General features: G+C 51.0%; 62 protein-coding genes, 1 pseudogene and 1 other annotated feature (2 of these 64 running past the window's edge). Of the genes and pseudogenes, 46 read left to right on the plus strand and 17 right to left on the minus strand.

Going from position 1 to position 56251, the window contains the following annotated elements; all coding sequences use genetic code 11:
* The 25 genes from BEA93_RS05510 to BEA93_RS05630 all read left to right on the plus strand — a co-directional run.
* Positions 1-1726: the 3' portion of a phage terminase large subunit family protein gene (locus BEA93_RS05510; RefSeq protein WP_105224462.1), read on the plus strand. 191 nt of this gene lie to the left of the window's left edge; 1726 of the gene's 1917 nt are visible here — the last part of the coding sequence; the start codon falls outside the window, past its left edge; the stop codon is at positions 1724-1726.
* 3 nt (positions 1727-1729) lie between these two features.
* Positions 1730-1939, plus strand: a complete 210-nt coding sequence (locus BEA93_RS05515) for a phage head-tail joining protein (protein WP_105224463.1) — start codon at positions 1730-1732, stop codon at positions 1937-1939.
* Positions 1940-1983: 44 nt separating this feature from the next.
* Positions 1984-3507 carry a phage portal protein gene (locus BEA93_RS05520; RefSeq protein ID WP_105224482.1) on the plus strand — a complete coding sequence of 508 codons (1524 nt, stop codon included), beginning with the start codon at positions 1984-1986 and terminating at the stop codon, positions 3505-3507.
* Entirely contained in the window at positions 3497-4975 is a 1479-nt protein-coding gene (locus BEA93_RS05525) for a S49 family peptidase (RefSeq protein WP_105224464.1), read from the plus strand. Before BEA93_RS05520 ends, BEA93_RS05525 begins: the two co-directional genes overlap by 11 nt.
* A 39-nt stretch (positions 4976-5014) precedes the next feature.
* Positions 5015-5350 (plus strand): head decoration protein, encoded by a 336-nt coding sequence (locus BEA93_RS05530; protein WP_064578930.1) that lies wholly within the window; start codon positions 5015-5017, stop codon positions 5348-5350.
* 69 nt (positions 5351-5419) lie between these two features.
* On the plus strand, positions 5420-6448 hold the full coding sequence (locus BEA93_RS05535; RefSeq protein WP_032083605.1) for a major capsid protein: 1029 nt from the start codon (positions 5420-5422) through the stop codon (positions 6446-6448).
* Positions 6449-6498: 50 nt separating this feature from the next.
* Positions 6499-6876, plus strand: coding sequence for a DNA-packaging protein FI (gene gpFI, locus BEA93_RS05540; RefSeq protein WP_172954567.1), 378 nt, complete (start codon positions 6499-6501; stop codon positions 6874-6876).
* Positions 6869-7234 (plus strand): head-tail joining protein, encoded by a 366-nt coding sequence (locus BEA93_RS05545; RefSeq protein ID WP_105224466.1) that lies wholly within the window; start codon positions 6869-6871, stop codon positions 7232-7234. The genes gpFI and BEA93_RS05545 overlap by 8 nt, the downstream gene beginning before the upstream one ends.
* A 21-nt stretch (positions 7235-7255) precedes the next feature.
* Positions 7256-7939, plus strand: coding sequence for a hypothetical protein (locus tag BEA93_RS05550; RefSeq protein WP_105224467.1), 684 nt, complete (start codon positions 7256-7258; stop codon positions 7937-7939).
* Between the two features lie 16 nt (positions 7940-7955).
* On the plus strand, positions 7956-8519 hold the full coding sequence (locus tag BEA93_RS05555; RefSeq protein ID WP_105224468.1) for a hypothetical protein: 564 nt from the start codon (positions 7956-7958) through the stop codon (positions 8517-8519).
* Positions 8512-9132 (plus strand): phage baseplate assembly protein V, encoded by a 621-nt coding sequence (locus tag BEA93_RS05560; protein ID WP_001006707.1) that lies wholly within the window; start codon positions 8512-8514, stop codon positions 9130-9132. Before BEA93_RS05555 ends, BEA93_RS05560 begins: the two co-directional genes overlap by 8 nt.
* A gap of 38 nt (positions 9133-9170) precedes the next feature.
* Entirely contained in the window at positions 9171-10640 is a 1470-nt protein-coding gene (locus BEA93_RS05565) for a phage tail sheath C-terminal domain-containing protein (RefSeq protein ID WP_105224469.1), read from the plus strand.
* Positions 10637-11143 carry a phage major tail tube protein gene (locus BEA93_RS05570; RefSeq protein ID WP_000095753.1) on the plus strand — a complete coding sequence of 169 codons (507 nt, stop codon included), beginning with the start codon at positions 10637-10639 and terminating at the stop codon, positions 11141-11143. The genes BEA93_RS05565 and BEA93_RS05570 overlap by 4 nt, the downstream gene beginning before the upstream one ends.
* Before the next feature lie 52 nt (positions 11144-11195).
* Complete coding sequence (locus BEA93_RS05575) at positions 11196-11495, plus strand: phage tail assembly protein (RefSeq protein WP_001025007.1); 300 nt, start codon at positions 11196-11198, stop codon at positions 11493-11495.
* 102 nt (positions 11496-11597) lie between these two features.
* A complete protein-coding gene (locus BEA93_RS05580; protein ID WP_105224470.1) occupies positions 11598-13247 on the plus strand; it encodes a hypothetical protein in 1650 nt (549 codons plus the stop codon).
* Complete coding sequence (locus BEA93_RS05585) at positions 13244-13723, plus strand: phage tail protein (RefSeq protein WP_105224471.1); 480 nt, start codon at positions 13244-13246, stop codon at positions 13721-13723. The genes BEA93_RS05580 and BEA93_RS05585 overlap by 4 nt, the downstream gene beginning before the upstream one ends.
* A complete protein-coding gene (locus BEA93_RS05590; RefSeq protein WP_001142387.1) occupies positions 13698-13913 on the plus strand; it encodes a tail protein X in 216 nt (71 codons plus the stop codon). Before BEA93_RS05585 ends, BEA93_RS05590 begins: the two co-directional genes overlap by 26 nt.
* Positions 13914-13924: 11 nt before the next feature.
* Positions 13925-15124, plus strand: a complete 1200-nt coding sequence (locus tag BEA93_RS05595; protein WP_105224472.1) for a contractile injection system protein, VgrG/Pvc8 family — start codon at positions 13925-13927, stop codon at positions 15122-15124.
* A 2-nt stretch (positions 15125-15126) separates the two neighbouring features.
* Positions 15127-15480, plus strand: coding sequence for a GPW/gp25 family protein (locus BEA93_RS05600; RefSeq protein WP_105224473.1), 354 nt, complete (start codon positions 15127-15129; stop codon positions 15478-15480).
* Positions 15464-16372, plus strand: coding sequence for a baseplate assembly protein (locus BEA93_RS05605; protein WP_000852138.1), 909 nt, complete (start codon positions 15464-15466; stop codon positions 16370-16372). Before BEA93_RS05600 ends, BEA93_RS05605 begins: the two co-directional genes overlap by 17 nt.
* The gene (locus tag BEA93_RS05610) at positions 16372-16926 is read left to right on the plus strand and encodes a phage tail protein I (protein ID WP_105224474.1); all 555 of its coding nucleotides are present in this window, start codon (positions 16372-16374) and stop codon (positions 16924-16926) included. Before BEA93_RS05605 ends, BEA93_RS05610 begins: the two co-directional genes overlap by 1 nt.
* Position 16927: 1 nt before the next feature.
* Complete coding sequence (locus BEA93_RS05615; protein ID WP_105224475.1) at positions 16928-18205, plus strand: phage tail protein; 1278 nt, start codon at positions 16928-16930, stop codon at positions 18203-18205.
* A gap of 2 nt (positions 18206-18207) precedes the next feature.
* A complete protein-coding gene (locus BEA93_RS05620) occupies positions 18208-18753 on the plus strand; it encodes a tail fiber assembly protein (RefSeq protein ID WP_000902891.1) in 546 nt (181 codons plus the stop codon).
* Between the two features lie 23 nt (positions 18754-18776).
* Positions 18777-20732: a prophage tail fiber N-terminal domain-containing protein gene (locus BEA93_RS05625; RefSeq protein ID WP_105267621.1), complete on the plus strand. Its 1956-nt coding sequence runs from the start codon at positions 18777-18779 to the stop codon at positions 20730-20732.
* A 13-nt stretch (positions 20733-20745) separates the two neighbouring features.
* The gene (locus tag BEA93_RS05630) at positions 20746-21324 is read left to right on the plus strand and encodes a DUF4376 domain-containing protein (protein ID WP_105267622.1); all 579 of its coding nucleotides are present in this window, start codon (positions 20746-20748) and stop codon (positions 21322-21324) included.
* A 65-nt stretch (positions 21325-21389) separates the two neighbouring features.
* Here BEA93_RS05630 and BEA93_RS05635 read toward each other — a convergent pair whose 3' ends face one another.
* From BEA93_RS05635 to BEA93_RS05650, 3 genes are all read right to left on the minus strand, one after another.
* A complete protein-coding gene (locus BEA93_RS05635) occupies positions 21390-21935 on the minus strand; it encodes a DUF5384 family protein (RefSeq protein WP_000197383.1) in 546 nt (181 codons plus the stop codon).
* A gap of 12 nt (positions 21936-21947) precedes the next feature.
* On the minus strand, positions 21948-22460 hold the full coding sequence (locus BEA93_RS05640; protein WP_000916153.1) for a glycine zipper 2TM domain-containing protein: 513 nt from the start codon (positions 22458-22460) through the stop codon (positions 21948-21950).
* Positions 22461-22839: 379 nt separating this feature from the next.
* On the minus strand, positions 22840-23403 hold the full coding sequence (locus tag BEA93_RS05650) for an ORF6N domain-containing protein (RefSeq protein ID WP_000235320.1): 564 nt from the start codon (positions 23401-23403) through the stop codon (positions 22840-22842).
* Positions 23404-23862: 459 nt separating this feature from the next.
* Here BEA93_RS05650 and BEA93_RS05655 point away from each other — a divergent pair.
* Positions 23863-24003, plus strand: a pseudogene (locus BEA93_RS05655) (OmpW family outer membrane protein); the annotation flags it as partial.
* A gap of 168 nt (positions 24004-24171) precedes the next feature.
* Here BEA93_RS05655 and trpA read toward each other — a convergent pair.
* From trpA to trpL, 6 genes are all read right to left on the minus strand, one after another.
* The gene (gene trpA, locus BEA93_RS05660; protein WP_105224592.1) at positions 24172-24978 is read right to left on the minus strand and encodes a tryptophan synthase subunit alpha; all 807 of its coding nucleotides are present in this window, start codon (positions 24976-24978) and stop codon (positions 24172-24174) included.
* A complete protein-coding gene (gene trpB / locus BEA93_RS05665; protein ID WP_000209515.1) occupies positions 24978-26171 on the minus strand; it encodes a tryptophan synthase subunit beta in 1194 nt (397 codons plus the stop codon). The genes trpA and trpB overlap by 1 nt, the downstream gene beginning before the upstream one ends.
* A gap of 11 nt (positions 26172-26182) precedes the next feature.
* Positions 26183-27544 carry a bifunctional indole-3-glycerol-phosphate synthase TrpC/phosphoribosylanthranilate isomerase TrpF gene (gene trpCF, locus BEA93_RS05670; RefSeq protein ID WP_172954570.1) on the minus strand — a complete coding sequence of 454 codons (1362 nt, stop codon included), beginning with the start codon at positions 27542-27544 and terminating at the stop codon, positions 26183-26185.
* The gene (gene trpD / locus BEA93_RS05675; protein WP_000763504.1) at positions 27545-29140 is read right to left on the minus strand and encodes a bifunctional anthranilate synthase glutamate amidotransferase component TrpG/anthranilate phosphoribosyltransferase TrpD; all 1596 of its coding nucleotides are present in this window, start codon (positions 29138-29140) and stop codon (positions 27545-27547) included.
* Positions 29140-30702, minus strand: a complete 1563-nt coding sequence (gene trpE, locus BEA93_RS05680) for an anthranilate synthase component I (protein ID WP_001194558.1) — start codon at positions 30700-30702, stop codon at positions 29140-29142. The genes trpD and trpE overlap by 1 nt, the downstream gene beginning before the upstream one ends.
* Before the next feature lie 21 nt (positions 30703-30723).
* Positions 30724-30817, minus strand: a sequence feature (Trp leader region).
* Positions 30794-30838: a trp operon leader peptide gene (gene trpL / locus BEA93_RS05685; protein ID WP_001700591.1), complete on the minus strand. Its 45-nt coding sequence runs from the start codon at positions 30836-30838 to the stop codon at positions 30794-30796. It overlaps the preceding feature by 24 nt.
* Before the next feature lie 137 nt (positions 30839-30975).
* On the opposite strand from trpL, the gene rnm reads away from it, so the two are divergent.
* From rnm to BEA93_RS05715, 6 genes are all read left to right on the plus strand, one after another.
* Positions 30976-31857, plus strand: a complete 882-nt coding sequence (gene rnm, locus BEA93_RS05690; RefSeq protein ID WP_001285652.1) for an RNase RNM — start codon at positions 30976-30978, stop codon at positions 31855-31857.
* Complete coding sequence (locus BEA93_RS05695; protein ID WP_001516499.1) at positions 31854-32474, plus strand: L-threonylcarbamoyladenylate synthase; 621 nt, start codon at positions 31854-31856, stop codon at positions 32472-32474. Before rnm ends, BEA93_RS05695 begins: the two co-directional genes overlap by 4 nt.
* A gap of 27 nt (positions 32475-32501) precedes the next feature.
* Positions 32502-34403: a DUF2207 domain-containing protein gene (locus tag BEA93_RS05700; protein WP_010377673.1), complete on the plus strand. Its 1902-nt coding sequence runs from the start codon at positions 32502-32504 to the stop codon at positions 34401-34403.
* A gap of 212 nt (positions 34404-34615) precedes the next feature.
* Positions 34616-35491, plus strand: coding sequence for a 23S rRNA pseudouridine(2605) synthase RluB (rluB, locus tag BEA93_RS05705; RefSeq protein WP_001291217.1), 876 nt, complete (start codon positions 34616-34618; stop codon positions 35489-35491).
* 169 nt (positions 35492-35660) lie between these two features.
* Positions 35661-36683 (plus strand): hypothetical protein, encoded by a 1023-nt coding sequence (locus tag BEA93_RS05710; RefSeq protein WP_105224591.1) that lies wholly within the window; start codon positions 35661-35663, stop codon positions 36681-36683.
* Between the two features lie 10 nt (positions 36684-36693).
* Positions 36694-37002 carry a hypothetical protein gene (locus BEA93_RS05715; RefSeq protein WP_001516496.1) on the plus strand — a complete coding sequence of 103 codons (309 nt, stop codon included), beginning with the start codon at positions 36694-36696 and terminating at the stop codon, positions 37000-37002.
* A gap of 52 nt (positions 37003-37054) precedes the next feature.
* Here BEA93_RS05715 and cobO read toward each other — a convergent pair whose 3' ends face one another.
* Positions 37055-37645 (minus strand): cob(I)yrinic acid a,c-diamide adenosyltransferase, encoded by a 591-nt coding sequence (cobO, locus tag BEA93_RS05720; protein WP_001516495.1) that lies wholly within the window; start codon positions 37643-37645, stop codon positions 37055-37057.
* Positions 37642-38400 (minus strand): YciK family oxidoreductase, encoded by a 759-nt coding sequence (locus tag BEA93_RS05725; RefSeq protein WP_000559299.1) that lies wholly within the window; start codon positions 38398-38400, stop codon positions 37642-37644. The genes cobO and BEA93_RS05725 overlap by 4 nt, the downstream gene beginning before the upstream one ends.
* A gap of 217 nt (positions 38401-38617) precedes the next feature.
* Between BEA93_RS05725 and sohB the strand changes: the two genes are divergently transcribed.
* The gene (sohB, locus tag BEA93_RS05730; protein ID WP_000422073.1) at positions 38618-39667 is read left to right on the plus strand and encodes a protease SohB; all 1050 of its coding nucleotides are present in this window, start codon (positions 38618-38620) and stop codon (positions 39665-39667) included.
* Positions 39668-39702: 35 nt separating this feature from the next.
* On the opposite strand, the gene BEA93_RS05735 is transcribed toward sohB, so the two are convergent.
* The gene (locus BEA93_RS05735) at positions 39703-39954 is read right to left on the minus strand and encodes a YciN family protein (protein WP_001031530.1); all 252 of its coding nucleotides are present in this window, start codon (positions 39952-39954) and stop codon (positions 39703-39705) included.
* A gap of 379 nt (positions 39955-40333) precedes the next feature.
* Here BEA93_RS05735 and topA point away from each other — a divergent pair, with 379 nt between their 5' ends.
* From topA to acnA, 7 genes are all read left to right on the plus strand, one after another.
* A complete protein-coding gene (topA, locus tag BEA93_RS05745; protein WP_001516492.1) occupies positions 40334-42931 on the plus strand; it encodes a type I DNA topoisomerase in 2598 nt (865 codons plus the stop codon).
* A gap of 209 nt (positions 42932-43140) precedes the next feature.
* Positions 43141-44115: an HTH-type transcriptional regulator CysB gene (gene cysB / locus BEA93_RS05755; protein WP_000776256.1), complete on the plus strand. Its 975-nt coding sequence runs from the start codon at positions 43141-43143 to the stop codon at positions 44113-44115.
* A 316-nt stretch (positions 44116-44431) separates the two neighbouring features.
* Positions 44432-44572 (plus strand): YmiA family putative membrane protein, encoded by a 141-nt coding sequence (locus BEA93_RS05760; protein ID WP_077627674.1) that lies wholly within the window; start codon positions 44432-44434, stop codon positions 44570-44572.
* A gap of 2 nt (positions 44573-44574) precedes the next feature.
* Positions 44575-44745 (plus strand): protein YciX, encoded by a 171-nt coding sequence (gene yciX, locus BEA93_RS05765; RefSeq protein WP_000261428.1) that lies wholly within the window; start codon positions 44575-44577, stop codon positions 44743-44745.
* A gap of 116 nt (positions 44746-44861) precedes the next feature.
* Positions 44862-44957 carry a small membrane protein YmiC gene (ymiC, locus tag BEA93_RS24985; RefSeq protein ID WP_122983110.1) on the plus strand — a complete coding sequence of 32 codons (96 nt, stop codon included), beginning with the start codon at positions 44862-44864 and terminating at the stop codon, positions 44955-44957.
* Positions 44958-45404: 447 nt separating this feature from the next.
* Positions 45405-46757 (plus strand): group II intron reverse transcriptase/maturase, encoded by a 1353-nt coding sequence (gene ltrA, locus BEA93_RS05770; protein ID WP_105224590.1) that lies wholly within the window; start codon positions 45405-45407, stop codon positions 46755-46757.
* 227 nt (positions 46758-46984) lie between these two features.
* Positions 46985-49660 (plus strand): aconitate hydratase AcnA, encoded by a 2676-nt coding sequence (gene acnA, locus BEA93_RS05780; protein WP_105224589.1) that lies wholly within the window; start codon positions 46985-46987, stop codon positions 49658-49660.
* A gap of 63 nt (positions 49661-49723) precedes the next feature.
* Here the strand turns inward: acnA and ribA are convergent, their stop codons facing one another.
* Entirely contained in the window at positions 49724-50314 is a 591-nt protein-coding gene (gene ribA / locus BEA93_RS05785) for a GTP cyclohydrolase II (protein WP_001176295.1), read from the minus strand.
* Between the two features lie 169 nt (positions 50315-50483).
* On the opposite strand from ribA, the gene pgpB reads away from it, so the two are divergent.
* From pgpB to yciH, 5 genes are all read left to right on the plus strand, one after another.
* Positions 50484-51248 carry a phosphatidylglycerophosphatase B gene (gene pgpB, locus BEA93_RS05790; RefSeq protein WP_016262051.1) on the plus strand — a complete coding sequence of 255 codons (765 nt, stop codon included), beginning with the start codon at positions 50484-50486 and terminating at the stop codon, positions 51246-51248.
* A gap of 148 nt (positions 51249-51396) precedes the next feature.
* On the plus strand, positions 51397-51705 hold the full coding sequence (lapA, locus tag BEA93_RS05795; RefSeq protein WP_000876278.1) for a lipopolysaccharide assembly protein LapA: 309 nt from the start codon (positions 51397-51399) through the stop codon (positions 51703-51705).
* A 6-nt stretch (positions 51706-51711) separates the two neighbouring features.
* Entirely contained in the window at positions 51712-52881 is a 1170-nt protein-coding gene (gene lapB / locus BEA93_RS05800) for a lipopolysaccharide assembly protein LapB (protein ID WP_000891363.1), read from the plus strand.
* A 192-nt stretch (positions 52882-53073) separates the two neighbouring features.
* Positions 53074-53811, plus strand: a complete 738-nt coding sequence (gene pyrF, locus BEA93_RS05805) for an orotidine-5'-phosphate decarboxylase (protein WP_000176253.1) — start codon at positions 53074-53076, stop codon at positions 53809-53811.
* Positions 53811-54137 (plus strand): stress response translation initiation inhibitor YciH, encoded by a 327-nt coding sequence (yciH, locus tag BEA93_RS05810; RefSeq protein ID WP_001516486.1) that lies wholly within the window; start codon positions 53811-53813, stop codon positions 54135-54137. Before pyrF ends, yciH begins: the two co-directional genes overlap by 1 nt.
* 127 nt (positions 54138-54264) lie before the next feature.
* On the opposite strand, the gene osmB is transcribed toward yciH, so the two are convergent.
* The 3 genes from osmB to BEA93_RS05825 all read right to left on the minus strand — a co-directional run bounded on the left by osmB (position 54265) and on the right by BEA93_RS05825 (position 55763).
* Positions 54265-54483, minus strand: coding sequence for an osmotically-inducible lipoprotein OsmB (gene osmB, locus BEA93_RS05815; protein ID WP_000498252.1), 219 nt, complete (start codon positions 54481-54483; stop codon positions 54265-54267).
* Positions 54484-54751: 268 nt separating this feature from the next.
* Complete coding sequence (gene yciT, locus BEA93_RS05820) at positions 54752-55501, minus strand: DNA-binding transcriptional regulator YciT (RefSeq protein ID WP_001088603.1); 750 nt, start codon at positions 55499-55501, stop codon at positions 54752-54754.
* A gap of 88 nt (positions 55502-55589) precedes the next feature.
* A complete protein-coding gene (locus BEA93_RS05825) occupies positions 55590-55763 on the minus strand; it encodes a YciZ family protein (RefSeq protein WP_001288366.1) in 174 nt (57 codons plus the stop codon).
* A 38-nt stretch (positions 55764-55801) separates the two neighbouring features.
* On the opposite strand from BEA93_RS05825, the gene BEA93_RS25590 reads away from it, so the two are divergent.
* The gene (locus tag BEA93_RS25590; protein ID WP_214678595.1) at positions 55802-55930 is read left to right on the plus strand and encodes a hypothetical protein; all 129 of its coding nucleotides are present in this window, start codon (positions 55802-55804) and stop codon (positions 55928-55930) included.
* Here BEA93_RS25590 and pdeR read toward each other — a convergent pair.
* A protein-coding gene (gene pdeR, locus BEA93_RS05830; RefSeq protein WP_000849463.1) for a cyclic di-GMP phosphodiesterase crosses the window boundary here: on the minus strand, positions 55912-56251 show its 3' portion. It continues 1646 nt past the right edge of the window; the window shows 340 of its 1986 coding nt (coding positions 1647-1986); its start codon lies off the right edge, out of view; it ends in the stop codon at positions 55912-55914. The two genes, BEA93_RS25590 and pdeR, sit on opposite strands and share 19 nt — an antisense overlap.

Raw genomic sequence — 56251 nt, forward strand, 5'->3', positions numbered from 1 at the left:
GGGAAATGACCGGATCCGCACCGTTAATCTGATTAAATCGGCGCGCGTTGGTTACACCAAAATGCTGTTGGGGGTGGAGGCTTATTTTATTGAGCATAAATCCCGTAACAGTCTGCTTTTTCAGCCAACAGATTCTGCGGCAGAAGATTTCATGAAATCTCATGTTGAGCCAACGATCAGGGATGTCCCTGCATTGCTGGAGCTGGCTCCATGGTACGGAAGAAAGCACCGCGATAATACACTTACCCTGAAGCGTTTTTCCTCCGGCGTGGGGTTCTGGTGCCTGGGCGGTGCCGCAGCTAAAAACTACCGTGAAAAATCTGTGGATGTGGTCTGCTATGACGAACTCTCCTCGTTTGAACCGGATGTGGAAAAAGAAGGCTCGCCGACGCTGCTTGGCGATAAACGTATCGAAGGCTCGGTATGGCCTAAATCCATACGCGGCTCAACGCCGAAAATTAAAGGCTCCTGCCAGATTGAGAAAGCCGCGAATGAATCTGCGCATTTCATGCGGTTTTATGTCCCTTGCCCTCATTGCGGGGAGGCCCAGTATCTGAAGTTTGGCGATGATGCGACGCCGTTTGGCCTGAAATGGGAGAAGGGTAAACCGGAAACGGTGTATTACCTGTGTGAACATAATGGCTGTGTGATCCGGCAGTCGGAACTTGACCAGACCGACGGGCGCTGGATTTGTGACAATACCGGGATGTGGACGCGCGACGGCCTGGCATTTTACAGCGCCGGTGATGAGGAGATGCCGCCACCGCGCTCAATCACGTACCACGTGTGGACAGCGTACAGTCCGTTCACCACCTGGGTACAGATTGTTTATGACTGGCTGGATGCGCTGAAGGATCCGAACGGTGTTAAGACGTTTATTAACACCACGCTCGGGGAGCCCTATGAAGAGGCCGTGGCAGAAAAACTGAGCTTTGAGTTGTTGCTGGAAAAAGTCTGCCACTATGGTGCGCAGGTTCCCCTGCGGGTGGTTTACCTGACCGCCGGGATCGACTCCCAGAAAGATCGCTATGAAATTTATGTCTGGGGCTGGGCTCCCGGCGAAGAAGCCTTTCTGATTGATAAGCAAATTATCATGGGGCGACCGGAAGACGAGGACACCCTTAAACGTGTTGATACGGTGATCCGGAAAAAATATCGTCATGCTGACGGTACTGAAATTTCCATTTCCCGTGTCTGCTGGGATACCGGTGGTATCGACCAGGACATTGTGTATCAGCGTTCCAGGAAACACGGCACTTTTTTTGTGCTTCCCATAAAAGGGGCATCGGTGTACGGCAAGCCGGTGATCACCATGCCCAAAAAGCGCAACCAGCGTGGTGTGTTTTTGTGTGAGGTGGGCTCCGATACCGTCAAGGAAATGCTGTACGCCCGTTTTGCCCTGCCAGTGGTCTCTGTCAGTGAAGCCGCCCCGTATACCTTCCGTTTTCCGGATAACCCCGACATTTTTTCGGAAGAAGAGGCGCGTCAGATCGTGGCGGAAGAGCTGGTGGAGAAGGTGGTTAATGGCAGGGTGAAACTGCTGTGGGATAAAAAAGGGCGACGCAACGAAGCCCTCGACTGCCTGGTATATGCCTATGCTGCCCTGCGTATTTCAGTTCAGCGGTGGCAGCTGGATCTTGAAGCACTGGCCCGTGCCAGAAGAGATGAGCAGGACGACGATGAGATGAGTCTGGAAGAAATCGCGGCTGCACTGAGTGGAGGATAAAGAATGGTTTATACGCATGAAATGCTTTGTGATGCCCGTCGGGCATTACATGAACTGATGATCGGACGTGCTGTGGTTTCCGTCAGTAAGGACGGGCGTCAGGTTCAGTATTCGCGGGCGACGATTGGTGAACTACGCCAGTATATTAAAGAGCTGGAAAGTGCGCTGGGCGTATCCGGACGGCGTTGTGCCCCGGCAGGAGTGGGGCTGTGAACGGGGAACTGGTGGATCTGCACGGGCAGCCATTGCGGCAGAGTATGGGATATTCCGGAGGGGGTACCGGATTTGGCGGGCAGCTTGCGGAATGGTTGCCTGCACCGGAAAGTGCCGATGTGGCGCTCTTACCTTCCATTCAGCTGGGTAACGCCCGTGCGGATGATCTGGTCCGTAACAACGGTATTGCCGCAAATGCAGTGGAAATTCATAAAGACCATATCGTCGGGCACATGTTTCGCCTGAGCTACCGGCCCAACTGGCGCTGGCTGGGGATGTCGGAAGCTGATTCGCATGCCTTTATTGAAGATGTGGAGGCGGCGTGGATGGAATATTGCGATCCTGTGTTTGGTTCGATGGATGTGGAGGGGCGTCGCTCGTTTACCGAATTTATTCGTGAAGGGGTGGGCGTTCATACGTTTAACGGTGAAATTTTTGTCCAGCCCGTATGGGATACGGAATCCACGTCATTATTCCGGACGAAATTCAAGACCATCAGCCCGAAACGTGTCAGTACGCCCGTTTATGGCATCGGCGATCGTTTTATGCGTGCCGGGGTGGAAATCAACCGGTACGGAAAAGCACTGGCCTACCATGTTCAGGAAGATGACAGGCCCGGTTACGGTGTCAGCAACTGGACGCGGATTGCGGCGACGCTGCCCTCCGGGCGACCGGGAATGATCCATGTGTTTCAGCCGCAGGAGGACGGGCAGACGCGCGGGGCCAACCAGTTTTATTCTGTCATGGAGCGCCTCAAGATGCTCGACACACTGCAGGCCACGCAACTGCAGTCGGCGGTGGTGCGGGCGATGTATGCCGCGACGATTGAATCCACACTGGATTCGGAAAAAGCATTTGAATATATCGCCGGGGTGGGAGACGGCGGAAAAAATCCCCTGAACACCATCATGAAAGGCTATGCGCGTTATTACGCCACCAATACGGTAAAACTGGGCGGGGTCCGTATTCCGCATCTTTACCCGGGGGATTCACTGAATCTGCAGACAGCGCAGAATGCAGATAATGGTTTCTCTGAACTGGAAAAGGCGCTGTTACGTTACATTGCTGCCGGGCTGGGGGTGTCCTATGAACAGCTTTCCCGTGATTATTCACAGGTCAGTTATTCCAGTGCCAGGGCATCCGCCAATGAGTCGTGGCGGTATTTTATGGGCAAACGAAAATTTGTGGCCAGTCGACTGGCATCACAGATGTTTGCCTGCTGGCTGGAGGAAGCTCTTATTCGCGGTGTGATTCGCCCGCCGAAATCCCGTTTTTCATTCTGGGAGGCCCGTTCCGGATGGTGTCGTGCCGAGTGGATTGGTGCCGGTCGCATGGCGATTGATGGCCTTAAGGAAGTGCAGGAAGCGGTGATGCGTATTGAAGGTGGTTTAAGCACGTACGAGAAAGAGCTGGCCCTGATGGGCGATGACTATCAGGAGATTTTCCGCCAGCAACTGCGTGAAAGCCAGGAGCGACAGGCAGCGGGTCTTCCCCGCCCCATCTGGATAAAGGACACGTTTCAGCAGCAGATCCGACAGACAACGGGAGAAAAAGGTGATGCGTCGTAATTTATCGCATATTGCCGCCATGGCATTTAATGAGCCGCTTTTACTGGAACCCGCCTATGCGCGGGTTTTCTTTTGCGCGCTGGGTAAAGAGATAGGGGCCGGCAGTCTTGCCGTTCCTCAGCAGGCTGTTCAGCTTGATGCTGATGGTATGCAACTGGCTGTGACTGACTATATGGCGGGCGGTCAGCGTCCGGCGAAGAGTTACCAGGTGAAGAATGGCATTGCCATTCTTCCGGTGAGCGGCACGCTGGTGCATAAACTGGGTACCCTGCGGCCTTACTCCGGCATGACAGGCTATGACGGTCTGACTGCTCGTCTTCAGATGGCGGTGAATGATCCGGATGTGCGCGGCATTTTGCTGGATATCGACAGCCCGGGCGGTCAGGCTGCCGGGGCGTTTGACTGTGCTGACATGATTTACCGTCTGCGGGAACAGAAGCCCGTGTGGGCGCTGTGTAATGACATGGCCTGTTCAGCCGCCATGTTGGTGGCGGCAGCCTGTACGCGTCGGCTGGTCACACAGACGGCAAAAATTGGTTCGATTGGCGTGATGATGGCGCACACCAGTTACGAGAAACAACTGGCACAGGAAGGGGTGGACATCACGCTGATTTACTCCGGGCAGCACAAGGTTGACGGCAACAGTATTCAGGCATTGCCGGCAGGTGTGCGTGCAGATTTTCAGCGCCGTATTGATGAGACCCGCCGGATGTTTGTCGACAAGGTGGCGCTTTATACGGGGCTGAGTTCAGAGGCGGTGATGAATACCGAGGCTGCCGTTTATGACGGTCAGGCAGGCATTGATGCAGGCCTGGCTGATCAACTGATTAATGCTGCAGATGCCGTTGAAGTGATGGTTTCTGCACTGAATGACTCTGTTACGAAGGAGAATGCAATGACTGTTAAAAATCTCACCGTTGCTGAAGCGGTGGCCCAGGAAAATCAGCGCGTGATGGGGATCCTGAATTGTCAGGAGGCGAAAGGGCGCGAGCAACTGGCGCAAATGCTGGCAGGTCAGCTAGGAATGACGGTTGAGCAGGCGAAAGCGTTTCTGGCGGCAGCCCCTGCTGCCAGTGCTGCAGGCACAGGCGATCAGATTATGGCGTTGCCGGAAGCAAAAGGGCGTGAACAACTCGCGCAGGCGCTGGCTGAACAGCCGGGAATGACCGTTGACCAGGCAAAAACGTTACTGGCGGCGGCACCGGTTGCTGGTTCTGCAAGTGTCGGCGATCAGATTATGGCACTGCCCGAGGCGAAAGGGCGCGAGCAACTTGCACAGGCGCTGGCAGAACAACCGGGAATGACGGTGGCGCAGGCGAAAACGTTGCTGGCAGCCGCACCGGCGGCATCGCAACCGTCACAGGAAACACTTTTTGATCGCTTTATGGCACAGCATGCCACCAGTTCGGTTTCCGGTGGCGGAACTGCCGGGCGCGGGGAAGAAGACCTGCTGATGAGTATGCCGTAAGCGGTATCCGGAATTCAGATAAATCAGGAGACTGAAAAAATGATTAAAACCACCACGGAAAAGCGTGCAGATGTGCGCATTTTTGCCGGAAGCGATCCGGCGCATACCGCAACAGCCACCAGTGGTATCAGTGCTGCCACACCTGCACTGACGCCACTGATGGTGGATGACGCCACCGGAAAACTGGTTGTCTGGGATGGTCAGAAAGCCGGAACGGCTGTGGGGGTGCTGGCTCTGGCGCTTGCCGGGACCGAGCCCACGCTGACGTACTACAAAAGCGGTACGTTTGCCACTGAGTCGCTGGTCTGGCCTGGTTCGGTGGATGCGGTGAAAAAAGCCAACGCATTTGTGGGAAGTGCCATCAGCCACGCCTGATGGTGAAGTGATTAACTGAAAAAACGGGTCGCGATGCGGCCCGTTTGTGTTTCTGAAGGAAAATAAATTATGGGGTTATTTACCACGCGTCAGTTACTCGGGTACACCGAGCAGAAAGTGAAATTTCGTGCGCTGTTTCTTGAGCTGTTCTTTCGTCGCACGATCACTTTCCATACTCAGGAAGTCATGCTGGATAAAATTACCGGCAAAACACCGGTTGCGGCGTATGTGTCTCCGGTGGTGTCAGGCAAAGTGCTGCGCAGCCGTGGTGGTGAAACCCGCGTGTTACGTCCCGGTTATGTAAAACCAAAACACCGCTTTGATTATCAGCAGGCTGTAGAACGTCTTCCGGGGGAAGATCCGGCCCGCCTTAATGACCCGGCTTACCGCCGTCTGCGTATTCTGACGGACAATCTGAAACAGGAAGAGCAGGCGATTGTGCAGGTGGAAGAAATGCAGGCAGTCAGTGCTGTTCTGCAGGGTAAATACACCATGAGCGGCGAGCAGTTTGAGACGGTGGAAGTGGATTTTGGGCGTTCTGCCGCCAATAACATTACGCAGGCTGGCGGACGCGAATGGTCGAAGCAGAATGCTGATACCTTCGATCCGACGCATGATCTGGATGCGTACTGCGATTTCGCTTCCGGCACCATCAATATCGCGATTATGGACGGCACGGTCTGGCGTATGCTGAACGGTTTTAAACTGTTCCGTGAAAAACTGGATACCCGCCGTGGCTCCAAATCTGAGCTGGAAACGGCACTGAAAGACCTGGGCTCCGTGGTTTCCTTTAAAGGCCATTACGGCGATCTGGCAATTGTGGTGGCGAAGACAACGTATGTTGACGAAAACGGGGATGAACAGCGTTATCTGCCGGAAGGTACACTGATTCTGGGGAACACTCAGGCGGAAGGCGTCCGTTGTTATGGTGCCATTCAGGATAATCAGGCACTGAGTGAAGGGATCACCTCTGCGATTCGTTATCCGAAACACTGGGAGGAAGTGGGGGATCCTGGTTGCGAATATACCATGACGCAGTCTGCGCCGTTGATGGTGCTGCCGGATCCGGATGCGTTTGTGGTGGTTCAGGTGAAATAAGACGGGGCGGGATATTCCCGCCTTTTTCTTTAGCGCACGGGAGAGATGTGATGACAAAAGAGCAGATGACGGAACGCCTTCAGGAACTGGCAGTGATTCTGGGGCGTGAAGCAGATATTTCAGGTTCAAAAGCCGATCTTGAGCAGCGCCTGGCGGAATGGGAAGAAGAAGCAGAATGTATTCATCAGACTGATGAGATTTCTGATGAAATTTCCGAAGTACAGAAAACAGAGAAAGTTACGCAGAATGCAACTGATCTGGTTCGGGTAAGAATGAAAGTGACGGCTCACCTTTGTGCTTTTGATGAGCACGGCACCCGCCGGGTGGAATTTGCTCTGGCAGGTCAAATTGTCAGTCTGGAGTCTCATCGCCTTGCCAGCGTCATTGCTGCCGGAGTGGCTGAGGTTTGCCATGCTGTCGATGTCTGATAATGATTTTGACCGGGCTATGGCAAAAGCTGATCACGAGATACTCAGGGCGATGGGGCGTGAGTTTCATATTCAGGCCGGTGGGCGTTTTGTCCATATCTGGGGCGTACTGGATGAGACTGAGTCTGATGTTCTCCTGAAAAAAGGAGGAGGGATGATTCATGATGTCGCTCCACGGTTGTTTGTTTGCACCCGTGATATCGAAGGTGTATCCAGGAAAAGTCGGGTTGAGTGTGATGGTGTTGTTTACTGGGTGGTAAGTATTGGCCCGGACGACAATGGTTTCTGTTATCTGACGCTGGCGCGTGGGGAACCGGGTACGTCACTGCCGGTTATTGACGGGTGGAGTAAAAAATAAACTTCATAAGGAGATATCGCAATGGCGCGGGCATCACGCATCCGGCAAAATCTGTTGTTTGATATCGACGTCGAAGAATTGCGGGATATTGCGGCGCTGGCTGGCGCAACGCAGCACCAGTTTCGTCTGGCCTATTCCCGCGCACTGAAGCGAACGGCATCAAAAATGCGCATGAAGGCGCTTGCGGAACTGAAAACCGGCCTGGCTCCCCGCAAAATGGACATGCTGCGCAGGCGTCTTTTTTTCACTCGCATTACCCGGGGTAATGCAATGGATGAAGCCCGTTTCTGGTTTGGTCTTAATGCGATCAAGATAAAGGATCTACGCGGACGCATTCGTGGACGACGTGTTCGTCATCATGATCTCCGTGACCCGGTAACCGGGCGGTTTATCAAAGAGAATCGTGTCAGACGGCGTCGCCGCAAAGCCAGCGATCCGGTTTTTGAACCCAACGGTTCGTTTTTATCTCCCACCGCATATGAAAACGGGCTGGTGATACGTAGCCGCAAAGAGAACCGACGAACAATCATCATCAAAAATCCGGAAACCGGGCGCGTCCGGGAGGCTGAAGCCGGTATTTATGCCCGTACAATGGATTATGTTGAAGATGTGGCTTTTGCAGAATGTCTGGAAATTTTTATGAAAGAGTTCGAATCGGACATCCGGCGACGTGCGAAGTACGGCATTACCGTGACCCCCCGATAAAAAACGTGAGGACACAATGGCTGAACCCTTATGCATGGCATCCTGGCACGCTGCTGTGCTGGGTGCCCTGAAAGAACTTAAATGGATCAGGGATGCGGATACCTACCCTGAACGGGTTACGCAACTGGTCACTCCGGCGGTGTTTCTGGCGGTCGATGGCTGGGATGCGAAAAACAATGCAGACGGACAGATGACGGTGGTGTTGTCTGCTGCGCTGTGGGTGCTGGTTGATCGTGCCGGTGAGCCGGAGAACGAAAAAAAGGAAGTGGCTGCAAAGCCGGATATTTTTATCCGTTCGGCAGCCGCCGATCTGACGCACTGGCTCGACGGACAGACGTTCGGGCTGGCAAATGTGGAGCCTGCCATTTTTATATCAGCGGACGCAGATGAAACCGATCCGCGCCTGGATGATTATCTGGTCTGGCAGATTTCATTTAACCAGACGGTGACGTTTGGTATGGATCTCTTTGCCACGGATAACCTGCCGCTACAGCGGGCCTGGCTGGGTGTTGCACCGGAGATCGGGCGACAGCATGTGGATGATTACCGGCTGATTTTTGAGAGAAAGCCACGTGAATGAGGTTCTGGGGGATTTACAGCGCCGCCTGGCAAATATGGTCCGGCGCGGGGTGATCCACTCGGTGCGGCTGGACGGTGGTTTTCCGGAATGCCGCGTGGATCTGGGGGATATTGTGACCACCTGGCTGCCATTATGTCAGGGGTTTGCCGGAAAAAACAGGGCAGATTTTGAGCCGTTTGCTGTGGGTGATGCGGTTACGGTGCTGTCAGAGGCCGGGGAGCTGAATAACGGTCGTGTTTTTCCCGGCTGGAATACCGGTGAGGCACCGGCTCCGCAGGGCAGCGACAGTGAGCACATCACCCGTTACGGAGATGGTACTGAAATTTGCTATAACCGGGAGACGCACTCACTGACCATTATTCTGGCGGAAGGGGGCACCTATGCCATTACCGGGAATGGTGTACTGGACGGAAACGTCATGATTTCAGAAAACCTGATCGTGAACGGACGCACGATGGTTGAAGGTGAAGTGGTGGTGAAAAGTGATTTTTATGCAAAAGGAGAGGTGACGGATAAATCCGGCAGTATGAGCCGGATCCGGGAAACGTTTAATGGACACGACCATCCCGGAGACAGTGGGGGAACCACGAAAGTACCGAATCAGAAAATGTGACCTGCTGCGGCAGGTTTTTTTATGTCCGGAGAATGCAAATGGGGCAATTACATGGTGTGGAAACCATCGAGCTGACAGCAGGCACGGTGGCGGTAACCACAATAGAGACAGCCATTATTGGGGTGGTGGGAACCGCGCCGCAGGCTGCCGGGGCTGTGGCAGCAACACTGACAGCGGGAACGCCGTTGCTGGGTAACGAGCTGACCTTTACGGCAAAAGCGGCGGGGCGGAGCGGAAATACCATTACCGTTATTGCTGAACAGGCTTTACAGGCAGCAAAAGAAAAAAGTGCGGGTGCGGTCCCCACGTCAGCAAAATGGGAAAACGGAAGCCTGTTGATTTGGCTTGGATGCAGTGAAGAGGGGGCCGGTAATGCCACCGTCAGCGATGTTGTGACGGCAGTGAATGGCGTGGCTGGGGTCGGGGTGAGTGCCACCGGCAGCGGTGACGGTATTGTGTCGCCGTTTTCCGGCACACTGAGTGGCGGTGAAGATGAACCGTTTCCGCTGAACACGCCAGTGGCGATGGCGGGAACAACGGCGCTTTCACGTCTGGGGCTCACCGGAACACTGAAGCAGGCGCTGACGGAGATTAACGACCAGCGTAACGCGCTGTCGGTGATCGTCCGGGTGGAAGAAAAAACGAAGCCGGAAGAGCAGCGTGCTGCCATTCTTGCGGGGATCAGCATGCTGTCATCGGCAAAATCCGTCACCACGTATCAGCCACGTATTGTGATTGCACCAGGATTCAGTGAAGACGATGCGGTAGGTAAGGCACTGGAAACTGTGGCCGGAAAACTGCGGGCAGTGGCGTACGTGGATTGTGCTGCGGGCGCGACACTGCAGGAAGTGGTGCAGCGTCGTCAGTCTTACGGTGCCCGGACTGAACTACTGCGCCCGCGTGTGCAGGTCAGTAATGCAGAGGGGCAACTGGTGTATCGCCCGTATTCGGCGTTTGCTGCCGGACTGCGTGCCCGTATTGACTATGAAAAAGGGTGGTGGTGGAGCAAATCAAACCAGGAGGTTTACAACATCCTCGGTGTTGAGCAGGTGGATGAATTTATCCTCGGTGAGCGTAACTGCGATGCCAACCTGCTTAATATGCAGAATGTCTCCACCCTGATCCGCCGCGCCGGATTTAAACACTGGGGAAACCGGCTGTGCTCGTCCCATCCTCAGTGGCATTTCGAGTCCGTCCGCCGTACTGCGGATGTGATTGAAGACAGTATTCAGGAAGCGATGCTGGCATATGTTGACCGCCCGCTTGATCGTCAGAATGCGGACGACATCATTGGCACCATTAATGCGTATATGCGCCGTCTGGTGGCAGAAGGTGCCATCTTCGGGGGGCGGGCATGGCTGGATCCGGAACTGAATACCGCCGAAACGCTGGCAGCCGGTGAACTGTACATCAACTATGACTTCGGTCCCAAATCGCCGACTGAACTTATCAGCATGCGGGTGAGCGTCAACAACGAATACGGCATTAAGGAGATGAAGGCAACATGAGCAGTAAAAACACATTACGGGCCTGGACTTTTTTCCGCCAGGGGATCCGTATTCAGGGAGCGCATGAGTTCACGCCACCCACGCTGTCCATAACCACCACCGATTTACGCACCGGGGCACAGGATGCGCCCACGCCGGTTGACGACGGCATGGAGGCGCTGACCTGCCAGATTAAATTCTATGGTCTGGATACAGACATGCTGTCCAGTCTCGGATTTGTCAGTGGCAGCCGCTCCCGCTTCACGGCCTATCAGGGCTATCTGGCAAACGGCACCGCGCTGGGGACCACCGAAGAAATCGAAGGTTTTGTGAAAACGGTGACGCCGGATGCGCGCGGAAACAGCGGGCTGTCAGAAAATGCGGTGACAGTGGAAATCGCGGTGAATTATTACCGTCAGACGCTGGAGGGGATCGAACTCATTATGATTGATACCGAGCGTTTTGAGCGTCGGATCAACGGCGTGAATGTTCTCGCCGGCCTGTCGGCAAAAGTGCGTCTCTGAGCACTGATTAACGCATAACGGCCTGCGGGCCGTTTTTTTTAAGGAGCAGATTATGAATATTCCGGGTGAAACCCGCACCATCACACTGTACACACCTGTCACTCTGGGGGGCGGGGCTGTGCTGGAACACATCACCATGCGCGAACCGCTGGTGCGCGATCGCATTGCCTTCACCAAAGACCGGGGAACAGAGGAGGAAAAAGAGGCGCGTATGATTGCGCAGCTTTGTAATCTGAGTGAGCAGGATATCTGGCTGCTGACCGCAGCGGATTATGCCCAGCTGACGGATGCCTTTAATGTTTTTATGCTGCCACCCGGGAAGCGACCGAAACCGAAATCTTCAGAGGGTTAAGGTTTCTCGGGCGGCGGCTGCATTTTCCTCTTTCCGATTATCTGTCCATGCCGTTCAGTGTGTTTACGGCATTTTTACTGGATGAAGTGGAGGCGGTAAAACGTGGGAAGCGTAAGTCAGAATCTTAAGGCCACCGTGTCGTTCGGGGGCAAACTGGACAGTTCGTGGCGTCGTTCGGCGACGGATCTGCGAAAAAATCTGCAGGATGTGGAGCAGCAGGCTGCGCGTTTGCGTAAGGAGCAGGCAGAGCTGGCAGCAGAAATGAAGCGGGCGGCGCTGGCAGGGAAACGTTTTAAGTCGATGGAGGATGAATACGCCCGGCTCACTGCTGAAATTAAGAAAGCGGATGCGGCCCAGAAAAAACTGAACCGGAGCCTTGAGCGTCGCGATCGGCTCGGACGTTTTATGGGGAAGGGAAAAAGTCTGCTTGCCGGAACCGGCAAATTTGCCTGGAATGCCGGTCTGGCGATGGGGGGCGGTGCCGTGACCACGGCACTTGGTGCGCTGATTGCTCCGGCAGCCATGAATGCGCAGACGGCTGAAACGGCGGGTAAAGCGACTGCGTATGGCGTGGATACCCGTACGTACATGAACTGGGACGCCCTGGCAAAACAGTACGATATGACCGGCGATAATATCGGAGATCTGTTTGAGGAATACCTGCATAAGGCCGGGGAATATAAACAAAATGGCAAGCAGAGTTCGCTTTCTGACGCCTTTGAAACGCTGGGATTTAAGGAGGGCGATCTTGCCGGACTGAGTGATTCGTCGCAGTTCGAAAAAATTATCGACAGGGCGCTGTCTCTGGAAGATGAATCAAAGGCATCTTTTGCGCTGGATGCATTGTTTGGTGGTGAAGCCAGTAAACTGCTGATGCTGATCAAACGTTCAGGAAAAAGTTTTCAGGAACTGCTGGCTGAGCAGGATAAATATAATCTGGTGACAAAAGAGGGGGTGGCTGGCGCACTTGCCGGAAACAAGGCTGTTTCTGATTTGCAGCAGGTTTTTTCTTCTGCGGTTGCAGAAATTTCCGGACAACTGGGCGCAGAGCTGGCTCCCGCTATACAACAGACAGCGGGTGACCTGGCAGAGTGGTTTAAAGGTGGAGGCATTAAAAAGGTTGTGTCTTTTCTGAGGGACACCCTGTATCCGGCAGCCCTGAAGTTTGGCGAAGGCGTCATTTTTGTCGGAAAAATCATTTTTGCAGCAGCCAAAAAGCTCTCCTGGTTGTTACCGGATGAACAGGGCGATCAGAAGCAGATTCTGGAGTATGTCGGGCGTGGTGACATGACCGCTGCCCGGACAGTGGCCCGGAACAGCGGGCAGGATGCGTGGCTTGACGGGCAACTGAAAAATAATCCCGATTTTGAAAAGAGTGTCCGTGAAAAATACAACGCCGCGAAGGGCTTTATGGGCATTGTGGATACGGATGCGTTTCATGAATCGGTGAACAGTTACCTCACGCCGGAAAAAACGTTCGATTTTTCGCTGCCGGCAGGATCCGCCGGAAAACAGGATGATCCTTTTGCCAGTGCGGGGGCATGGCAGGCTGCCGTGCAGGCTATTCCTGTTGAGGGCGGACAGTCCGGCGCACAGCTGAATGACAACAGTGTGAAGAATTATAACTTCAACATTGTTGCGCAGCCCGGACAGAGCGAACAGGGTATTGCGGACGCCATTGCCGGAATGACGAAAAACAACCCGGCCTTCAGTGGTAATAATGCGTTGTGGGATGGAGGAAGTGTCTGGTGAGTGTGGGTTCGGTTATTGCTCTCGCTGAAGACAGCCTTCAGCGTTACAACAGTTATCTCCGTGGTGCTGCAGATGCCAGAGTCATGCTGATGCTGGGGGATTTCGCCTTTTCCGTGGATACCACGGCATATAACCAGCTGACCCGTGAGGCCGGGTGGACCTGGAGCGAGCAGTCGCGTATCGGGCAGCAGAGTCTGCTGCAGTACACCGGGAAAAACGGGCGAACCGTCCGCCTTGAAGGGGAATCGCACGCCTTTTTGGGGAAGTCAGGGACGGAGGCGGTGAACACGCTGTATGACCTGGCAAATAAGGCTGAGCCGCAACTGCTGGTCAGTGGAGAAGGTGATGTGCTGGGATGGTGGGTGGTGGAGCGTTTTTCTGATTCCACCGACTGCTTTTTACCTGGTGGTGGGCACCGTAACAAAAAGTGGAGTCTGGAGCTGAAACATTATGCCGACGATCTGGATAACCCGTGACGGGGATGTGCTTGATGCGATTTGCGCCACGCATTACGGCACGGAAAATCTGTCTGCCGTGCTCACTCTTGTGCTGGAGGCCAATCAGGGGTTGGCAGAGAAGGGCGCGGTTTATCCGGCGGGGATCCGGATTGTGTTGCCTGAAATCACACAACAGGTGTCTGAGTCGCCATACAGCCTGTGGGATTAAGGGAGGAGATGATGACGTCATTATCCGAACAGCTGCAGGCAATAAATGCTGCGTATCAGGAGTCCCTGAACAGTGAGGAAAAACAGGAAACCATTGCCACGACCGTCCGGGAATTCTGCCCGGCGTATCGGGTGACAGCTGAAGGGCGGGATATCACGCGGGTGCTGGCCCGTTATCTTGTGGATATCACTCTGACGGATTACGGCGGAGCCACCGCCAAATCTGATGAACTGAAAATCACGCTGCTTTCTGAAACACTGCCCCTGCCGACAAAGGGGGCGCGTCTGCGGGTGGCGATGGGGTTTAACGGTAATCTGGTGGACAAGGGCTGGTTTGTGGTGTGCGGCGTGAGCAGCAGCGGCCCGCCGCGGCGGATCGAGATTTATGCTACCGCTGCCCCCATGAATGCGGAAAAGCAGTCCGGTGATGTGCTGAATCAGAAAACACGCAGCTGGGATAATCTCACGCTGGGTGATCTGGTGAAAACTGTTGCCACGGAAAACGGACTGAAGGCCCGGGTGGCGGAGAAGCTGGCGGGGATCCGCATTACCCATGTGGATCAGGTGGCAGAATCGGATGCCAGCCTGTTGTCCCGCCTTGCCCGGACGTATAACGCCGTCAGTAAACCTGCCGGAGGTTACTGGTTGTTTCTGGAGCAGGGTGCCGGAACCACCGTATCGGGCGCGCCCCTGAAGACCGTGACGCTGACACCTTCCGTGGTGTCATCCTGGAATTATCAGGAAGGTGAACGGGGGAGCTCTGGCGGCGGTGGAGATAAAAAAAAGAAGAAAGAAAAAATCACGGTTCGTTATTTTGACAAGGCTGACGGGCGAACCAAAACGGCAACCGTGGAGCATGACGGCTCGTCTGTAACCAGTCCGTACACGCAACCGGAAAAGGAAACGGCTGAACAACAGGCAAAATCGAAAAAAACACAGGCGCAACGCAACAGCCGGAAAATGACGCTGACAGGGCCGTGCCGTCCTTCATATGTTGCCATGACCGCCGAATCCGGCGTGGTGACATCCGGATTTGGTAAGCGGGAAGATCGCCGCTGGCTCGTGGAATCACTGTTTTTTTCCCTCTCATCTTCAGGCTTTACCTTCACGTTTAATCTGGTGGCTGAAATCAAAAACGCCAGTAAATCAGACAAAAAATCCGGTGATAAAACAGGGCCGGATTATTTTGGTATCGGATCGGGAAAAAAATAATCATGAATGGTGTGAACTGCCGGACAGGGAAGCGTCTGTCCGGTGCGGCGCATCTGCGCCAGTCTGTCAGCGATATTCTGAACACGCCAGTGGGAAGCCGTGTTCTGGTCAGGGATTACGGCAGCGATCTTTTTGAATTGCTGGACTCTCCCCGGGATGACCTGTTGAGGCTGCGCATAATAGCTGCCACGGCGACGGCGCTGGCACGCTGGGAGCCCCGGCTGAAAGTGTCAAAAGTGATCGTAACGTTTCCGGAGGATGAGGCCGGATGTGTGGTGGATATCATGGGGACGAATACGGAAACCGGTACACAGGTGACAACAGGAGGAATAACCGTTTATGGCAGAAAGTTATGATGTGATCAATCTTTCGGATTTGCCCGTACCGGATGCCATCGTGGTGCCTGATGCGGCGGTGATTTTCGGGGCCTGGCTGGCACGTCTGCGCGAACTGGATCCTGAATTTGATGCCCTGGTGGAATCCGACCCGGCTTACAAGCAGGGCGAAGTGACAGCCTTTCAGCTTACCCTGGCTTTTCAGCGGGTGAATGATGCTGTGCGGGCCGTTTTTCTGGCAAGTGCGCAGAATGCCGATCTCGATCAGATTGGCGCGGCGTTCAATGTCGGACGTATGGTGATTGTTCCGGCAAATCCGGATGCCGTGCCTCCGACGGATGCGGTTATGGAAGAGGACGACGCTTTTCGCGAACGCATTCAGTTGTCCTGGTCGCAACTGAATACTGCAGGCGCCCGCAATGCTTATCGTTTTCATGCCCGCTCTGCTGATGAAAATGTGCTGGATGCTGATGCCTATGGTCCGGAAGAGCACGGGCGTGCGGGGGAGGTGGATGTCTACGTATTGTCCCGTGAAGGAAATGGCACTGCCAGCGAGGCGTTGCTGGATGCGGTCAGTGCGCGGCTGAATGCTGATGAAATTCGTCCGCTGACGGATTTTGTGACGGTGAAAAGCGCCATTATTAATGACTATACCGTGACGGCTGAGCTGGAAATACCGGACGGTCCGGATGCCGGTGAAGTGCTGGAAAATGCGAAAAACACGCTGATGTCTTATACCCGGCTGGCAAACCGGATTAATGGCATGGTGCCGCTGTCCGCTATTTACGCAGCACTGCAACAGTCCGGTGTGGCGCGGGTTATTCTGTCCAGTCCCCGGGCCGATATTGAACCGGCAACCGGTACGGCTCCCCGTTGTGCCGCCGTTAATGTGACGCGCAGAGAGATGTGGTGATGACAGAGACGTTTCGCTCACTTCTGCCGCCTTCCGCTGTCAGGCCGGAGCGGTCACAGGAGCAGGCCACAACAGAAAGTATCCTGACGCTTGATGCGGATATGGTCAGAAAGGTGAAAAATCCGGATACCTGTCCGTTGCATCTGTTGCCGTGGCTGGCATGGGAGTTTGCTGTGGATTTCTGGCAGGACGACTGGAGCGAAGAGCAGAAGCGGCAGATTTTACGTGATGCGGCATATGTGCATCAGCACCGGGGGACGGCGGGGGCAGTGTTGCGGGCGCTCAGTGCGGTTGGTGTTCCGGCAGCAATCAAAGAGTGGTGGCAGGATTCACCGCGCAAAAAACCGTACACTTTTCGTGTGGAGCTGTTTTTGCGGGAAGGGGCTGACAGTGTGCTTTACAGTCGGGTCAGGACGCTGGTCATTAAGGCCAAGAATTTACGCAGCGGTCTGAGCACCATTGACGTAAATACGAATATCGGAAAGGACAGCCAGTTTTATGTTGGTGGCGCGGTGACCGCGCATATTGATGTGGTGATTGAGGCGGGAGAATAACGTGACCACGAAACATTGCAGTATTCTGACAAACAGGGGAAAGGCGCTGGAGGCCGCGTCTGCGGCGGGTGGTGCGCCGGTGGTACTGGACGGGTTTGTGGTGGGAGACGGAAACGGAAATGCTGTCACGCCAGAGGCAGGGCAGACGGCTCTGGTCAGGGAAGTTTATCGCGGCACCATATCACGTCTGGCGGTCTCGCCTGAGCAGGAAAACCAGTTTATTGCGTATCTAGTGCTGCCGGAGGGCGTGGGGGGATTTACGGTCAGGGAAGCGGGGCTGCTGACCAGTGATGGTGAGCTTTATGCCGTCGGAAGTTGTGCTGCCATTGAGAAACCGAAAAATGGTGTGACAGCCACACTGCAGTTCCGGCTGGCAGTGGCTGAAAGTGCGCAGGTCACACTGAATGTGGCAACCGGAGATGGTCTGTTTCTGCGACAGGACAGGAATCTTTCGGATGTGGAAGACAGGGATGAGGCTGTCGAAAACCTCGGATTAAAACCCACGGTGGACAAGGCAAAAAATGCCGTTCAGCGTGATGGTGACACCATGAGTGGTGATTTGACGTTTGAAAATGACTCAATCCTTGCGTGGATTCGAAATACAGATTGGGCAAAGATTGGGTTTAAAAATGATTCGGATTCAGACACCGATTCATATCTGTGGTTTGAAGCGGGGGATAATGGAAACGAATATTTCAAGTGGCGGAGTAAGTCTGGAACCACAACCAAAGACCTGATGAATCTCAAATGGGATGCGCTGTATGTTCTGGTGAATGCCATCATCAATGGTGAGGTTGTATCAAAATCAGCAAACGGCTTTCGTATTGCTTATGGTAATTACGGTTTTTTTGTCAGAAACGACGGGTCGAACACATATTTTATGTTGACCAATGCTGGCGACAGCATGGGGAGCTATAACGGACTAAGGCCATTCTGTATAAATAATGCCACTGGCGCAGTCACGATGGGCAACGGGCTGACTGTCAGCGGGGGGGTAAACGTTTCCAGCGGAAATATCACCGCCGGAGGAGGTCAGGTTATACCGGGTAATTACAGCAATTTTGATGCCCGTTATAAGACCAAATCAGAAGGTGTGCAGGACGTGCGCCTTGGCGGTTATCAACAGATGGGCAGTACAGGCTCAAACCTGGCTCCCTCTGGTTATGTCAGTGTGGGTGGCTACTGCTACGGAGACTGGGATAACTCTGCCGACGGGTGGTTTATCCGACCGCTTCAGAAACTGATTAACGGAACCTGGTATAACGTCGCGAGTATGTAATTATGTTGCATTTAAAAAATATTACGTCGGGCAATCCGAAAACAGCCGAACAATACGAACTGACCAAAAGGTATGGCGTCGAGTGGTTGTATACAGAATCCGGTGAAAACTGGTATGAAATCCAGAAAAATTTTTCACCTGACACATTAAAAGTTGAATATCTGGATACAGGGAAAGTTACCTGGGTTGGAAAAGATGCTGCGTCAATTAATCCCAGAAACCGGAGCGTGATTGAAATTACCGATAACACAGCGAACCGACAAATTGATGCCTCAGGTTACTGGTTTTACCGGGATGACAAATTCATATTTGACTACGGTAAAAAGGCAGAAGATGAGCGGGTGAGTAAGCTCAAGGATGTAAGTCGGTTAACTGCTGAATGGGAAAAAGACCTGCTGCTGGGGTTAATCAGCGACGAAGACAAAGAAAAGCTGAAAGCCTGGCGGATGTACGCGAAATCGCTGCAGGCGCTGGATTTCAGCACTATCACCGATAAAACCTCATACAGAGCCATTGAATGGCCTGTCTCTCCGGAAGCCTCTTCCTGATTTAATTAATCGCGAGAAAAACTATGTCTGTAGTGATATCAGGTGCGCTGATAGATGGCGCAGGCATCCCCATGTCCGGATGCCACATAATTCTGAAATCCCGGGTAAACACCTCAGAGGTGGTGATGCGCACAGTTGCCGACGTGGTGACAGGAAACTGTGGCGAGTACTGTTTTAAGGCGCAGACCGGAAAATATTGCGTATATCTGAAACAGGACTGGCGCGACGAGTACTGTGTTGGCGATATTGCTGTATACGATGACTCAAAGCCTGGCACGTTGAACGATTTTCTGACCGCCCTTGATGAAGGCGACCTCAAACCCGATGTGGTGAAACGCTTTGAGGAAATGGTGGCGCAGGCGCAGCAGAGCGCGGAAGTGGCAGCGGAAAGCGAACAACAGGCCGGGCAACATGTCGCTGATGCGCAGAAGATTAAGAGCGACTGCCAGACGCTGGCGGATAACGTACAGCAGAATGCAGAAGCCGTTGCCGAAGATAAAAAGCAGGTGGCACAGCTGGCATCATCTGCCACACAGGATGCGGCCCGCGCAGAGCAGGCCGTTAAGGACGCAGACAAAATCGTCGATAAGGCTGTTGATAAACTCGGTGAAGCCGCAACGCTGACCGGCGAGGCAAAGGCCAGCGCAGAAGCGGCAGCAAAAAGCGAGCAGAATGCGAAACAGCACAGGGACGAGGCGCAACGGATAGTTGATGACCTGAAGGGAGGCAATGCTTCCACGACAGAAAAAGGCCTGGTGCAACTCTGTAGTGATACAGACAACGACAGCGAAGAACTGGCAGCCACGCCAAAAGCCGTCAAAACCGTCATGGACGAGACGAAAACAAAAGCGCCACTGGACAGCCCGGCGTTCACAGGTACGCCAACCACACCAACCCCGCCGGACGATGCGACCGGGCTGGAGATGGCGAACGCGGCATTTGTCCGCAAACTGCTCGCCGCGCTGGTTGACTCGTCCCCGGAAGCCCTGGACACACTGAACGAGCTGGCAGCGGCGCTGGGCAACGACCCTAATTTTGCGACGACTGTCACTAAGGCGCTGGCGGGTAAACAGCCGCTTAATGACGTGTTAACGGCGGTCAGCCAGATAACACCGGAAGAAAACACGCTGCCTTATTTCAGTGCAGAGGGCCGGATTTTACTGGCGCAGCTGTCAGAAAAAGCCCGCGCATTACTGGCACTGGACACGCCTGAAGCCATGCGCACGGAGCTTGAACTGAAAGCGGCTGCGACGATGGAGCCCCAGAGCGATATCCGCGACCGCACACCAGGCAGACTGGCACTGTCCGGCATGTACGGATTCGGTCAGGCATTTGCCAGCACCGACGCTCTGGCGTTTGACGGACAGGCCGATTTTGCTGAATGGCTGAAAGAGGCCACCCCGGGGCGTTATGCGGTCAGTATTGCGGACTCTTCCACACTACTGGCAGGCACCACAAAATTTAACGGCATCATTGATGTGATGTGGTCGCCTTTTGATAACGATGAATCGGACACAACGCGTAAATTCAAAATGCTGCTGTGTTTTAACCAGTATTACGAAGGTGAGCACAGTATTCATCGTCTGACTTACCGCTGGAGTGGAAACAACTGGAATGCAACAGTAAGCCCTGTCATTTACGACGGCGATTCGCTGGCGTTCTTACTGTCCCGGACAGCAGGCTCAGGCTCATATTTCAAATACCCGGCAGTGGGTGTTCCGGTGCTTGCTGTTTATCGCGGAACAACTTCCGGGGATAAAGAAATCAAAATTGGCCTGGGTGATGTGGTGCCAGGGTCACAACTGGGCGGAGTTAATCTTTCGTGCACAATATCTTCTGCGGGGGCTGGCTCCTACGGTTCCACACCGAGTGCAGGAGCTACAGGGTACACTTTTCCGGGGCGTTATATGGCGTTATCCGGGGTCAGGGACTCTTACGGAACAAGCGGTCGTATCTGCCTGTTTGTGCGCATCGAGTAACGGGGAATAAAACATGAAAATCAGAGCAGTAAAGGGCATCAGAAACGCCCATTATCTCGAAAATGGTGCGGTTGACTGCGAGGTGTTATTTGAAGGTGAAACGGAATTCGTCCCGTATACCGCCATGCAGGACGATAGCGCCCCGACAGGCCAGCGCATCTGGGAAGAGTTACAGAGCGGCAAGTGGGGGAAAATCGCCCCATTCACCGTCACGCCTGAACTTATCGCAGCGGCAAAAGATGCCAAACGCCAGGAAATCGAAGCCTGGCGCACAGAACAGGAGGCGCAGCCGTTCACGTTCGAATGGAACGGTCGCACCTGGAATGCTGGCCCAGACTCACTGGCCCGTCTCTATCCGGTGGTAATGGCTGCAAAATCTGATACGGCACGAACCGCCCTTGCGTGGGGCGACGCTGATAATCAACAGGTGAAACTGTCGATGCAGGAACTTGAAGAACTGGCGGCAGCACTGGCGCAGGCGCAGGTCAATCGCAACGACGAGATTTATCGTCGGCAGCGGGAGATGAAAGAAGAACTGAATAACTTGGATGATTTGCGCTCAATTAGAGCGATTGCAATTAGCAGTAATTAGCTCAGAAAATGCAAATAACAAGTTGTCATATCATAGAGTAGTGAGGGGGCGCCCCTCACTATTTATTACCACCAGCTATCAGCTTTACTCTCTCGTGCTTTTCCCTCACTTTGCAACAATTCTTTGGTACCAGTTGAAATATTACGCCGAGCATCCGCTTCTGATTGAATAACGTCAGTTTGTGCAGCCCGCTCCTTGAGTTCTTGGTCCAGAAAATCGTTTGCTCTATTTACCCTGGCCCTTTTAGCTTCGAGTTCGAGTTTTCGGTTTTCTAGCTCAAGTTGGCGTAATTGATCTTCATAATCTTGATCGCGTTTTTTATCTGCCGCCATCTCCGCTTCGAGCTTAGCTTTACGCTCAAACTCAGCCGCTCGTCGTTGTTTTTCTTTTGCTGCTGCCATAGCCGCTGCTTTCTCTTTGCGAATCCTTTCCGCATTGGCACGTTGGCGCTCTTGTTCTTTACGTGCATCTTCAATACGTTTTTCTTCGGCTTTACCTTCATTTTCGGCTCGCGCAATAGCCGCTAATTGTTCCTGTAAAGAAGACGCGTTAACGTAAAAAGTGCTTAGGCACGGCAAAGCTAATAGTATATATAAAGCAAGACGTGTCATCTGAAATGGCCATTATTTATTATCAGGGCATGTTGCATTTGGTTGAATACGTGTTTCGTTTTCTTTAGTTGAAATCATGGCTGCTAATCCAGGTGCAAATTGGCAAGCTCTACCAACTTGAGTCGATGTATAAACTTTTGTACCTTCTTTGTATGTTAGAGAAACGCCTTCAACAATTGTTTTATCTTTGACTAATGAACCAGCGGCTGCACCAAGTGCGGTTCCACCTACAGCCCCTGCGGTGGTTGCCAGTTTCGAACCACTTTTGGTGTTATGTCCAATTACTCCTCCAGCAACGGCACCAACTACAGCACCGAATGTTTGTGCTGCTTCTTTATTTTCTTTGTTGTCCACAGCAATTTTTGCAGGAAGAACCGAAATGATAGTTATCATTTTGGTTTCTTGTTTGGAATTAACCTGAGTGGTGTCATAAACATCTGCAGCAAGATGTTCTGCAGTAGACTGACACCCACTTAATGCAAAGACAGCTAATAAAGAAATGGTTGCTTTATTTAATTTCAACATTTTACTTGCTCTCCTAGTTTCTGAGAAACTGCAAATATATTTACCTGAGCTTTTGTGTCAATATTTTTGGGGTTGTTTTGTTGTCTTTAATCAAAAAAAGTATCCTGCTCATATAGTTATGTTTAGTGTTTTTATGTTTTTTAATAAATTTCATAAATAGCTGAATTTATTGATATCAATATATAAACTTATCGTGCATACATTGCCCAAAATACAGTTTCAGAAGGGGGCTGGTTGTTGTTGGGGGCAATGTTATCAGTGGGAAATGCAGGATGAACTGAATAATCTGGATGATTTAAGCTCAATCAGAGAGATGACGATTAGCGGCAATCACGCTCGATAAAATTAACCCCGGTGATCATCCGGGGTTTTGCATTCATTAAAACCGCATCAACCGTTCCACCAGTTGTTCTTTACGGGCAACGATCCAGCCGTGTTGCTCCAGATAAAATTTAAACCGCTCCAGAGTGCATACCATCGCATCGGCGGGGACTTTTTCCGTGAACTCGACCTGACCGTGTTTATCGAAGTGGATCAGTAATGCGAATCCATCATTTTTGGTGGCGGAGTTTTGTGCTGCTGGTGGTTGTTTTTGGCTGAAATAACAGTCTTCGAGTTTTTCGAACACTTCCCACGCCTGATCGGTTTCGAGCATTTTTGCGTGGCGAGCTGCCCCGCGTTCTGTCCATAGGATGAGGGAGCGGGCTTTGGGAGATATGGGGTTTTGTGACTTACTTAAAGTAAGTCGCAAATTTTTTAATTCTTCACCCGATGCTTTAAAAAAGTGCTTTCCTTCGACAAAACGCTCTTTGTTTCTGGTGAAGTTAACCTGGATATTCAGAATTTCGGTGCCATAAAGCTGCGCCAAAAGTTCGGTGGTAATAACAGGGATCTGGTTATGGGTGATCGGGGAGAGAGTTTCAACAGAGATTTGAGTGGCCATAACGATAACTCCGTACATTTAGAAATTATCGCCACCGACGACGCCAATCGAACTGGTGGCGAACTGTGCAGGGTTGGCGTAACCGGGTACGGAAACCGGCGAGCCTTTCGGCTCCCCCACACAGCCCGCCATAAATCGCGAATGTGACTGTGCATACGATATGAAAAAAGACGCGGGCGCGTCTCATATCGCTCCGTAAACATCCGGGACGCCAATCCCGACAACCGATTTTGCGGTTGCGTGGGGAATATAGCCCCGGGGGACAAAAACTGTCAATGGGCAAAAATTTTCGTTATCAGGAATGTATAAAATCAAATCAATTGAGCAAAAAATCCTTTCTGCAAAACTAAAAAAGATTTCAATAAAATCAGGCAGTTAAAAACGCTGAAAAACGGTATAAAAAAGCATCTCAAAATCCTGTTTTTTCTTTCAGATACAATATCTTATTTGATTTTTTAAAACCTGCCGGTCTGGTACATGGATATCGATACCGACGTGAAATATAAATCCAACGGCGCAGTACTGCCGGCAGGACATTATTCTGACCATGTGCGCCTTGACCCGTGGGTGTTTATGTTCTCTGCGGGTTATCGTTTTTAATTCTTTGCTATCAACAAACCGCCAGATACTTTCTGGCGGTTTGTTGATGCCGGATGCGGTGTGAACGTCTTGTTTGGCTTACAAAATATTGAAAAATCAATGTATTGTATGGTGTATGCAGGCCAGATAAGCGTAGCGCATCAGGTAGTTTTGCATTTGTCATCAGTCTCAAAGACGCGTGGCGTCTTTCATCGGGCGAACAAACGTTTTCAGCTCTGCCAGCATTTTCTCTGGCTGATTAATATGTTGCTCAATGATTTTCACAATTGCTGACCCAGAAATAGCCCCCGCAGCGCCTGCCTCAATCGCCGCTTTTACCTGTTCCGACGCGGAGATACCGAACCCTTGTAATGGAGGCGCAGCGTTATACTCTTTCAGCTTCGTGACCAGATGATTAAGCGGTAATGCCGCGCGGTTTTCCGCACCCGTCACACCCGCACGCGACAACAAATAGGTATAGCCACGACCATAAGAGGCAATCTGGCGCAGCAAATCATCGTCGGCATTCGGCGGACAGATGAAGATAGGTGCGACGTTATGGCGCAACGCGGCCTGGCGGAAAGGCGCGGACTCTTCTACAGGTACATCAGCAACCAGCACTGAATCGACGCCGACTTTCTCGCACTGCGCATAAAACTCATCAATGCCTTTGTTAAATACCAGATTGGCATACATCAGCAGGCCAATGGGAATGGTTGGGTGCTTCTGGCGAATCAGCGCCAGCATTTCAAAACACTGAGCCGGAGTTACGCCTGCGGCAAAAGCCCGCAGGGTCGCGTTTTGAATAGTTGGCCCATCAGCCAGCGGGTCGGAGAAAGGAATGCCCAACTCCAGCGCGTCGGCACCTGCTTCAATCAAGGCATCGATAATTTTCAGCGACTGTTCAATGCCGGGGTCACCGAGGGTAACAAAAGGAACAAATGCGCCTTCGTTGCGCTCCTTCAATTGGGCAAACAGAGTTTCATAGCGTTCCATCAGATTTCCCCTCGTGCTTTCAAAATATCGTGAACGGTGAAGATGTCTTTATCGCCGCGGCCAGAAAGGTTAACCACCAGCAGTTGCTCTTTCTCTGGGGCTTCGCGCATCATTTTTAGTGCATGGGCAAGGGCGTGGGAGGATTCCAGCGCCGGGATGATCCCTTCATGCAGGCACAGTGTTTTGAACGCTTCCAGTGCTTCATCATCGGTAATTGAAACGTAATCTGCGCGCCCAATGCTGTTGAGATACGCATGTTGTGGGCCGACGGACGGGAAATCCAGACCGGCAGAAATGGAGTAAGACTCTTCAATCTGCCCGTCTTCGGTCTGCATCATCGGTGATTTCATACCGAAATAGATGCCCACGCGACCATGTTTCAACGGTGCACCGTGCTCGCCGGTTTCGATGCCATGACCACCTGGCTCAACACCTATCAGACCGACGTCAGTTTCATTAATGAAATCAGCAAACATACCGATAGCATTCGAGCCGCCGCCAACGCAGGCAATGACGGCATCCGGCAGGCGACCTTCTCTTTCCAGAATTTGCGCTTTCGTTTCTTCGCCAATCATCCGCTGGAACTCTCGCACAATGGTTGGGTAAGGGTGCGGGCCGGCAGCAGTACCCAGCATATAGTGAGCAGTTTCGTAGCTACCAGACCAGTCGCGTAACGCCTCGTTACAGGCATCTTTCAGTGTTGCGGAACCGCTATGTACAGGAATCACTTCTGCACCCATTAAGCGCATCCGAAAAACGTTTGGCGACTGGCGTTCGACATCTTTGGCACCCATATAGATGCGACATTTCAGACCGAGCAGGGCGCTGGCAAGCGCAGAAGCCACACCATGCTGACCGGCCCCGGTTTCCGCGATGATTTCGGTTTTACCCATCCGCTTTGCCAACAATGCCTGCCCCAACACCTGGTTGGTTTTATGCGCGCCGCCGTGGAGTAAATCTTCACGTTTCAGGTACAGCGTGGTGTTAGTTCCCGCCGTGATGTTCTGGCATTTGGTGAGTGCGGTCGGACGCCCGGCATAATTTTTCAGCAGGTCGTTAAACTGCGCCTGAAACTCAGGATCTTTTTGCGCGCTGACGAAGGCTTCTTCCAGTTGGCGCAGAGCAGGCATCAGGATTTGTGGCACGTACATGCCGCCAAATTCACCAAAATAGGGGTTAAGTAATGTTGTCATTGTTCCTTTCCTTAATATGCGCGCAGTGTCTGGAAAACCGAGGCCAAAACGCGTGCATCTTTAATGCCCGGTTGAGACTCTACAGCAGAATTAAAATCAAGCCCGGCGCAGCCGGTTTGTGCCGCTTCCACGCAGTTATCTGCGCCTAAACCACCCGCCAGCAGAACGTTGCTTAGCGATTGACCATGTAACAGTGACCAGTCGAAACGTTGTCCGCTGCCGCCCTGGCCGTTGTCGAAAATATATTTATCGACGAACTGAAGATCGCGTGCAGGCAGGACTTCACCGACGCTTAATGCTTTCCAGATGGCAACATTTTCAGGCAGAGCGTCACGTAGGGCGTCGATATACCCCTGATCTTCACTGCCATGCAGTTGTACTGCCGCCAATGCCAGGGTATTCGCTTTATCAACGACCTCATTAATATCGTGATTGCGGAACACGCCGACATATTGCAATGGTGCTGCAGCTATCACTTCCAGCGCCTGTTCAACGCTGATATAGCGCGGTGATGTGGCAACAAAAATCAATCCGCCGTAAATAGCACCAGCGTCATAAGCCGCTCTGGCATCTTGCCCACGAGTCAGGCCACACACTTTATTCTCACCCAGTAACACCCGACGCACGGCGGCGTTCAAATCGTCATGGGCCATCAGCGCCGAACCAATCAGAAAGCCGTTAGCAAAGTGGCTCAACTCGCGCACCTGAGCATAAGTATTGATTCCGGATTCGCTGATCACCGTCACGTTGTGCCCCAGTTTCGGCGCAAGCTCACGGGTACGGTTGAGATCAATCGACAAATCACGCAGATCGCGGTTGTTGATGCCAACGACTTTTGCTCCCAGCACAATGGCGCGTTCCAGTTCCTCTTCATTACTGACTTCGGTCAGCACGCCCATACCCAGACTATGGGCGACGGCGGAGAGCTGGCGATACTGTTCATCGTCCAGCACTGAAAGCATTAATAAGCAGGCATCAGCCTGATAATAGCGAGCCAGATAGATCTGGTAAGGGTCGATAATAAAGTCTTTACATAAAATTGGCTGTGGTGCGATTTGGCTGACAATAGGGAGGAAATCAAAACTCCCCTGGAAATATTTTTCATCAGTCAGCACCGAAATTGCTGAAGCGTAATGTTTATAAATGGAGGCAATACGTGCAGGATCGAAATCATCACGGATCACACCTTTTGACGGCGATGCTTTTTTGCACTCCAGAATAAACGCGGTGCGTGCGCCCTGCAGCGCATCATAAAAATGTCGTGTGCTCGGCTGAATTTCATTCTGGAAACTGGCCAGCGGTTGTTGCTGTTTGCGGGCTTCTACCCAAATCGCCTTGTCTGCGACAATTTTCGCTAAAACGGTTTGCATCATTTACCCTCGTGCCGCCAGTGCGGTGACTCTGTCGTAAGCGGAACCACTGCGCAGTACCGCAAGAACGGTTTGCGCATTGGCTTGCAGATCTTCATGGCCATGCAGGCGCATTAACATGGCGACATTCGCCGCGACGGCTGCTTCATGAGCGGCGTCACCTTTACCTTGTAACAAGCGTGTTAAAATGTCACGGTTTTCTTCCGGAGTCCCACCAGCCAGTTGCTCCTGGTGGTAGGGCGTCAGGCCAAAATCTTCAGCAGTCAGTTGATAACTTTTGATTTCTCCATCGTGCAATTCCGCAACAATCGTTGGCGCGTGCAAAGAAACTTCATCCATTCCGCCGCTATGCACCACTGCTGCACGTTGATACCCCAGTACGCGCAGGGTTTCGGCAATAGGCAGTACCAGTTCCGGGCTATAAACACCTATTAACGCCAGCGGCGGATGCGCCGGGTTAATCAATGGCCCCAGCACGTTAAACAGGGTGCGGGTTTTCAGTTGCTGGCGAACTGGCATCGCGTGGCGAAAACCGCTGTGGTACTTCGGCGCGAAGAGGAAACAGACACCTAACTCGTCCAGCGCCTGGCGCGATTTATCGGCATTCATATCCAGGTTAATACCAAATGCTGCCAGCAGATCGGACGAACCGGATTTACTGGAAACGCTGCGGTTGCCGTGTTTCGCAACTTTCAGTCCACAAGCCGCGGCGACAAAAGCACTGGCGGTAGATATGTTGATGCTGTTGCTGCCGTCACCGCCGGTGCCGACGATATCGGCAAACAGATAATCAGGTCGCGGGAACGGCGCAGCATTTTCCAGCAGGGCAGTTGCCGCCCCGGCGATTTCATTCGGGTGCTCGCCGCGAATTTTCATGCTCACCAGCGCCGCCGCCAGTTGTTCGGACTTCAGTTCGCCGCGAACTACGGCTGAAAACAACAGGTGGCTCTCCTGCTGGCTAAGCGTCTGTGCCTGATACAGCTTTTCCAGAATCGGTTGCAGCGTGTTGGCCGGTTCCAGCTTCTGTTGCGCCCACGCCAGCGTTTGCTCCAGCAGTTGTGCGCCCTGGGTGGTGAGAATCGATTCCGGATGGAACTGGAAACCGCAAACGCGATCTGCATCATGACGCACCGCCATCACCATGCCATTAAAATGGGCGTTGATGGTTAAACCGGCCGGAATGTTACTGCCAACCAGCGAGTGATAACGCGCCACCGGCAGCGGGTTGCTTAACCCGGCAAACATCGCCTGACCATCATGTTCAATACTGGAAGCTTTGCCGTGGAGTATTTCCCCCGCCTGGCCGACATAACCGCCGTAAGCCTCGACAATCGCCTGATGACCGAGGCAAATACCGATAATCGGCAGCTTGCCACGCAGACGGGTGAGTAGCTCCGGCATACACCCGGCTTCACTCGGCACACCGGGGCCGGGTGAAAGCATCAGCACCGGATTGCTCATCGTCGCCAGACGTTCAATTAAGGTTTGCGCCGGAATATGGTTGCGGTAAATCACCACGTTATGACCATTGCTGCGCAACTGATCTGCCAGGTTGTAAGTAAAAGAGTCGATATTATCGAGCAGCAGAATGTCAGCCATCAGAAAATCTCCTGTGCATGATGCGCGGTGGCGATAGCGCGCAGTACAGCGCGGGCTTTATTACGGGTTTCGTCGGCTTCCGACTGCGGAACAGAATCAAGCACCACGCCAGCACCGGCTTGCACGGTAGCGACGCCGTTTTCCACCAGCGCCGAACGGATGACAATGCAGGTATCGAGATCGCCGTGCGCGGTGAAATAACCTACCGCGCCGCCGTAGCTGCCGCGTCGACGACCTTCTGCTTCGGCAATTAACTGCATGGCGCGCACTTTCGGCGCACCGCTTAACGTGCCCATATTCATACAGGCGCGGTAAGCGTGCAGGGCGTCAAGGTCGTGGCGCAGTTCACCGACCACGCGGGAGACGAGGTGCATCACGTAGGAATAACGGTCAACTTTGGTGAGGTCGGCTACGTAGCGGCTGCCGGGGGTGCAAATGCGTGCGAGGTCGTTACGGGCAAGATCCACCAGCATCAGATGCTCGGAAAGCTCTTTATGGTCGGTACGCATCGATAGTTCAATCCGGCTGTCGAGGTCTCTGTCCAGTGAACCATCGGCGCGACGACCGCGTGGGCGTGTTCCGGCAATCGGGTAGATTTCAATCTGACGACTGGTGGCGTCGTATTTGAGTGAACTTTCCGGCGACGCGCCGAACAGAGTGAAATCATCATCCTGCATAAAAAACATGTACGGGCTGGGGTTACTCTTTTTCAGCACGTAATAAGCTGCCAGCGGTGACGGGCAGGGCAGTGAGAAACGGCGAGATGGCACGACCTGGAAAATCTCTCCGGCGCGAATCGCTTTTTGCAACGAACGCACGACACCGCCGAACTCTTCATCGCTCTGATTACATTCACAACGCATATGCGGCACGGAAACCACTGGCAGTGGCGGCGCGATTTCGGTGAGTTGCTGGCGAAGTTCGTTCAGGCGAGCAGTGAGGCGCTGTTTTTCTTCTTCATTCTGACCAAAAAGGCTGGCCTGGATGCGTGTGCTTTTCTTCTGATGGTCAATCACCATCAGCGTTTCAGCAAGATAAAAACAGAAATCAGGGCAGTTATTTTCAGCCGCCAGTTGCGGTAAATCTTCAAATCCTGCGACCAGGTCGTAAGAGAACAGGCCGCCAAAGAACATCGCTTCTCGTTCTTCCTTCGGCACATTCACCAGATCCTGCAACAAACGAAAAGTGTCAAAAACCGAAAGGGAGCATAAACGGGCATCTTCATCCAAAAGAGTGCTGACGGGCGGAAAACGCAGCACGCGACAATCTGGCGATTGTTCATTTTCTACGCCAGCAGGCAGAGTGCTATCCAGCAATGCAAGCAGAGATGTCCCATTGTCAGTTAGCGCTTTAATTGTGACAGTGTCACCTAATGCGGTAATACGCAGCGCACTATCCACTAACAGCAGACTTTTCAGATCATCTTTGCTGTCAATATCTGCCGATTCCAGCAGCAGCGTAGCAGAACGTGCTCCGCACAACTGGTGAAAAAGCGCGGTCGGATTATCGCGATAAGCACCTGCGCAGGTTAACAGTTCGAGAGTCGGTTTTTGTGTTTGCATTGTTATTCTCTAATTTTGTTCAAAAAAAAGCCCGCTCATTAGGCGGGCTGGGTATCTGGTTGCTTTACGCATGGTGAATACACTGCCCGTTTCAGGAAGTGCGCCACCAACCTTTCAGTACGAAAATCGCTTTCATTGTCGATACCCTTTTTACGTGAACTTGCGTACTAGTTAACTAGTTCGATAGTTAATTGTCAACAGCTCATTTCAGAATATTTGCCAGAACCGTTATGATGACGACGCAAAAAACATTATCCAAAATGGGAGTGCGCCTTGAGCGACACGAATTACGCAGTCATTTATGACCTGCACAGCCATACTACGGCTTCCGATGGCTGCCTGACACCGGAAGCGCTGGTACACCGTGCCGCAGAAATGCGCGTCGGCACCCTGGCGATCACCGACCATGACACCACGGCAGGGATCTCGCCAGCAAGAGAAGAAATTTCACGTTCGGGACTGGCACTGAATCTTATTCCTGGCGTGGAAATTTCCACCGTATGGGAAAATCATGAAATTCATATTGTCGGGTTGAATATTGATATTTCTCATCCGGCAATGTGTGAATTCCTGGCACAGCAAACTGAACGGCGTAATCAGCGGGCGCAGTTAATCGCAGAAAGGCTGGAAAAAGCGCAAATACCGGGCGCGCTGGAAGGGGCGCGAAGACTAGCGCAGGGCGGCGCGGTAACTCGCGGACATTTTGCTCGTTTTCTGGTCGAGTGTGGCAAAGCCAGTTCAATGGCGGACGTCTTTAAAAAATATCTGGCGCGCGGGAAAACCGGATACGTTCCGCCACAGTGGTGTACAATAGAACAAGCTATTGATGTCATTCATCATTCTGGCGGTAAGGCGGTGCTGGCTCATCCAGGGCGGTACAATCTTAGTGCTAAATGGCTGAAAAGATTGGTTGCGCATTTTGCCGAACATCACGGCGACGCGATGGAAGTCGCGCAATGCCAGCAATCGCCCAATGAACGCACCCAACTGGCGACACTTGTACGCCAGCACCATTTATGGGCATCACAAGGCTCTGATTTTCATCAGCCGTGCCCGTGGATTGAACTGGGGCGTAAACTCTGGCTGCCCGCAGGCGTTGAAGGCGTCTGGCAGCTTTGGGAACAGCCACAGAACAAGACAGAGAGGGAAGTATGAGTCAGTTTTTTTATATCCATCCAGATAATCCGCAACAGCGTCTGATCAACCAGGCGGTGGAGATTGTGCGTAAAGGTGGGGTGATTGTTTATCCTACCGATTCAGGCTACGCACTGGGCTGTAAAATTGAAGATAAAAACGCGATGGAGCGTATTTGTCGCATTCGCCAGTTGCCGGACGGTCACAACTTTACCCTGATGTGTCGTGATCTTTCCGAACTCTCGACCTATTCCTTTGTTGATAACGTCGCGTTTCGCCTGATGAAAAACAACACGCCAGGTAACTACACCTTTATCCTGAAGGGAACGAAAGAGGTGCCGCGCCGACTGTTGCAGGAAAAACGTAAAACCATTGGTATGCGCGTGCCATCTAACCCCATCGCCCAGGCATTACTTGAGGTGCTGGGTGAACCGATGCTTTCTACCTCGCTGATGCTACCTGGCAGTGAATTTACCGAATCCGATCCGGAAGAAATTAAAGATCGTCTGGAAAAACAGGTAGATTTGATTATTCACGGCGGCTACCTCGGACAGAAACCGACAACGGTTATCGATCTCACTGATGACACACCAGTCGTGGTGCGTGAAGGCGTGGGTGATGTGAAGCCTTTCTTATAAGAAATTGCGTTCCACGGATGGAAGATTATGGCAGGGATATATCGCTGCATTTTGCTGTTGATAGTTGGGCTTTTTTTCTCTTCGTTGAGTTATGCGAAAAACACGGAGATCCCTTCATATGAAGAAGGGATCTCGCTCTTTGATGTTGAAGCCACTCTGCAACCGGATGGGGTGCTCGACATCAAAGAGAATATTTATTTTCAGGCGCGAAATCAGCAGATTAAGCACGGATTTTCTCGTGATTTACCACGACTATGGATGCAGTCTAATGGGGATGCTGCACTGCTGAACTATCGTATTGTTGGCGTTACCCGTGACGGCGTTCCTGAACCCTGGCATCTTGACTGGCATATTGGGTTAATGAGTATTGTCGTGGGCGATAAACAACGTTTCTTGCCTCAAGGCGACTATCATTATCAAATTCATTATCAGGTTAAAAATGCTTTCCTGCGTGAGGGAGATTCTGACCTGCTAATCTGGAACGTGACCGGTAGTAACTGGCCGTTTGAAATCTATAAGACCCGATTTTCACTCAAGTTCTCTAATATTGCGGGTAATCCATTTAGTGAAATCGATATCTTTACCGGAGATGAGGGCGACACATATCGAAATGGCCGCATCCTTGAGGACGGAAGAATTGAATCTCGCGATCCGTTTTATCGAGAAGACTTCACGGTTCTCTACCGTTGGCCTCATGCCTTGCTGGATAATGCCCCGGCACAACACACGACGAATATTTTTAGCCATCTTTTTGGACCCTCAACATCGTCTCTTATCATTTGGTTACCGTGTTTGCTCCTGGCGTGTGGATGGTTATATCTCTGGAAGCGCAGGCCGCAATTTACGCCGGTAGATGTGATTGAAACCGATGTCATTCCGCCAGATTACACGCCCGGAATGTTACGTCTCGATGCGAAGCTGGTTTACGACGATAAAGGTTTTTGTGCCGATATCGTAAATCTGATTGTGAAAGGAAAAATTCATCTGGAAGATCAGTATGACAAAAATCAGCAAACCCTGATCCATGTTAATGAAGGCGCCACCAGAAATAATGCGGTATTACTGCCCGCAGAGCAGTTATTATTGGAAGCGTTATTTCGTAAAGGCGATAAGGTCGTTCTCACGGGGAGGCGCAACAGCGTCTTACGCAGAGCATTTTTACGGATGCAGAAATTTTATCTGCCGCGTAAAAAGTCTTCCTTTTACCGACCTGATGCGTTTTTGCAATGGGGGGGAATGGCGATATTGGCGGTCATTCTCTACGGTAATCTGAGTCCCATAGGTTGGGCAGGAATGAGTCTGGTGGGCGATATGTTTATTATGATCTGCTGGCTTCTTCCTTTTTTATTTTGTTCCCTTGAGCTTTTGTTGGCCCGCGATGATGACAAGCCTTGCGTTAATCGTGTAATAATCACTTTGTTTTTACCACTGATTTGTTCAGGCGTGGCCTTCTATTCTCTCTACATCAATGTCGGAGATGTATTCTTTTACTGGTATATGCCAGCGGGTTATTTTAGCGCTGTTTTCCTGACCGGTTATCTCACTGGCATGGGGTATATTTTTCTGCCAAAGTTTACCCAAACTGGGCAGCAACGTTATGCCCACGGTGAAGCTATCGTTAACTATCTTGCGCGTAAAGAGGCGGCAACGCACAGTGGGCGGCGGCGGAAAGGGGAAACACGGAAACTGGATTACGCTTTGTTAGGTTGGGCTATATCAGCAAATTTGGGGAGGGAATGGGCGTTACGCATCGCCCCTTCGCTCTCTTCGGCTATTCGCGCTCCAGAGATTGCCCGTAACGGCGTTTTATTCTCATTACAGACGCACCTGAGTTGCGGGGCCTATACCAGTTTGTTGGGGCGGAGCTATTCCGGTGGTGGTTCTGGCGCTGGTGGCGGTGCGGGAGGTGGAGGCGGTGGTGGTTGGTAACCAAACCGATGTTAATCGAAACAAGCTTTAACCATAAAGATAGTGTAGTATGTTGCGCCTCAAAGCCAGGCCAGTTAAAACGTCGAGTCGTTTACTTAAGGCCTGAAGAGTTCAAACAGACTTTACTATCAGTGAGTCAGATGTAAGTTCTGACTCATTGTTGCACAAAAGCATATCAGACGCCTGGGAAGGCGACACCAAAAGGAAGCTCTATGAGCGAAAAGCTACAGAAAGTGCTGGCGCGTGCCGGCCACGGTTCTCGCCGTGAAATTGAATCTATTATTGAAGCCGGTCGTGTGAGTGTTGATGGCAAAATTGCTAAACTCGGCGATCGCGTTGAAGTTACCCCTGGGCTGAAAATCCGTATCGATGGTCACCTGATTTCGGTACGCGAGTCCGCTGAACAAATTTGTCGCGTTCTGGCCTATTACAAGCCAGAAGGCGAGTTGTGTACTCGTAATGACCCGGAAGGGCGTCCGACCGTGTTTGATCGTCTGCCGAAGCTGCGAGGGGCGCGCTGGATTGCCGTTGGCCGTCTCGACGTTAACACCTGTGGTCTGTTGCTGTTCACCACCGATGGTGAACTGGCAAACCGCTTAATGCACCCAAGCCGTGAAGTTGAACGTGAATATGCCGTGCGTGTATTTGGTCAGGTTGACGACGCGAAACTGCGTGATTTGAGTCGCGGCGTGCAACTGGAAGATGGTCCGGCAGCCTTTAAAACCATCAAGTTTAGTGGCGGTGAAGGGATCAACCAGTGGTATAACGTCACTCTTACCGAGGGCCGTAACCGTGAGGTTCGTCGTCTTTGGGAAGCGGTTGGCGTGCAGGTTAGCCGCCTGATTCGTGTGCGCTACGGTGATATTCCACTGCCGAAAGGCCTGCCACGCGGTGGCTGGACGGAGCTGGATCTCGCTCAGACTAACTATTTGCGTGAACTGGTGGAACTGCCGCCAGAAACCAGTTCTAAAGTTGCCGTAGAAAAAGATCGTCGTCGTATGAAGGCGAATCAAATTCGACGTGCGGTGAAACGTCACAGTCAGGTGAGCGGCGGTCGTCGTTCTGGCGGACGTAATAATAACGGTTAATTTACGTTAAGTATAAAATAAAGGCCCTGCGGGGCCTTTTCTTCATTTGAAGCATGATAAATAGTCGCAGCATTTTAATTTAATTTCATACTTGCTTATGAATAATGCCCGGAAATAGCCACATTACTATTTAATTATCTGAGATAAACTCAACGTCAAGAGGTGGGTTATGATTAGATATAGTGGAGTATTTCTATCGCTGTTAATGATTTCAGGTTGTGCAACCGATGCTTTGAAAAATGAACAAGCTGAAACTGTTATTACTGCGGGTAACAAGGCGGTGGCGGCGAATGCAAGTTTCTTTAAACAATACTATGCTTCTCGTGAAAACTTTCTTGTTAATTTTTATGCGACTAATCCGGAGTGTGCACCCCGACCAGATTATGAGGTAGTTATTGAAAACAGTACCAGTAATGAGTCATTGTGTCAGCAACCTGGAGATAAGCACAAAAAATCTCAAGAAGATCTTTTTACTACAAAGATAGTCGCTACTGAAAAAGAAAGATTGCTGGCTTCTATGGAAATCATTAGCAGTATGAGTTCTTATGTCGAACTTTTGAATGAGGATTTAGATGTTAAAGACAGCAAACAGTTCATATTGCTTAAACAAGCTCTGGATCACGCGAATAATGCGGGGGCACTTCTGGGCATCAATGATGGTGGAACATTAACAAAATCTGCAGCAGCGGTTAAAGATTTAGTGGTTTATTTCAATGGGTTGTATAATACAAGGGTAAACGCAGGGAATATAGGTAGTACGGTAAATAATCATTGGAAAAGAATAAAAAATGATCTAACTGATATACGAAACGATATCGCGACAAAAGGTAAACAAACCGGAAGAAATACCTTTGCGACGGTACATAATAATCTCGTTTATTACAATGCCTCCTTAAAAAAAGGAGGAGGTAATGAATTTAAGACATTGAAGAGCAGACAAGAATTCCTGGCTGCGATTATCAGCATTAATGAAACACGTCTTCGTGCAGCAGATCCAGCAATTCCAGCAATACAAGCACTGAACTCATTTCTTGACGAGGGGAATCACCTTAAGGATTTATACACTAATAAAACACGCACAGCGGCTGAACAAAAAAGGCTAAATGAAATATTACGTGCACAAGTAATTAGTGGGTTAAAGGCGTCTGAGGGGCTGGCAAAACTACTTATTGCTAGCGGAATAATGTTATAGGAGGCTTTTTATGAACGATGTACAAAATCGTAGAATACTGGCATTACTCGACATGCTGTATAATACCCTGGGCAATAAAACCACATGTAAGGTTTGTCATAAATATTTTATCCTTATCCTCTCGATTATGAACAACCTGACGATTAACTATGGTTCTGAAACCTCACCAGAGTTAAGCGGAATTAGTTATGAAGATGCGAATGCGTTAATTACTGAACTGATATTATTTATTGAAGATGTTGACGCTGAGAATCATGAAGCATATCCGGGACATTTGAATGAGATTAAACGCATTCTGAATTTCGCTATTGCCGCTTGAATATAATTATGATTAAAGCACCTCAAGAGGCAATCTTTTGAGGTGCTTTCACTTAATAATCAATCCCGATTTGTGCTTTAACTCCTGCATCAAACGCATGTTTGACGGGGCGTAATTCACTGACGGTATCTGCCAGTTCAAGTATATCCCGATGACAGCCACGACCCGTGATAATCACCGTTTGCTGATGTGGACGCTCATTTAAGGCTTGCACCACTTCTTCCAGTGGCAAATAGTCATACGCCACCATATACGTCAGCTCATCGAGCAAAACCATATCCAGCGAGGAATCAGCCAGCATTCGCTTTGCATGTTGCCAGACTTCACGGCAGGCAGCGGTATCAGCTTCGCGGTTTTGCGTATCCCAGGTAAAACCTGTTGCCATCACCTGAAACTCGACGCCGTGTGGTTCCAGTAGATTGCGCTCGCCGTTAGGCCAGGTGCCTTTAATAAACTGCACGACGCCCACTTTTTTTCCGTGACCTACCGCGCGTGTTGCCGTACCAAATGCCGCAGTGGTTTTGCCTTTTCCATTGCCAGTAAAAACAATAATAATGCCGCGCTCATCCTGGGCCTGCGCCACGCGGGCATCCACTTTTTCTTTAACACGTTGCTGACGCTGTTGGTAGCGTTCGTCACTCATTGGGAAATTCCTGGTTTACGGCCCGGTTGGGCGTCAAAGGTCATACCGGTTTTACGGCGGCTGTCATCGCCCATCAGCCAGAGGTATAGCGGCATGATATCGGCGGGTGTTTTGAGCTTCAGCGGATCTTCCGTAGGGAAGGCACTGGCACGCATGGCGGTGCGCGTACCGCCCGGGTTAATGCAGTTCACACGCAGACGCTGCTGATATTCATCGGCCAGTACCTGCATCATCCCTTCGGTGGCAAATTTAGAGGCAGCATATGCGCCCCAGTTGGCACGCCCCTGACGTCCAACGCTTGATGAGGTAAAGACCAGCGAACCGGCGTCCGATTTGAGTAATAAAGGAAGAAGTGCCTGGGTCAGCATAAAGGTAGCATTTACGTTGACCTGCATGACATCCTGCCAGACCTGCGGATTTTGTTCGCTCATCGGGCAAACTTCGCCAAGCAATCCGGCATTATGCAGAACGCCGTCCAGACGCGGATAATTAACGGCAATGCGCTGTGCCAGTTGATGGCAATCTTCGGATGTGCAGGTCAGCAAATCGAGAATAAACCACTGTGGCTGGTGTCCGGTCTCTTCGAACATACGTCGGGCGACCTGACGTAATTTTTCTTCGTTACGACCCAGTAAAATCACCGTCGCGCCATAACGCGCATAAGTCTGAGCGGCTTCACGACCAATTCCGTCGCTGGCACCGGTCACCAGGATAATACGATCATTGAGTAAATCTTGTTTTGGTTGGTAATGCATGGCTACTCCTCAACGACATTATCCGTCGCGTTGCCAGTGTACTTATGACTTTGAGGGGTTATGCCTTAAACAGAGGCGCATTTCAATCAGCCAGGAGCGATAACGCCGTAAAATGAATACTTTGTCATACTTTCTCGTCAAGAATATCTCTGCGAGACGGCTTAACATGCCTGTTGTAAACTGTGAAGCAAAGCGTTGTTTAACCAAGGTGGGACTCGTGGAATTGTTGTCTGAATATGGTTTGTTTTTGGCGAAAATTGTCACTGTTGTGGTGGCGATTGCGGCTATTGCCGCCATTATTGTCAATGTTGCCCAACGTAATAAGCGCCAGCGTGGCGAGTTACGGGTTAATAATCTCAGCGAACAATATAAGGAGATGAAAGAAGAACTGGCCGCAGCGCTGATGGATACACATCAGCAAAAACAGTGGCATAAAGCGCAGAAGAAAAAGCACAAGCAAGAAGCGAAAGCAGCGAAAGCGAGAGCCAAACTGGGCGAGGTGGTGACTGACAGTAAGCCCCGTGTCTGGGTGCTGGATTTCAAAGGCAGCATGGACGCGCATGAAGTGAACTCGCTGCGTGAAGAGGTCACTGCGGTACTCGCGGCATTTAAGCCGCGTGACCAGGTGGTTTTGCGTCTGGAAAGCCCCGGCGGTATGGTTCATGGTTACGGTCTGGCAGCCTCGCAGTTGCAGCGTCTGCGCGATAAAAACATTCCTTTAACCGTTACGGTAGACAAAGTGGCTGCTAGCGGCGGCTACATGATGGCCTGTGTTGCGGATAAAATTGTTTCCGCACCGTTTGCCATTGTTGGCTCCATCGGTGTGGTGGCGCAAATGCCCAACTTTAACCGCTTCCTGAAAAGTAAAGATATTGATATCGAACTGCATACTGCCGGGCAATATAAGCGGACGTTGACATTGCTGGGTGAAAACACCGAAGAAGGGCGTGAGAAATTCCGTGAAGAACTGAACGAAACACATCAGCTATTTAAAGCTTTTGTAAAACGTATGCGTCCGTCTCTGGATATTGAAGAGGTGGCTACTGGCGAACACTGGTACGGGCAACAGGCGGTAGAGAAAGGTCTGGTTGACGAAATAAACACCAGTGATGAAGTGATTCTGAGTCTGATGGAAGGCCGTGAAGTGGTTAACGTGCGTTATATGCAGCGTAAACGGTTAATAGACCGATTTACCGGCAGTGCGGCAGAGAGCGTCGACCGATTGTTGTTACGCTGGTGGCAGCGCGGGCAAAAGCCTTTGATGTAAAAGACAAACGCGAGGTTCAGGCCTCGCGTTTTGCTTTAATCTACCAGATGATATTTTTCCGAGAGCACGTGAGCCAGGTGTTTAAACATATTAAACACCGCGGTGCTTTTCGCAGTCGGCAATCCTTGTTCATCTAAAAAGTAATCGCCGGTAAACACCAGTACGCCATTACGCTGCGTAACGCCGGTGGCTTCAATTCCTGCGAGCGTATCCTCATGCTCACGAATGATTTTGTTGGCCTCTTTCAACAGCGTTTCGCGGTCGATGGGTTGTGTCTCTTTGTTCATTATTTACTCCTTAAACAAGGACATTAGTCTACGCCAGGCATGGCTTGCAGACAAATATACCACGCTGGCGTCAGGTGCGCCTTACTGGCAACTTTGGATTTTGCATGCTAATAAAGTTGCGTAACGGATTTTATCAGGTACAGTGTGACGCTTTCGTCAATCTGGCAATAGATTTGCTTGACATTCGACCAAAATTCCGTCGTGCTATAGCGCCTGTAGGCAAAGACCTGCTAACTCAGTCACCTGAATTTTCGTGAACAGAGTCACGACAAGGGGTTGATATCCGCAGAGAGCGAGTCCATATCGGTAACTCGTTGCCAGTGGAAGGTTTATCAATGTGCGACGCATTCCTGGAAGAATCAAATTAGGTAAGGTGAATATGGGTAAAGCTCTTGTCATCGTTGAGTCCCCGGCAAAAGCCAAAACGATCAACAAGTATCTGGGTAGTGACTACGTGGTGAAATCCAGCGTCGGTCACATCCGCGATTTGCCGACCAGTGGCTCAACTACTAAAAAGAGTGCCGACTCTACCTCCACCAAGACGGCTAAAAAGCCTAAAAAGGATGAACGTGGCGCTCTCGTCAACCGTATGGGGGTTGACCCGTGGCACAATTGGGAGGCGCACTATGAAGTGTTGCCTGGTAAAGAGAAGGTCGTCTCTGAACTGAAACAACTGGCTGAAAAAGCCGACCACATCTATCTCGCAACCGACCTTGACCGCGAAGGGGAAGCCATTGCATGGCACCTGCGGGAAGTGATTGGTGGTGATGATGCGCGCTATAGCCGGGTGGTGTTTAACGAAATTACTAAAAACGCGATCCGCCAGGCTTTCAACAAACCTGGTGAGCTGAATATTGATCGTGTTAATGCCCAGCAGGCGCGTCGCTTTATGGACCGTGTGGTGGGTTATATGGTTTCTCCGCTGCTGTGGAAAAAGATTGCTCGCGGTCTTTCTGCCGGGCGTGTGCAATCAGTGGCGGTTCGCCTGGTGGTCGAGCGTGAACGAGAAATTAAAGCGTTCGTACCGGAAGAGTTCTGGGAGGTGGATGCCAGCACGACCACACCATCAGGCGAAGCGTTGGCCTTGCAGGTGACCCATCAGAACGACAAACCGTTCCGCCCGGCGACTAAAGAACAAACTCAGGCAGCGGTAAGTCTGCTGGAAAAAGCGCGCTATAGCGTGCTGGAACGTGAAGACAAACCGACAACCAGTAAACCTGGCGCGCCTTTTATTACTTCCACATTGCAACAGGCTGCCAGTACCCGTCTTGGTTTTGGCGTGAAAAAAACCATGATGATGGCGCAGCGTCTGTATGAAGCTGGCTATATCACTTACATGCGTACCGACTCCACTAACCTGAGTCAGGACGCGGTAAATATGGTTCGTGGATATATTAGCGATAATTTCGGTAAGAAATATCTGCCGGAAAGCCCGAACCAATACGCCAGCAAAGAAAACTCTCAAGAAGCGCACGAAGCGATTCGTCCTTCTGACGTCAATGTAATGGCAGAATCGCTGAAAGATATGGAAGCGGATGCGCAGAAACTGTACCAGTTAATCTGGCGTCAGTTCGTTGCATGTCAGATGACCCCGGCGAAATATGACTCCACCACGCTGACCGTTGGCGCAGGTGATTTCCGCCTGAAAGCGCGCGGACGTATTTTGCGTTTCGACGGTTGGACGAAAGTGATGCCCGCGCTGCGTAAAGGCGATGAAGATCGTATTTTACCGGCTGTCGATAAAGGTGACTCACTGTCGCTTGTTGAGCTGACACCTGCTCAGCACTTTACCAAACCGCCAGCCCGTTTCAGTGAAGCTTCGCTGGTTAAAGAACTGGAAAAACGCGGTATTGGTCGTCCTTCCACCTATGCGTCGATCATTTCGACCATTCAGGATCGTGGTTATGTGCGCGTAGAAAACCGTCGTTTCTATGCGGAAAAAATGGGTGAGATCGTAACTGATCGCCTGGAAGAAAATTTCCGTGAGTTAATGAACTACGACTTTACCGCGCAGATGGAAAACAGCCTCGACCAGGTGGCGAATCACGAAGCAGAGTGGAAAGCCGTACTGGATCACTTCTTCTCGGATTTCACCCAGCAGCTCGATAAAGCGGAAAAAGATCCGGAAGAGGGCGGTATGCGGCCGAACCAGATGGTTCTGACCAGTATCGATTGCCCGACCTGTGGCCGCAAAATGGGTATTCGTACTGCCAGTACCGGGGTATTCCTCGGCTGTTCCGGCTATGCGCTACCGCCGAAAGAGCGTTGCAAAACCACCATCAACCTGGTGCCGGAAAACGAAGTGCTTAACGTGCTGGAAGGCGAAGATGCTGAAACCAACGCGCTGCGCGCCAAACGTCGTTGCCAGAAGTGTGGCACGGCGATGGATAGCTATCTCATCGATCCGAAACGTAAATTGCATGTCTGTGGTAATAACCCAACCTGCGACGGTTACGAGATCGAAGAGGGCGAATTCCGCATTAAAGGTTATGACGGCCCGATCGTTGAGTGTGAAAAATGTGGTTCTGAAATGCATCTGAAAATGGGGCGTTTCGGTAAATACATGGCCTGCACTAACGAAGAGTGTAAAAACACGCGTAAGATTTTACGTAACGGTGAAGTCGCGCCGCCGAAAGAAGATCCGGTTCCGCTGCCAGAATTACCGTGCGAAAAATCGGATGCTTATTTCGTGCTGCGTGATGGTGCTGCCGGTGTGTTCCTGGCTGCCAATACCTTCCCTAAATCACGTGAAACGCGTGCACCGCTGGTGGAAGAGCTTTATCGCTTCCGCGACCGTTTACCGGAAAAATTGCGTTATCTGGCCGATGCGCCGCAGCAGGATCCGGAAGGTAATAAGACAATGGTTCGCTTTAGCCGTAAAACCAAACAGCAATATGTCTCTTCGGAAAAAGATGGAAAGGCAACTGGCTGGTCAGCATTTTATGTAGATGGCAAATGGGTTGAAGGGAAAAAATAACCTTTAACTTTTTCCGGTTTTTATAAACAAAGGGTCGCGAAAACGGCCCTTTTTTATTACATATTATTTTTTCTGCACACCTATACACTAAAGCTATAAATGATATAGTGGTTATAGTTATCGCTTTTTTTATTATTAAATCGTATTAGTCACCCGCCAGGTGTGACGAAAAAACGATGTTCAGATGGCGTCTAAGTGGATGGTTTAACATGAAATTACAACAACTTCGCTATATTGTTGAGGTGGTCAATCATAACCTGAATGTCTCATCAACGGCTGAAGGACTTTACACATCACAACCTGGGATCAGTAAGCAAGTCAGAATGCTGGAAGATGAGTTGGGCATTCAAATTTTTTCCCGCAGCGGCAAGCATTTGACGCAGGTTACTCCAGCCGGGCAGGAAATAATTCGTATTGCTCGTGAAGTCCTGTCGAAAGTAGATGCCATTAAATCGGTTGCCGGAGAGCACACCTGGCCAGATAAAGGCTCATTATATATTGCCACTACTCACACTCAGGCACGCTATGCGTTACCAAACGTCATCAAAGGTTTTATTGAGCGTTATCCTCGCGTTTCTTTGCATATGCACCAGGGATCACCGACACAAATTGCCGATGCAGTCTCTAAAGGTAATGCCGATTTCGCTATTGCCACGGAAGCACTTCATTTGTATGAAGATTTGGTGATGCTGCCATGCTATCACTGGAACCGGGCTATTGTGGTGACCCCGGACCACCCACTGGCAGGCAAAAATGCAATCACCATTGAAGAACTGGCGCAGTATCCGTTGGTGACGTATACCTTCGGTTTTACCGGACGCTCTGAACTGGATACCGCTTTTAACCGCGCAGGGTTGACGCCGCGTATCGTCTTCACGGCAACGGATGCTGATGTCATTAAAACCTACGTCCGGTTGGGACTGGGGGTAGGGGTGATTGCCAGCATGGCGGTCGACCCGGTTGCTGACCCTGACCTGGTTCGTGTCGATGCACACGATATTTTCAGCCATAGCACAACCAAAATTGGTTTTCGTCGCAGTACGTTTTTACGCAGTTATATGTATGATTTCATTCAGCGTTTTGCCCCGCATTTAACGCGAGACGTCGTTGATGCCGCTGTGGCACTGCGTTCTAATGAAGAAATTGAGGTCATGTTTAAAGATATCAAGTTGCCTGAAAAATAATTACCTGCGTTATTTCCGGCACCTTTATGTTACCAGGGGGCCGGAATATATTCTCTGCTCCTTCTTATTCGTACGCACCCACAATATAATTACCCCTGAAATCTTTATGGTAAATCGATCATAAAGTAGTGCCTAATTACCCGCCTCGCAAACTTCAATCTTCAAATATCTATATCAGGTCAAAAGATTGAATTATTCACTGGATACGATTCGTAAATTAGCTGGATTTTTGGCTAAAGTTTCATTAGGATTTGTCTCATCGTTTGATTAATTTTACCAATTGGTTAACGTCTTACTGATAAGTGATGGCGATCATATGAGGTTAGCAATGCCTTCTGGAAATCAGGAACCCCGCCGGGACCCTGAATTAAAACGCAAAGCCTGGCGTGCAGTATTTCTTGGTTCTGCACTCTTCTGGGTGGTTGTCGCACTACTGATATGGAAAGTGTGGGGATAACGATGGTTGTTCAGGAGCAGCATCAGGAATCGTCACCATTATGTCAGCATAGTGACAACGAAATGGAAACGAAACGAGAATGTTCCGTCGTTATTCCAGATGACTGGAAACTAACGTCGCAGCAGCAAGCCTTTATAGAGATGTTTGCTGAAGATGATCAGCAGAAACAATAATTATCATCATTCTTATTATCCGATATATTCGTGAATTAAACGCTTTTTAATACACCACTGCAATAAAAGGTTGAGTAATTTCAACATAAAGTAATAACAAATAAAGGGTGTAGCCTATGATCATCACAAATACGAAATACTGGTCCTGGATGGGCGCATTTTCTCTGTCGATACTCTTCTGGTCCGAACTCATCTGGATAGTTGCTCACTAATCTCTGACCTCGCTGCGGCGAGGTTTTTCTTTGTGTGCCGGGCATGTTCAGCAGCTCGGGGGTGAAAGTCCCCTGTCCAGCCTGATGGTGGCGAAGGACTAGCGAAGCGCAAGGGCGTCGTCGTGAGGCGGGGTCTGAAGGAAGCGTGAAGCAAATCCATGACCTGACGAACAGAAATCCGATACGAGGCCTACCCGGTTGGCGGAGCAAGCAAAGAATTGCGAAGGCCATAACCATCAAGAACCGGGGTGGTAAATCGGACAGGTGTGTGGTGAAGGCGGCTGAACTTACCCCGGGAGGCCTGTCCGTCGTTCTGTATCCAGAACTGAGCGTACCGTAAGGGGCGCTGACCGGCGGACAGGAGTCAGCAGAGGGCATAGTAGGGCATGACACCCGAAGGCCCGAACGGTAATGAGTGACGAGTATCAACGGAGGTTCTGAACGGTCATGCAGCAGAAAACGCATCGCGACCCTGAGGCCGGGGAACGGGGTGAAGCCCCGAACGCCGCCCTTCCGGGGGCTGAAACCGTGCAGGCACCGACGAACAGAGAAAGTCCGTCGTCAACAGTGTGGCTGATGGAAGCCATTTGTGAACCAGTCAATCTCAGGCAAGCCCTGAAAAGAGTTAAAGCCAACAAAGGTGCAGCGGGAGTCGATGGTATGCGCGTAAGCGAACTGCCGGACTACCTGAGGCACCACTGGCCAGAGCTGAAAGCGCAACTGCTGTCCGGCAGATACCGCCCATCTCCTGTGAGAAGAGTGTCCATACCGAAGCCCGGCGGCGGCGAACGTCTGCTGGGCATCCCGACGGTGGTGGATCGCTTCATCCAGCAGGCGATGATGCAGGTATTGCAGGCACAGTGGGATAGCTCGTTCAGCGACAACAGCTACGGGTTCCGTCCCGGTCGTTCGGCCCACCAGGCAGTGATACAAGCCCGGGAACATATCGGGGCCGGGTATCACTGGGTGGTCGACCTCGATCTGGAGAAGTTCTTCGACCGGGTAAATCACGATGTGCTGATGAGCCGGATAGAGAAACGAGTATCGGATAAACGGGTGTTGTCACTTATCCGCAGGTTCCTGAATGCAGGGGTGATGGACGCAGGTCTGGTAAGGCCGGTGACAGAAGGAACGCCGCAGGGCGGCCCACTGTCGCCGCTGCTATCGAACCTGCTGCTTGACGACCTCGACAAGGAACTGGAGAAACGTGGTCTGAAGTTCGTGCGGTACGCAGACGACTGTAATGTCTACGTGAAAAGCGAACGGACAGGCAACCGGATCATGGCGGGGTTGACGCACTGGCTGAGCCATAAACTGAAGCTGAAGGTCAACGCGAAGAAGAGTGCTGTAGCACGCCCTGAAACGCGCAAGTTCCTTGGATACAGCTTCATAAGGGGGCGGAAGGTATGGTGCGTGGTATCGCCGGAGTCGATAAAACGGTTCAAAATGCGGATAAGAGCACTGACCGGACGCAACACAGGGAGAAGCCTTGAACAGCTAACTCAGCCGCTAAGACGATATCTGACGGGCTGGAAAAGTTACTACGGGCTGAACCAGAGGCCATCGCTGATGCGAGAGCTGAACGGATGGATAAGGCGCAGGCTGCGAAGCATACTCTGGAAACAGTGGAAAACGGGCCGCAACCGCTTCAGGGAGTTGCGCAGTCGAGGCGTAAGCAAGGACCTTGCGGCGCAAACAGCAGGAAGCTGCCATAAAGAGTGGCGGATAAGCTGTAGTCCGGCACTGAATATAGCACTCCCCAATAAGCTGTTCTCCAGACTGGGCCTGCCAGAAGTATAGGCAGGCGACGATCAACATAACCGAACCGCCGTATACGGCCCCGTACGTACGGTGGTGTGGGAGGAAGCTGATCGTGAGATCAGCTCCTATCCCGATTTATCCCTGTAAGGCCTCTCCTCTTTTATCAATTTGGGTTGTTATCAAATCGTTACGCAGTGTTTGTGTTATCTTTAATATTCACCCTGAGGAGAATCAGGGTATCGCAACCCTGTCATTAAGGAGGAGCTATGTCGTCAACCCTACGAGAAGCCACTAAGGACACGTTGCAGGCTAAAGATAAAACCTACCATTACTACAGTCTGCCGCTTGCTGCCAAATCACTGGGCGATATTACCCGTCTGCCTAAGTCACTCAAAGTTTTGCTCGAAAACCTGCTGCGCTGGCAGGATGGCAACTCTGTTACCGAAGAAGATATACATGCGCTGGCAGGATGGCTGAAAAATGCCCATGCTGACCGTGAAATCGCTTACCGTCCGGCAAGAGTGCTGATGCAAGACTTTACCGGCGTGCCTGCTGTCGTTGACCTTGCGGCGATGCGTGAAGCGGTAAAACGTCTCGGCGGCGATACCGCGAAGGTGAACCCGCTCTCACCCGTCGATCTGGTGATTGACCACTCGGTGACCGTCGATCGGTTTGGTGATGATGAGGCCTTCGAGGAAAACGTGCGCCTGGAAATGGAGCGCAACCACGAACGTTATGTATTCCTGAAATGGGGACAGCAGGCATTCAGTCGTTTTAGGGTGGTGCCGCCAGGCACTGGGATTTGCCATCAGGTTAACCTCGAGTATCTCGGTAAAGCGGTGTGGAGCGAATTGCAGGGCGGTGAGTGGATTGCTTACCCGGATACGCTTGTCGGCACCGACTCGCACACCACGATGATCAACGGTCTTGGCGTGTTGGGGTGGGGTGTTGGTGGGATCGAAGCGGAAGCAGCAATGTTAGGTCAGCCGGTTTCCATGCTTATCCCGGATGTTGTGGGCTTTAAACTCAGCGGAAAATTACGTGAAGGTATCACCGCCACAGACCTGGTTCTTACCGTCACTCAGATGCTGCGTAAACATGGCGTAGTGGGTAAATTCGTCGAATTTTACGGCGATGGACTGGATTCGCTGCCGCTGGCAGATCGCGCGACAATTGCCAACATGTCACCGGAGTACGGCGCGACCTGTGGCTTCTTCCCAATAGATTCGGTTACCCTCGATTACATGCGTTTAAGTGGACGCAGTGAAGATCAGGTCGAACTGGTCGAAAAATATGCCAAAGCGCAAGGAATGTGGCGTAACCCGGGCGATGAACCGATTTTTACCAGTACATTAGAACTGGATATGAATGACGTTGAAGCCAGTCTTGCCGGGCCAAAACGGCCGCAGGATCGCGTTGCGCTGGCAGATGTACCAAAAGCTTTTGCCGCCAGTAACGAACTGGAAGTGAATGCCACGCATAAAGATCGCCAGCCCGTCGATTATGTTATGAACGGGCATCAGTATCAATTGCCTGATGGCGCAGTGGTTATTGCCGCAATAACATCGTGTACCAACACGTCTAACCCCAGCGTGTTGATGGCTGCCGGGTTGCTGGCGAAAAAAGCCGTAACTCTGGGGCTGAAACGACAACCGTGGGTTAAAGCGTCGCTGGCTCCCGGCTCGAAAGTGGTTTCTGACTATCTGGCAAAAGCCAAACTGACACCGTATCTCGATGAACTTGGCTTTAATCTTGTAGGCTATGGCTGTACAACCTGTATCGGTAACTCTGGCCCATTACCCGATCCTATCGAAACGGCGATCAAAAAAGGTGATTTAACCGTTGGAGCGGTGCTGTCTGGTAACCGTAACTTTGAAGGGCGTATTCATCCACTGGTTAAAACCAACTGGCTGGCCTCGCCGCCGCTGGTTGTTGCTTATGCGCTGGCGGGCAATATGAACATCAACCTCGCTTCCGATCCACTTGGACATGATCGCAAAGGCGATCCGGTATATCTGAAAGATCTCTGGCCATCAGCACAAGAAATTGCTCGCGCGGTTGAGCAAGTCTCAACAGAAATGTTCCGTAAAGAATATGCGGAAGTTTTTGAAGGCTCGGCGGAGTGGAAAGAGATTAACGTTGCGCGATCAGATACCTACGGATGGCAGGATGATTCGACCTATATTCGGTTATCGCCTTTCTTTGATGAGATGCAGGTAACACCAGCGCCAGTGGAAGACATTCACGGTGCGCGAATCCTGGCAATGTTGGGGGATTCGGTTACCACTGACCATATTTCTCCGGCAGGCAGTATTAAGCCCGACAGCCCGGCAGGGCGATATTTGCAGGGTCGTGGCGTTGAGCGTAAAGACTTTAACTCCTACGGTTCGCGGCGTGGTAACCATGAAGTGATGATGCGCGGCACGTTTGCCAATATTCGCATTCGTAACGAAATGGTGCCTGGCGTTGAAGGAGGGATGACGCGCCATTTGCCTGCCAGCGAGGTTGTCTCTATTTACGATGCAGCGATGCGCTATAAGCAGGAGAAAACACCGCTGGCGGTGATTGCCGGGAAAGAGTATGGATCTGGTTCCAGCCGTGACTGGGCAGCAAAAGGTCCGCGTCTGCTCGGTATTCGTGTGGTTATTGCCGAATCGTTTGAACGTATTCACCGTTCGAATCTAATTGGTATGGGTATTCTGCCGCTGGAGTTCCCTCCAGGCGTGACGCGTAAAACGTTAGGGCTGAGCGGGGAAGAAAAGATTGATATTACCGATCTACAAAGTCTACAACCGGGCGCGACGGTTCCGGTGACGCTAACGCGAGCGGAGGGGAGTCAGGAAGTTGTGCCGTGCCGTTGTCGTATCGACACCGCGACGGAATTAACCTATTACCAGAATGACGGTATTTTGCATTATGTCATTCGTAATATGTTGAAGTAACTGTGCTTTACTTGCCGGATGAGGGGCATCCGGCAAGCAGGCCGAATTTGCATTAAACGAGGATTATTTGTTCAGCAAATGGCCCATTTTTTCCGCTTTGGTATCGAGATAATGCTCGTTATTTGGGTTACGACCGACAATCAACGGTACGCGTTCAACAATGTTAATCCCTGCTTCGGTCAGAATTTCGACTTTTTTCGGGTTGTTGGTTAACAGACGGACTTCGTTGACACCAAGTAACTTGAACATATCGGCGCAAAGAGTGAAATCGCGTTCATCAGCGGCGAAGCCTAACTGGTGATTAGCCTCTACGGTATCGTAGCCTTGATCCTGCAACGCGTAAGCGCGAATTTTATTCAGCAGACCAATGTTACGTCCTTCCTGACGGTGATACAGCAAAATACCACGGCCTTCTTCGGCTATTTGTGTCAGTGCCGCTTCAAGCTGGAAGCCACAATCGCAGCGCAAGCTGAACAGGGCGTCACCGGTCAGACATTCGGAATGGACGCGCGCAAGTACCGGGGTATGCCCGGAAATGTCGCCATAGACTAGCGCGACATGATCGTGTCCGGTTGCCAGTTCTTCAAATCCCACCATCAGGAAATCGCCCCAGGGGGTTGGCAGTTTAGCTTCTGCCACACGTTTAAGCTGCATGAAATTCTCCAGATAATGCTGGTTCTGTATCGGCTTATTTTGCCATAACGCGAAGGTGTTCACCTAATCACGACGCGTCAATCGTTCACTGAATGGCACAAATCTGTCAATTTTTCCAGGTCAGAGCATTTTCAGTTATGATTGTGAGACTTATAAGGAAGGAGAGACCATGCGTTCGATTGCCAGACGTACCGCAGTTGGAGCAGCACTATTACTTATCATGCCGGTAGCGGTATGGATTTCTGGCTGGCGTTGGCAACCTGGAGATCAAAGTTGGCTGTTAAAAGCGGCCTTTTGGGTCACTGAAACCGTCACTCAGCCCTGGGGCGTCATTACGCATCTTATTTTATTCGGCTGGTTTCTCTGGTGTCTGCGTTTTCGCCTCAAAGCCGCAGTTATGTTATTTGCTATTCTGGCAGCGGCAATTCTTGTCGGACAGGGAGTTAAATCCTGGATCAAAGGTAAAGTTCAGGAGCCACGCCCTTTTGTTATCTGGCTGGAAAAAACACATCATATTCCGGTTGATGAGTTCTACACTTTAAAGCGAGCAGAGCGCGGTAATTTAGTGAAAGAACAGTTGGCTGAAGAAAAAAATATCCCGCAATATTTACGTTCTCATTGGCAGAAAGAGACGGGGTTTGCCTTTCCTTCCGGCCACACGATGTTTGCCGCCAGTTGGGCCTTGCTCGCCGTTGGGCTGTTGTGGCCACGTAGGCGAACTTTAACCATTGCGCTCTTGCTGGTCTGGGCAACGGGAGTAATGGGAAGCCGCTTGCTGCTGGGGATGCATTGGCCGCGCGATCTGGTGGTGGCTACGTTGATTTCGTGGGCGCTGGTGGCGGTGGCAACCTGGCTCGCGCAACGTATTTGTGGGCCATTAACACCACCGCCGGAAGAAAATCGTGAGATAGCGCAGCGAGAACAAGAAAGTTAAAACTGGTTGAATTTCCGAATTTAACCCTCAAATCATCAACAATGATTGTGGCTACCATTTCGCAGACGTCGTGAAAATGGTACTTTAAAGGGCTATTGCGGTAAGTTGACCATAATTTATTCGCTCTAACCACATAACGGGAAGTAATGTGAAATATTTACTCATTTTCTTACTGGTGTTAGCGATTTTTGTGATTTCTGTCACGTTAGGTGCGCAGAATGATCAGCAGGTAACGTTTAATTATCTGTTAGCGCAAGGGGAGTATCGTATCTCTACTTTGCTGGCGGTATTGTTTGCTGCGGGGTTTGCTATCGGTTGGTTGATTTGCGGCCTGTTCTGGCTGCGAATTCGTGTTTCTCTGGCACGCGCTGAACGTAAAATAAAGCGACTGGAAAACCAGCTTTCACCTGCGACTGGCGTGGCGGTAGCGCCTGATTCGTCAGTAGCGAAGGAATAACTTTCTATGCTGGAGTTGTTGTTTCTGCTCTTGCCTGTAGCCGCTGCCTATGGCTGGTATATGGGCCGCAGAAGTGCGCAACAAAACAAGCAAGATGAAGCCAACCGCCTGTCACGCGATTACGTAGCAGGGGTTAACTTCCTGCTTAGTAATCAACAGGACAAAGCGGTGGATCTGTTCCTCGATATGCTGAAAGAGGATACAGGCACCGTTGAAGCCCACCTTACGCTCGGAAACTTATTCCGTTCGCGTGGCGAAGTCGATCGCGCTATTCGTATTCATCAAACCTTAATGGAAAGTGCCTCGTTGACCTATGAGCAGCGTCTGCTGGCAATTCAGCAACTGGGGCGTGATTACATGGCGGCGGGTTTATACGATCGCGCGGAAGATATGTTTAATCAACTGACTGATGAAACCGACTTCCGAGTTGGCGCATTGCAACAACTGTTGCAAATCTATCAGTCCACTAGTGAATGGCAGAAAGCAATTGATGTTGCAGAACGCCTGGTGAAGCTTGGTAAAGATAAACAGCGAGTCGAAATCGCCCATTTCTACTGTGAATTAGCCCTTCAGCACATGGCCAGTGACGATCTCGATCGCGCTATGGCCTTGTTGAAAAAAGGGGCGGCAGCCGACAAAAACAGCGCCCGCGTGTCCATTATGATGGGACGTGTTTTCATGGCAAAAGGGGAGTACGCAAAGGCGGTCGAGAGCCTGCAACGCGTTATCTCCCAGGACAGAGAGCTGGTCAGCGAAACGCTGGAAATGCTGCAAACCTGCTATCAGCAACTGGATAAAACTGCCGAATGGGCAGAGTTTCTCCAGCGTGCGGTGGAGGAGAATACGGGGGCAGATGCTGAACTGATGCTTGCCGACATCATTGAAGCGCGCGATGGCAGCGAAGCCGCACAGGTCTATATTACGCGCCAGCTACAACGCCATCCGACGATGCGCGTGTTCCACAAGTTGATGGATTACCACCTTAACGAAGCGGAAGAAGGGCGCGCCAAAGAGAGCCTGATGGTGTTGCGTGACATGGTGGGCGAGAAGGTGCGTAGTAAGCCGCGTTACCGCTGCCAGAAGTGTGGTTTTACTGCATACACGCTTTACTGGCATTGTCCGTCCTGCCGTGCCTGGTCAACCATTAAACCGATTCGTGGCCTGGATGGACTGTAATTTATAAAAAAAACCATCTTTAGTTACAACATACTAATGGTTATTTTTACAAATAGCTTCGGTAACGCCTGAGCAGAAAAAGACTGGCAGGGGGAAAATCGTAACTGTTAATTTTTTATTTCCACGGGTAGAATGCACGCCGTTTACCTGTTTTGCGCCACTTCCGGTGCCCATCATCAAGAAGGTCTGGTCATGACGTTAACTGCTTCATCTCCTTCCCGCGCTGTTACTCATTCTCCTGTTGTTGTTGCCCTTGATTATAATAATCGTGACGCTGCGCTGGCGTTTGTCGACAAGATCGACCCACGCGATTGCCGTCTGAAAGTAGGCAAAGAGATGTTTACCCTGTTTGGGCCGCAGTTTGTTCGTGAACTGCAACAACGTGGTTTTGATATCTTCCTCGACCTGAAATTCCACGATATTCCCAATACCGCAGCGCACGCCGTGGCAGCGGCGGCTGACTTAGGCGTGTGGATGGTAAACGTTCATGCCTCTGGCGGCGCACGTATGATGACCGCAGCACGTGAGGCGTTGGTTCCGTTTGGCAAAGATGCGCCGCTATTAATCGCTGTGACTGTACTCACTAGTATGGAAGCCAGCGATCTGGCCGATCTTGGTGTGACACTGTCACCGGCAGATTATGCAGAGCGTCTGGCGGCGCTGACGCAAAAATGCGGCCTTGACGGTGTTGTGTGTTCAGCCCAGGAAGCTGTGCGGTTTAAACAAGCATTTGGTCAGGATTTCAAACTGGTGACGCCGGGTATTCGCCCGCAGGGGAGCGACGCTGGCGATCAGCGCCGCATTATGACCCCGGAACAGGCGCTGGCGGCAGGCGTTGATTATATGGTGATTGGTCGCCCGGTAACGCAATCGGCGGCCCCGGCGCAAACGCTGAAAGCGATCAACACCTCGTTACAACGGAGTGCATGATGAGTGATTCTAACAGCCGTCTGGTCTACTCAACGGAAACTGGACGTATTGATGAACCCAAAGCGACCCCTGTACGACCAAAAGGCGACGGAGTGGTGCGCATCCAACGGCAAACCAGTGGGCGTAAAGGTAAGGGCGTATGCCTGATTACCGGCGTCGATCTCGATGATGCCGAACTGATAAAGCTGGCGGCTGAACTGAAGAAAAAATGCGGCTGCGGCGGGGCAGTAAAAGATGGAATTATCGAAATCCAGGGGGATAAGCGTGATTTATTAAAATCACTGCTTGAAGCGAAAGGGATGAAGGTAAAACTCGCAGGCGGTTAACAAAAAAAGCCACGGAAATATTTTCGTGGCTTTCGTTTATTTCACTGTGTGTATTATTCAGTTATTTCGTACTGAACCGAGTCAAGCGTATTATAATAGCGAGTTGCTAATCGACATTTATTTACGATTATTTACCGACCTGGTGACCGATAATACCACCAACTGCTGCACCACCTAATGTACCCAGCGTGCTGCCATCAGTCAGTACTGCACCGCCTAAAGCCCCTGCACCTGCACCGATTGCGGTGTTTCGGTCCCGTTTAGACCAGTTAGAACAGGCACTTAGAGACATTGCCAGTGTAATTGCCAGAACAGCCGCGGTCATTTTTTTGCTCGTTACAAACATAATACTCTCTCCTGAATTTATGATTCACGGAAGTAAGCTCTCTATAACTATAATAGTTCAGAATAGGCCATGTAAAATTATTCCGTGAAATCCTCTCGCGCGCAGGGTTATATCACGCAGGTGATAGTGACTTCCTGTTATATCGCTGATAATAAGTTTATAACGTTAGGGTGTTAATAACAGGTAAATAGTCTTAATTATCAACCAGGAATCATCTTAGTGCGGATGATTTGCGTTAGAGCAAATCATCCGTAAGGAAGGAAAGTGATTATATATCAACGACGTGAACGATTAATTTACTGTGTTCCAAAGACATCAGATCGCTGGCGCTAATCTTTGAATCGGTTATAACGCGTTTGATTCTCTCAACAGGGCCGATGGAGTAAGAATGTACGGCACCAAACTTTGAGCTGTCAGTCAGGACAATGGTTTCGCACTCTTTTTCCAGTACAGCATTGACCACATCGGTACGCATCATGTCGCGACCTGTAAACCCGGTTTCAGGTTGCCAGCCATCGATACCAATAAATGCCTTACTGAAATGCACCTGTTGGATACACTGACGTGTCAGAGGACCAACCATACTTTCGCTTTTTTTCTGGTACACACCGCCAAGTAAAATGACTTCACAAGGGGCGTCTTTCAATAAATGCGCTATATAGCTGCTGACCGTAATGATGGTGACATTTTTCTTTTGCTCACCCAATGTGCGGGCCAGAAGGGCATTACTGCTGCCATTCTCGATAAAGATGGTTTCTCCCGCTTGAACCAGTGAGGCGGCAAACTCAGCGAGTTCACGTTTCAGCGTATAATTATTCATCATACGGGTTTCGACATCATCGCTATCAAGCGAAACAGCAAAACCATGTGCACGGCGTAGATAGCTAAGTTTTTCGAGGGTGTTGAGATCCTGGCGGATAGTAACTTCGGAAACTCCAGTGGCTTTCGCCAGATCGGTTACGCTAACCTGACCCTGGTCAATGACCATCTGTAGAATAGTTTGTTGTCGGGAATTCATCGCTGTAATTCTTATAACGTTATAATACTCAATAAAAAATGCTGACGCGCCGGGCATCCTTAAATAGGGAAAACTGAAAGCACGATTGTTAAATCTCCCATGGTGCCTTCGGGATGTCTGGCGTAGATGCAGCAACCTGGCGCAAGAGTTCTGCTTTAAGTATCTCAAGATTATGGATCGCAGAGTGGTAATCGCCTGCCACAAGGATATCTAACACAATATCAATACGTTCGGCAACGCGCTGGGCATCAAATTCAGACATCAAGGGTATCCTTAAGGCAAAAAAGGTGAAAATAAATAATGCAAAAATTGCCGCTAAAAGAGAAGTGCTTAACGGCAAAGGTTAATTATCATTCACGAATACGATATGTAATGGAATTATATACCGTTAAATATATATATTCGTCTCTTTATGCGCGTTTCAGATAACGTTTATACCAGCGTTCAAACGCTACGGCGGGCATCGGTTTGGCAAACAAGAATCCTTGTCTCTCATTGATGCCGTTTTTGGTTAAAAAAGCATCTTCTTTTGCGCTTTCTACGCCTTCGGCAATAACCTGCAGGTTCAAGGCCTGAGCTACGGCGACAATTGCCCGTACCAGCGACTGTGAGACAGGTTGTTTGTGAATATCACGGACAAAAACCTGGTCGAGTTTAATGGCATCGATAGGAAATCGTGCCAGTTGAGAAAGGGAAGAGTAGCCAGTGCCGAAATCATCCAGGTGAACCTGTGCGCCTAATTGACTGAAT

The sequence above is a fragment of the Escherichia sp. MOD1-EC5950 genome (genome assembly GCF_002965345.1).
GTDB classification, from domain to species: Bacteria; Pseudomonadota; Gammaproteobacteria; order Enterobacterales; family Enterobacteriaceae; genus Escherichia; species Escherichia marmotae.

Bases quoted from the DNA above. Each gene is read 5' to 3' on its own strand.
- lapB (WP_000891363.1), top strand. From the start codon at position 51,712: ATGCTGGAGTTGTTGTTTCTGCTCTTGCCTGTAGCCGCTGCCTATGGC.
- BEA93_RS05695 (WP_001516499.1), top strand. From the start codon at position 31,854: ATGAGTCAGTTTTTTTATATCCATCCAGATAATCCGCAACAGCGTCTG.
- yciH (WP_001516486.1), top strand. From the start codon at position 53,811: ATGAGTGATTCTAACAGCCGTCTGGTCTACTCAACGGAAACTGGACGT.
- ymiC (WP_122983110.1), top strand. From the start codon at position 44,862: ATGATCATCACAAATACGAAATACTGGTCCTGGATGGGCGCATTTTCT.
- pgpB (WP_016262051.1), top strand. From the start codon at position 50,484: ATGCGTTCGATTGCCAGACGTACCGCAGTTGGAGCAGCACTATTACTT.
- BEA93_RS05595 (WP_105224472.1), top strand. From the start codon at position 13,925: ATGACGTCATTATCCGAACAGCTGCAGGCAATAAATGCTGCGTATCAG.
- BEA93_RS05545 (WP_105224466.1), top strand. From the start codon at position 6,869: ATGTCTGATAATGATTTTGACCGGGCTATGGCAAAAGCTGATCACGAG.
- BEA93_RS05555 (WP_105224468.1), top strand. From the start codon at position 7,956: ATGGCTGAACCCTTATGCATGGCATCCTGGCACGCTGCTGTGCTGGGT.
- BEA93_RS05625 (WP_105267621.1), top strand. From the start codon at position 18,777: ATGTCTGTAGTGATATCAGGTGCGCTGATAGATGGCGCAGGCATCCCC.
- trpB (WP_000209515.1), bottom strand. From the start codon at position 26,171: ATGACAACATTACTTAACCCCTATTTTGGTGAATTTGGCGGCATGTAC.
- BEA93_RS05565 (WP_105224469.1), top strand. From the start codon at position 9,171: ATGGGGCAATTACATGGTGTGGAAACCATCGAGCTGACAGCAGGCACG.
- BEA93_RS05640 (WP_000916153.1), bottom strand. From the start codon at position 22,460: ATGTTGAAATTAAATAAAGCAACCATTTCTTTATTAGCTGTCTTTGCA.
- BEA93_RS05635 (WP_000197383.1), bottom strand. From the start codon at position 21,935: ATGACACGTCTTGCTTTATATATACTATTAGCTTTGCCGTGCCTAAGC.
- trpE (WP_001194558.1), bottom strand. From the start codon at position 30,702: ATGCAAACACAAAAACCGACTCTCGAACTGTTAACCTGCGCAGGTGCT.
- cysB (WP_000776256.1), top strand. From the start codon at position 43,141: ATGAAATTACAACAACTTCGCTATATTGTTGAGGTGGTCAATCATAAC.
- BEA93_RS05725 (WP_000559299.1), bottom strand. From the start codon at position 38,400: ATGCATTACCAACCAAAACAAGATTTACTCAATGATCGTATTATCCTG.
- trpCF (WP_172954570.1), bottom strand. From the start codon at position 27,544: ATGATGCAAACCGTTTTAGCGAAAATTGTCGCAGACAAGGCGATTTGG.
- BEA93_RS05605 (WP_000852138.1), top strand. From the start codon at position 15,464: ATGGCAGAAAGTTATGATGTGATCAATCTTTCGGATTTGCCCGTACCG.
- BEA93_RS05520 (WP_105224482.1), top strand. From the start codon at position 1,984: ATGGGATATTCCGGAGGGGGTACCGGATTTGGCGGGCAGCTTGCGGAA.
- yciX (WP_000261428.1), top strand. From the start codon at position 44,575: ATGGTTGTTCAGGAGCAGCATCAGGAATCGTCACCATTATGTCAGCAT.
- BEA93_RS05570 (WP_000095753.1), top strand. From the start codon at position 10,637: ATGAGCAGTAAAAACACATTACGGGCCTGGACTTTTTTCCGCCAGGGG.
- BEA93_RS05620 (WP_000902891.1), top strand. From the start codon at position 18,208: ATGTTGCATTTAAAAAATATTACGTCGGGCAATCCGAAAACAGCCGAA.
- yciT (WP_001088603.1), bottom strand. From the start codon at position 55,501: ATGAATTCCCGACAACAAACTATTCTACAGATGGTCATTGACCAGGGT.
- BEA93_RS25590 (WP_214678595.1), top strand. From the start codon at position 55,802: ATGCAAAAATTGCCGCTAAAAGAGAAGTGCTTAACGGCAAAGGTTAAT.
- pyrF (WP_000176253.1), top strand. From the start codon at position 53,074: ATGACGTTAACTGCTTCATCTCCTTCCCGCGCTGTTACTCATTCTCCT.
- BEA93_RS05610 (WP_105224474.1), top strand. From the start codon at position 16,372: ATGACAGAGACGTTTCGCTCACTTCTGCCGCCTTCCGCTGTCAGGCCG.
- BEA93_RS05550 (WP_105224467.1), top strand. From the start codon at position 7,256: ATGGCGCGGGCATCACGCATCCGGCAAAATCTGTTGTTTGATATCGAC.
- acnA (WP_105224589.1), top strand. From the start codon at position 46,985: ATGTCGTCAACCCTACGAGAAGCCACTAAGGACACGTTGCAGGCTAAA.
- BEA93_RS05535 (WP_032083605.1), top strand. From the start codon at position 5,420: ATGGGGTTATTTACCACGCGTCAGTTACTCGGGTACACCGAGCAGAAA.
- trpA (WP_105224592.1), bottom strand. From the start codon at position 24,978: ATGGAACGCTATGAAACTCTGTTTGCCCAATTGAAGGAGCGCAACGAA.
- BEA93_RS05710 (WP_105224591.1), top strand. From the start codon at position 35,661: ATGATTAGATATAGTGGAGTATTTCTATCGCTGTTAATGATTTCAGGT.
- BEA93_RS05760 (WP_077627674.1), top strand. From the start codon at position 44,432: ATGAGGTTAGCAATGCCTTCTGGAAATCAGGAACCCCGCCGGGACCCT.
- gpFI (WP_172954567.1), top strand. From the start codon at position 6,499: ATGACAAAAGAGCAGATGACGGAACGCCTTCAGGAACTGGCAGTGATT.
- cobO (WP_001516495.1), bottom strand. From the start codon at position 37,645: ATGAGTGACGAACGCTACCAACAGCGTCAGCAACGTGTTAAAGAAAAA.
- BEA93_RS05590 (WP_001142387.1), top strand. From the start codon at position 13,698: ATGCCGACGATCTGGATAACCCGTGACGGGGATGTGCTTGATGCGATT.
- BEA93_RS05530 (WP_064578930.1), top strand. From the start codon at position 5,015: ATGATTAAAACCACCACGGAAAAGCGTGCAGATGTGCGCATTTTTGCC.
- BEA93_RS05715 (WP_001516496.1), top strand. From the start codon at position 36,694: ATGAACGATGTACAAAATCGTAGAATACTGGCATTACTCGACATGCTG.
- BEA93_RS05600 (WP_105224473.1), top strand. From the start codon at position 15,127: ATGAATGGTGTGAACTGCCGGACAGGGAAGCGTCTGTCCGGTGCGGCG.
- BEA93_RS05525 (WP_105224464.1), top strand. From the start codon at position 3,497: ATGCGTCGTAATTTATCGCATATTGCCGCCATGGCATTTAATGAGCCG.
- BEA93_RS05735 (WP_001031530.1), bottom strand. From the start codon at position 39,954: ATGAACAAAGAGACACAACCCATCGACCGCGAAACGCTGTTGAAAGAG.
- ltrA (WP_105224590.1), top strand. From the start codon at position 45,405: ATGCAGCAGAAAACGCATCGCGACCCTGAGGCCGGGGAACGGGGTGAA.
- ribA (WP_001176295.1), bottom strand. From the start codon at position 50,314: ATGCAGCTTAAACGTGTGGCAGAAGCTAAACTGCCAACCCCCTGGGGC.
- BEA93_RS05650 (WP_000235320.1), bottom strand. From the start codon at position 23,403: ATGGCCACTCAAATCTCTGTTGAAACTCTCTCCCCGATCACCCATAAC.
- topA (WP_001516492.1), top strand. From the start codon at position 40,334: ATGGGTAAAGCTCTTGTCATCGTTGAGTCCCCGGCAAAAGCCAAAACG.
- osmB (WP_000498252.1), bottom strand. From the start codon at position 54,483: ATGTTTGTAACGAGCAAAAAAATGACCGCGGCTGTTCTGGCAATTACA.
- BEA93_RS05700 (WP_010377673.1), top strand. From the start codon at position 32,502: ATGGCAGGGATATATCGCTGCATTTTGCTGTTGATAGTTGGGCTTTTT.
- rluB (WP_001291217.1), top strand. From the start codon at position 34,616: ATGAGCGAAAAGCTACAGAAAGTGCTGGCGCGTGCCGGCCACGGTTCT.
- BEA93_RS05825 (WP_001288366.1), bottom strand. From the start codon at position 55,763: ATGTCTGAATTTGATGCCCAGCGCGTTGCCGAACGTATTGATATTGTG.
- trpD (WP_000763504.1), bottom strand. From the start codon at position 29,140: ATGGCTGACATTCTGCTGCTCGATAATATCGACTCTTTTACTTACAAC.
- BEA93_RS05630 (WP_105267622.1), top strand. From the start codon at position 20,746: ATGAAAATCAGAGCAGTAAAGGGCATCAGAAACGCCCATTATCTCGAA.
- BEA93_RS05575 (WP_001025007.1), top strand. From the start codon at position 11,196: ATGAATATTCCGGGTGAAACCCGCACCATCACACTGTACACACCTGTC.
- BEA93_RS05515 (WP_105224463.1), top strand. From the start codon at position 1,730: ATGGTTTATACGCATGAAATGCTTTGTGATGCCCGTCGGGCATTACAT.